This is a genomic window from Pseudomonas sp. G5001, assembly GCF_013385475.1.
Classification (GTDB): domain Bacteria; phylum Pseudomonadota; class Gammaproteobacteria; order Pseudomonadales; family Pseudomonadaceae; genus Aquipseudomonas.
In genome coordinates this window covers 518425-563057 of sequence record NZ_JACAPZ010000005.1, presented here as the reverse complement: position 1 = coordinate 563057, position 44633 = coordinate 518425, and the positions used below count along the sequence as shown (strand labels likewise).

Genomic DNA, 44633 nt, shown 5'->3' with positions numbered 1-44633 from the left:
TTGCACTCCGCTACTCCACCGGGTCACTCACAGGCGTCGCAATAATCGCCTTCAGCTCACTGGTCATCGGGAATTCCAGGTTCAAGCCCTTGGGCGGGATCGGCTGCTCAAACCAACGCTGGTAAATCCCGTTGATCTCCCCCGAGCTGTACAACCCGGCCAGGGTCTCATTGACCACCGCGAGAAACTGCGGGTCGTCCTTGCGCACCATGCAGCTGTAGATTTCCCGCGACTGTTCTTCCCCAACCACCACCCACTTGTGCGGGTCCCTGGCCTTGGCGCGCTCCCCGTAGAGCAACGCGTCATCCATGTAAAACGCCGCCGCCCGTCCGGATTGCAGCATCTGGAAGGCTTCGCCGTGGTCCTTGGCGCTGATCACCGACATGTTCAGTTTGTGATCAACGTTGTAGCTCTTGAGGAACCGCTCGTTGGTGGTGCCGGCGGTGGTTACCACGTTCTTGCCTTGCAGGTCGGCGAAGCTTTTGATGCCGCTGTCGTTGGCGGTCAGCAACTGGCCCTTCACGTAGATAAACCCGTAGGAAAACGCCACCTGCTTCTGCCGCTCGGCGGTCACGCCGGTGGAACCGCATTCCAGGTCCACGGTGCCGTTTTGCACCAGGGCTATGCGGGTCTGGGAAGTCACCAGGTTGTACTTCACGTTGAGCTTCGGCACACCGGTTTTCTGCTGGATACGCTCGACGATCTTGTTCGCCAGCTCCACCGAATAACCCATGGGCTTGCCGCTGTGATCCCCCACATAGGAAAACGGCACTGAGGCATCGCGATAGCCGAGGGTGATGCTCCTGGCGTTGGCGATCTTGCTCAGCGTGCCGTCCAAGGGGGCCTCGGTGGCATGGGCCTGAGCCCCCAACAACAGCCCCAGGGTGCAGCCGATCAACGTGATTTTTTGCATTGTTATTCTCCGTTGGTGGTTAAAGGTTCAGGTACGGCGCACTGCAATGACACTGATCTCGACCAGCACGTCCGGTCGCGCCAACTGCGCCTGCAACGTGGTACGCGTCGGTGCCTGCCCCGGCGATAGCCAGGCGGACCAGACTTCATTCATCGGCGCAAAACCCTCCTGGATATTGTTCAGGTAGATGGTCGCATTCAGCAGATGATCCTTGTCGCTGCCGGCCTCGGCCAGCAGCGCATCAATCCTGGCCAGCACCTGTTCGGTCTGGGTCTTCACATCGCGGCCTTCGCCCGGCACCTGGCCGGACAAAAACACCAGGTCCTGAAACACCACGGCGCCAGACAAGCGGCTGTTGCTGTTGATTCGGGTGATGGTCATCGAAATATCCTCAAGCGGCTCGGGGCGCGAAGCCCTGCATATCAATGGAAGTGGTGTGCCGGCCAATCAACTCGGCCAGTACCTGGCCGCTGCCGCAAGCCAGGGTAAACCCGAGGGCGCCGTGGCCGAGGTTAAGCCACAGGTTGCTGTAGGCGCTGGCACCAATCAACGGCACGCCGGTCGGCGTGGCCGGGCGCATACCGGCCCATTCGACCGCGTGCTGGTAGTCACCGGCCAGCGGGAACGTCTCAAGTGCCTGGCGTTTAATCAGCGCCAGGCGCTTGGGTTCCAGGCGGGTGTCGAAGCCGACAATATCCACCATCGCCGCCACCCGCAGTTGCTCACCGATGCGCGCGTAGACGATCTTGCGGTCGTAATCGGTGATGCTGATGTTCGGCGCCTGATGCTGCGCGCCAATCGGCACGCTCAGGCTGTAACCCTTGAGGGGATACAGCGGCAACGACATCCCCGGCAAGGCCAGCTCGGGGCTGCGGTGCCCGGCGGCCAGCACCAGGTGCTGCACCGGCAAGACTTCACTGCCCATTTCGATAGCCTGCACGGCGCCTGCGCGGTGACGAATCGCCGTCACCTTGCGCCCCAACAGGAACGTGCAACGCCCCGACGCTTCAAGGCGCGCCGCCAGTTGTTGGCAGAACCCATGGCAGTCGCCGACCTCTTCATTGGGCGTATAGATGCCGCCGGCAAAACTGGCGCTGTCCAGGGTCGGTTCCAGCCGTGCGCAGTCCGCCGCCGAGAGCACTTGCTGTTGCAGCGGGTCGGTCACTTTATTCAAGGCGCGTTCATAGCTGTCGAGGCTGCGAAAGGTCACCAGCTTGCCGTTGCGCCGCCAATGGAAACCGCCCAGTTGGTCTTCTTCACGCCAGCGTTGCAGGGTGCCCTGGCTCAAGGACGCCAGGCGCAGCAGGTGGGCTGCATTGCGCTGGTTCACCGAGCCACGGCAGGCGCCCAGGAACGAGGCCATCCAGCGCCACTGCGCCGGGTCCATGCGCGGGCGCAGCTTCAGCGGCGAGTCACCGCGCAGCATCCAGCCGATGGCTTGCAACGGTACGCCCTTGTCGGCCAACGGCGCGACATAGCGGTAGGACAGTTGCCCGCCGTTGGCGAAGCTGGTCTCGCTGCCCAGGGTTTCCCGGGCTTCGACCACCGTCACCTGCATGCCGGCACGCACCAGCGCGTAGGCACTCGCCAGGCCGATAACCCCGCCACCGATAATGCAAACCTGCTGAGCCATGTGCGTCCCTTAACCGTGCGATGTCAGGCTTGAAGGTTAGAGGCAGGTGACAGCGGCGGGACAATGAATAAAGATGGGTCACCCATAAACAAAGGTTATGGACTGCCCATGCGCTTGCGTCATATCGAAATCTTCCAGGCCATCCGCCAGACCGGTTCCATCAGCGCCGCCGCCCAGTTGCTGCATGTCTCGCAGCCGGCGGTGAGCAATGTGCTGCAGCACGCCGAGTTGCAGTTGGGGTTCCCGCTGTTCCTGCGTATACGCGGCAAGCTGCAGCCAACCCCGGAAGCGCTGGCGCTGGAGCGCGAAGTCGACAAGGTGACCGAAAGCCTGCAAGGCGTGCGGCGCCTGGCGCAGAACCTGCGCCGCGAGCCGGGCCAGAGCCTGCGTATCGGCGCAACACCCGCGCTGGCCTTGTCGTTGCTGCCGCCGGCCATCCGCGAATGGACCCAACGCTACCCGGACATCGCCTGCGAGCTGTCCAGCGCCCACAGCCGCGAGCTGGTGCAAAACCTGTTGATGCGTGAGGTCGACGTGGCGCTGACCCTGCAACCGCCCGATCACCCAGGGCTGAACGCCCAGCCGTTGGCCCACGGCGTGCTGGTGGCGCTGGCGCCGCAGGGTTACTGGAAGGAAAACGAGCTGGGCAAACCGTTGCCGCTGATGGCCCTGGCGGGCGCGCCGTTGATTGGCCTGTCCAGCGCCGACCCGTTGTCGGCGAAGCTGGACAGCTACCTGGAAGCGGTCGACCCGCCGCCACGGGTCAGCATCGCGGTGCAGACCTATTCCCTGGCCAGGGCCATGGTCGAATCCGGCGCCGGGCTGGCGGTGATTGATCCGTTCACCGCCCTCGGCGCATCACCGGCCACTACTTGCATTCGCCCCCTTGCGCCGCCGCTGCCAATCACCTTGTACGCCCTGACCCGCGCCGACGAACCGCCGCCGCATATGCTGGCGAGCCTGTTGGAGATCTTCGGCAGCCGGGCCCAGGAGCAATTGGACCGGCTATAACACGTACCCCATGATCGCCACGAAATGCAGCAGGCTGCCGCCAATCACGAACAAATGCCAGATCCCGTGGGAGTGCCGCAAGCGGTCCTCCAGGGCAAAGAAAATAATGCCCACGGTGTACAGCACCCCGCCCGACGCCAGCCAGGCAAACCCGGTAGGCCCCAGCGCAGCAATCAGCGGCTTGACCGCCACCAGCACGATCCAGCCCATCACCGCATAGATCACGATCGACAAAATCCGCGCCTCGGAGCGTGGCTTGATCTCCTGCAGGATGCCGATCACCGCCAGCCCCCACACAATCCCGAACAGCGTCCAGCCCCACGGCCCGCGCAACGTCACCAGGCAAAACGGCGTGTAACTGCCTGCGATCAGCAGGTAGATCGAAAAGTGATCGACCTTCTGCATGATCGCTTTCTTGCGCCCGCGCACGCTGTGGTAAACGGTGGACGCGCTGTACAACACCAGCAATGTGAAACCGTAGATCGCTACGCTGACAATCTTCCAGGGGCTGCCGTCCATACTGGCCACCACCAACATCCATACCGCACCCACAAAAGCCGCAACCGCCCCGAGCAAGTGGCTCCAGGCGTTGAATCGTTCCCCGTGATACATGTGTCACTCACCTCGAATAACGGTTATCACCTCGACCATTCTGACGTCACCCATCCAACATCAGGTAACAACCTTTCTTCATTTGCCCAAATACACATGCCGATGGATGATTCGCTTCATCCTGTGGGAGCTGGCTTGCCGGCGATAGCGGTGTATCAGCAGCAGATGCATGTCTGACCCACCGCTATCGCAGGCAAGCCAGCTCCTACATAAAAGCCCCTCATCGGTAACGCCCATGCCTGACCTCGAACCTGCCCAGCCCCACCCGAGTCTGTGGCAGTTGTTTTACAACTTCGCCATGGTCGGCCTGTTCGGCTTTGGCGGCGTGATGCCCTGGGCGCGGCAGATGATGGTCGACCGCCGGCAGTGGGTCAGCGAACAAGGCTTCAACGAGTTGCTCACCACCGGCCAATTCTTTCCCGGGCCGAATATCGCCAACGTCGGCATCATCTACGGTCGGCGCCTGCACGGTTTGCCGGGTGCGGTTGTGACCGTGGTCGGCTTGTATCTGTTCCCCTCGCTGATCACCGTGCTGGCCGGCTTCGCCTATGCCAAATGGTGGAGCCATGACGTGGTGCAGCAGATCTTCGGCGCGGTGATGCCGATCGCCACCGGGCTGATGCTCGGCACCACTCTGCGCCTGCTCAAGGCTATGCCGCGAACCCTGGCGAATTACAGCGCGTTCGTCCTGACCTTCGTGTTGATGGCGGTGCTGGTGCTGCCGTTGTGGATGGTCTTGCTGATCTGCATTCCCAGCTCGTTGGCCTTGAGCTTCATGGGCAAGCAGAAGGTGGCCGGCTGATGCAGAGCGTGCTGTTTCACCTGATGATCCAATGCGCGCTGTGGTCGCTGATGGCGATTGGCGGCAACACCGTGGCCCTGAGCGATATCCATCGCTACACCGTCACCGACATGAACTGGATCACCGACGCCCAGTTCGTCGCCTTCTTCGCCTTGTCCCAGGCCTTGCCGGGGCCCAATGGCATGTTCCTGGTATTTATCGGCCAGCAAGCCGCCGGGCTGCCCGGCGCTCTGGTGGCCCTGACCGCCAAGCTGGTGCCCTGCTCGGTACTCACCTACCTCGGCGCCGGCTGGCTGGAAAAACACAGCAAAACCCCGTGGGTGCAGCGGGTCAAAGGCAGCCTGCTGCCGATCTCCATCGGGCTGATCCTGGCCGCCAGCTACATCCTGATGAACAGCCTGGAAAACAACGCCACCAGCCTGGTACTGACCCTGGCCAGCGCTGCCGTGGTGTATTACACAAGGCTCAACGCGATCTGGCTGATCATCCTCGGCGTGGTGTTGGGCCTGTGCAGCGCATGGCTGGGAGTGAACTGGTTTTAGGGGCACAATCGACGGCATTCGAACAAGAGTCACGCCCATGCTGATCGACGAAGAGTTCACCCTCAAGAAGCTGGAAATCTTCCTGGCGTTCATGCGCACCGGCAACCTGGCGCGGGCGGCGGCTGAATTGCAGACCAGCAACGTCAGCGTGCACCGGGCGATCCACTCCCTGGAAAACGCCCTGCGCTGCCCGCTGTTCAAGCACGAAGGGCGCAACCTCACGCCGCTGGAAAGCGCCTATGTGCTGGAAGAGCGTGCGCAGAAGCTGGTGCAGGATGTGGTCGACAGCGTGCGGGTGACCCGCGAGGCCGCCGGCTTTTCCGCCGAGCGCTTCAAGCTGGGCTCGCTGTATTCGCTGACGGTGAAGACCGTGCCGCAGTTGATCATGGGGCTGAAGATTCGCCGCAGCGAGCTGAATATCGACCTGATCCTCGGCTCCAATTTCGACCTGCTGTACAAGCTGAAGAACATGGAAGTCGACGCGATCCTGATCTCCCTCGACGAGCACGCCAACGATCCGGACTGCGAGCAGATCGCGCTGTTTTCCGACGACATCTTCCTCGCCACCCCGGCCGATTCACCCTTCGACCGCGAGCAGGAAATCGACCTGGCGGACGTGCGCGACGCCACCTTCATCACCCTCACCCAAGGCTTCGCCACCCACCAGGATGGCAACCGCGTATTCAAGCAGGCGGGGTTCGAGCCGAAGGTGGCGATGCAGGTCAACGACATCTTCACCCTGCTGAGCATGGTCAGTTCGGGCGTGGGTTATGCGCTGCTGCCGGGACGGATTGCGGCGGTGTACGAGAACCGAGTGAAGCTGATTCCCCTGCAACCGCGCTACCGTTTGCAGCAGCACATTGGCGTGGTGTTTCTGAAAGCCAAGGAGCGCGACCCGAACCTGCTCGCGCTGTTGGCGGAGTGCCGGATGTATGCGAACCGCCAAACCTGACAATGATCCCCTGTGGCGAGGGAGCTTGCTCCCGCTCGGCTGCGCAGCAGTCGTAAAATCAGCGCCCGCGTTGTTTCAGGAAGAATGCATTGGGACCGCTTCGCGCTCCAGCGGGAGCAAGCTCCCTCGCCACAAAAGCGGTCGACACCTCTCGGGTCAGCCGACGATCCCGCGCACGATGAAGTACACCACCGACGGCCCCAGCAAACACCCAAGCCCGGTGTGAAAGGTGGCGGTCAGTGCGCCATACGGCACCAGCCGCCGGTCCGTCGCCGCCAGGCCTGCCGTCACGCCGCTCACCGTACCGGCCAAACCACCGAACACCATCGCCGAGCGCGGGTTATCCAGGCCCATCCAGCGTGCCGCCATGGGCGTGCCCACCATCACCAGGATCGCCTTGATCAACCCAGTCGCAATGGACAGCGCCACCACATCCGAGCTTGCACCCAACGCCGCCCCGGTCACCGGCCCGACGATGTACGTCACCGCGCCCGCGCCGATGGTGGTCATGCTGATCGCATCGCGATAACCAAACGCCCAGGCGATACTCGCGCCCACAATAAACGGCAGCACCGTGCCCAGCAGCAAGGCAATCGCACCAATCAAGCCGGCCTTGCGCGCCTCGGTGGCCTGTACTTCAAACGCCGTGGCCACGATGGCAAAGTCCCGCAGCATGGCGCCGCCCATCAAGCCGATCCCGGAAAACAGCGCCACGTCCGCCAGGCCTTTCTGCCCGCCGGTCAAGGTGCCGCCCACCCAGGCCAGCACCAGCCCGATCACAATCGCGATGGCTGAGCCGTGGATGCGCCCGAAGGTCAGGCGCTTGGACAGCACCACCGAAATCCACATCACCACGCCAACAAATGCAAAGGCGGTGACCAAGCCGTTATTTGCCAGGCCTTTCTCGATGAGTTCCCACATATCAGCGACCTCCCGCGACAGGTGCAACCGCGATCAGCGGCTCTTCATCGGGCAACGGTTCGCCTTTGTGCGTACGGCTGATCAAGGCAATCGTGCAACCGCACACCACCACCGAACCAATCGCCGCCAGCACCGCCACCGGGCCGCCGTGCAGCGCGGTCACCACGTTCTGTTGCGCCGCCATCGCCACCACCACCGGGATGTACATGGCACCCCAGAAGCCGACACCCATCTCGCATTCCTTGGTCATGCCGCCGTGTTTGTGCATCCACAACCGTGCGCAGATCAGCAGGATCATCGCGATCCCCACCCCGCCCACGTTGGATTTGACTCCCAGCAACACGCCGAGCATGTCGCCCAGAATCACGCCGGCCAACATGCAGATCGCCAGCAACGCCACACCGTAAATAATCATGATGGTTGTCCTCAAAGTGCTTCATCGAAATTGTTGTTTTTGTGCTTCGAAAGCCTTGGGCGGCAATGCCGATCCGATAAAGATGAATACCGTACCTGTGGCGAGGGAGCTTGCTCCCGTTGGGCTGCGTAGCGGCCCTGAAATCCTCGGAGCGCTGCACACTCCAACGGGAGCAAGCTCCCTCGCCACAGGTCATGGGTGACCCGCTCTATCTCTTGACCGACCAGCATCAGCCTTGGTGGAGCTCTATCGGTGATGGTTTCCCTCCTCTCGCAGCAAGGCCTGCAAGGTGTCCAGGCGGGCGCCTTCGAAGGCGATGACGGTGCCTTGCTCGAACACCCGGCGCGCAAGGCCTGTAAGCACGGCGCCGGGAGGCAGTTCGATATGCAGGCGCACACCGCGCTCGAAGGCGCTTTGCACGGTGCCGCGCCAGTCGACGATGCGGCACATGTTGAAGGCGAGGTCGTCGCGCAGGTGTTCGGTGTTGTGGATCGGCCGGGCGCGGGTGCTGCTCAGGTAAGTGATGCTCGGCGGTTTCAGTGTCACTTGGGCGAATGCTTCGGCCAGGGCCTCGGCGGGTTTTTCCAGCAGTACGCAATGAGACGGCACGCTGACGGCCAGGCGTTTGGCGACGCCGTTGCCGCGCACCAGATTGGCGACCGCCTTCATGGCCTCATCGCTGCCGGCGATGACCGTCTGGTTGTCGGCATTGATATTGGCCAGGTAAACCGGGGTTTGCGGGCTGTGGACCTGAGCAAGCAAGGCTTCGACGGTGGACAGGTCCGGGCCGATAAGGGCGGTCATGCCGTAGCCGTGGGGATACGCGTGTTGCATCAATTCGCCGCGCAGGCTGACGAGTTTCAACGCGTCGGCAAAGTCCAGCGAGCCGGCGATCACGGCGGCCGGATAGGCCCCAATGGACAGGCCGGCGACGTAATCGGGGGTGTGTTCCAGCAAACGCGCACTGGCCACACCGGCAATCAACAGGCAGAGCTGCACGGCACGGGTCGAGGCCAGCGCTTCGGCAGAATCCAGGGTAAGTACATCCTCATTGAGGGCAGCACTGGCTTCGTCCAGCACCGCACGCGGCAGTTGCTGGAGCATGCCGGGACGCTGGGCGCCCTGCCCCGGGAATGCCAGGAGGCTACTCATGCCACGGCCTGCCAAGGATCGAGCACCAACTGCGCGCCGCTGGCGTTCTTCAGCAGCACGCGACGCGAACCACCGGCCCATTCACGCAACGCGACCGCGCCAAAAGGCGTTTGCAGTTGCAGGTCCACGGCGCACACCGCCGTATCCAGTATCGCCAGCAGGTCCTCTGCATCGCTGCGTTCAAGCCGCTCGGGCGTGCGCAGAATCAAATCCAGATCGCTCTTGGCATGCAGCGCTTCGACGCCGCTGGCCAACTCGAAACCCGCACTGCCGGTGACGCCCCAACTCTCTCCCGCCAGCACCGGTCGCAACTGAGCGAGGGCCTGCAACGCCGGCAAATCCCTTGGCGAGATCACACCGCGCAGGTCTTCCGGCACCACGCGCCGCTGCACGGCCGCCATCGGCATCACGGCGGCGAAGCGCTGCTCGCGCAAGCGCCCGCGTACCCCCACCGCTACCTGGCCCGGCGGCGCAATCGCCCGGCGCACCACCACCGGATGCCCAGCGGCCAATGCTTCCAGCACCCAGGCCGGCGCATCAGCGGGCGCATGCGCCGGGGTCATGCCCCAGAGCAAGTCGTGAGCGTTCACCATTGCTCCCGCAGCAGTTGGCGCACGTGGCTGGAGGCAGCGCGGTTAGTGGCGCCCAGGCGACCGCTCAGGTCCCGACCGCCGGCCTGCACATCCTTGATCGCCTGCACCAGGCAATCGCTGACCCGCGCCACATCTTCGGTGGTGGGCTGCTCGATCTGGCTGACCGACAAGGTCTCCCAGAGCAAGCCGAGGCTGGCATAGCTGTCGATGTCATAGGCCATCGGCGGCACGCTGGCAGCCAGGGTTTCCAGCTCTTCAACACTGCGCAGGGTTACCCGCGCCGCCGAAGCCTTGCCCATGGCATGCACCATCACGCCGGGGTCGCGCAGGGCAATCAGGCGGTTGGCCTGGTAACCATGGGCGAGGAAGGCGCCGGACATCGCCTTGCCCACCAGCAGCGCGATCACCGGGTGACCGGCCAGGCGGGCACGGGCGTAGCTGTCGGCAGCGGCGGCCAATGCCTGGTGAATGCCCAACGCCTCTTCGCGACGACCGTAGGCCTGGCTCGGCACATCCACGATGGCAATCAGCGGACGCTTGTCGCCGGTGTTGATCGCCTCATCAACCGCCTTGGCCAAGCCCCAGCCTTCCAGCAAACCGACTTCACCGTTGCGAGCGCGAGGGAAGCGGTTTTGCGGGTCGGTGACCACCGCGATAAAGCGCACTGGCTGATCACCGAGCACACCGTCGGCAACTTTCAGCGAGTTCGGCAAACCGCTCACTGGCGCTGCGTCGCCGCTCAATGCGTTGAACCACTGCAAACCTCTCATGAGTGTTCTCCCTGATACAGATCGCGAACCGTCGCCGGGTCGATTTGCGGTTCGGCGTTGAGTGCGGCCAGGCGTTCCAGATAGTGATCAACCTGACGGCTGCGCTGGTTTTCCGGCAAGCCTTGTTGCAGCAGCTCAGTGATCTGCTGCTGAATCTGCACCACGTCGTCGGCCACATACCGGTCGGCCAAGCCGCTGTTAAAGCGTTGCTCACCGCCGGTCAGGCTCCAGATGAAGGGCCGGTCACGGGAGTCGTATTCTTCAAGGCCGGCTTCCTGCTCGATCACCTGCGGGCCGTTCAGGCCAAGGCGCGCCTCACGGGTCACCAGCAGATAACTGCACAAGCCTGCAGCGATGGACATGCCGCCAAAGCAACCGACGCTGCCCGCCACCACGCCGATCACCGGCTGGTACTGGCGCAGGTCGACAATCGCCGCATGGATATCGGCGATGGCAGCCAAGCCCAGGTTGGCTTCCTGCAAGCGCACGCCGCCGGTTTCCAGCAGCAGGATCGCGCGAGTAGGGATACCGTTGCGGTTGTCTTCAGCAGCCAACTCCAGTGCACCGGCCATCTTTGCGCCGCCGACTTCACCGAGACTGCCGCCCTGGAAATTGCCTTCGATGGCCGCGATGACCACCGGCAAGCCGGCGATGCTGCCCTTGGCGATCACCACGCCGTCATCTGCCTGCGGCACCACGCCCTGGCGACTCAGCCATGGCGACATGACGCGCTGGAACGGATCGATCAATTCGCGATAGCTGCCCGCATCGAGCAAGGCCTTGGCCCGCTGCCGGGCGCCGAGTTCGACGAAGCTGTGTTTGTTGAGCAAGTCAGTCATGACCGATCTCCTCGAAGCCCTGCTCCAGGCGCAAGCGCACCACGCCGGGTGTGGCGCCAAAGTCGTGGATATCGATGTTCAATGCAGGGGGCGTCTGCTCCTGGAAGATCCGTTCAAACAGGTGCTGCCAACGTAGCTGCGCACCATTGACCGAGGTTTGCACCTGAATCGTCAGGGTGCCGGCGGTGCCCGGTTCCAGCAGCACTTCGAGGTCGCCGGAGCCGACGCAACCTACCAGCGCGCGGCCCTTTGCGGGCTGCCCGGCGGGGAATTCAAAGGATAAGGTTTCCATCACAGCGCTCCGTCGAGGCGGTCGATAAACAGGCAGGCGGCCAACAGGTCGGCGGCGCCACCGGGGGAGGCATTCAGCGCCAGCAGTTGCTGGTCCAGCTCATGCAGTTGGCGGCGGCCGGCGAGGCTTGCGCTGCCGCCGGCGTCCAGTACGGCTTGGGCGCCCTGCTGCATGGCCTGCAAGCCTTCAGGACCGGCGCGGTAGAGCACGCAGGTGTCGGCCAGGTCGGTCATGATCGCCAGCAAGGCGTCGAGGCGCGCGTTCTGTTCGCCGTGTTGCTGCAGGCGGCTTTTCTTCAGTTGGGGCAGGCCGCGTTGCAGCACCGACGGGAAGCCCAGTTGCGCCTCTTCGCGAGCACCGCGTGCGCCGTAGCGTTGTGCGACCTGGGCGCCGTGGCTCAGCGGTTGCGGTGCGTAACGGTCGTTGAGCAAGGCCAGGCGGGCGGCGCGCAACGTCACCGCGCTGGCAGTGCAGGATTCCGGTTGCAGTGCGGCGGCGGCGACTAACAGGCCGAGCGCCCAGATCGCGCCGCGATGGGTATTTACGCCGCTGGTGGTGACGAGCATCGCCTGTTCACCTTCGCGACCGATGCGCCCGAGGGCTTCACGCAGGGGCAAACCGACTTCGCCAAATTCGACAGCGGCCTCGGCCATTTCCTTGAACGCCGGCCACAGCGACAGCGCCGAGGCGTGCATCAAGCCGAGGTGCAAATCGGTATGGGCGCCGTTGCCGCGACGGTCTACCAGGGCGGGTTTCGGCGACAGGTCCGCCTCATCGATCAACGCGTCGACGGCCATGTCGGCCAGGCGTTCGGCCAGCGTCAGGTCGTGCAGTTTGAGTGCGTGCATTTACCAGCTCCTGAACTTGGCGGGCGGGTTGTACAAGCCACCGGACCACTCCACCAGATCGGCCACGCTCTTGGCGGCCAGCAGCTCGCGGGTGGCATCGGTGCGGCGGATGCCGAGGTCTTCGGGCAGCGCAATCAAGCCTTCGCGACGCATGCGTGCGGTGTCCTTGGGGTTGTGGCGCAAGCCGATGGCGGTCACCCCGGCCACGGCGGCGATCATCGCCTGGCGCTCTTCCAGGGAACGGGCCTTGTACAGGTAGGCGATGCCTTCTTCGGTGAGCAGGTGCGTGACGTCGTCGCCGTAGATCATGATCGGCGCCAGGGGCATGCCGCTTTTGCGGGCGACTTCCACCGCGTCGAGGGTTTCGACAAAGGTGGGTTTGCCGCCTTCCTGGAAGGTCTCGACCATCTGCACCACGAGCTTTTTGCCGCGTTCGAGCAAGGCCTCGGGAGCGTCGTCGTGGCGCATGTCGAGCCAGGCGGGTGTGCCATGGCGGCGACCGCGCGGGTCGTGGCCCATGTTCGGTGCGCCGCCAAAACCGGCAAGGCGGCCACGGGTAACGGTGGAGGAATGACCGTCGCCATCGACCTGCAAGGTGGCGCCGATAAACAGGTCCACCGCGTACTGGCCGGCCAGTTGGCAGAACATCCGGTTGGAACGCAGCGAGCCGTCGCGGCCGGTGAAGAACACATCCGGGCGAGCGGCGATGTAGTTTTCCATGCCCAGTTCGGTGCCGAAGCAATGCACGCTTTCCACCCAGCCGCTTTCGATGGCCGGGATCAAGGTTGGGTGCGGGTTGAGCGTCCAGTTGCGACAGATCTTGCCCTTCAGGCCCAGGGATTCACCGTAGGTCGGCAGGATCAATTCGATGGCGGCAGTGTTGAAACCGATGCCGTGGTTCAGCGATTGAACGTTGTGTTTTTCGTAGATGCCGCGGATCGCCATCATCGCCATCAACACATGCACGGGCTTGATGTGGCGTGGGTCGCGGGTGAACAGCGGTTCGATGTAGAAGGGCTTGTCAGCGACCACCACGAAATCGACCCAGCTCGCGGGGATGTCGACGCGCGGCAGGTCGGTGACGTCATCCACCAGTTGGTTGACCTGGACGATGACGATGCCATCGCTGAAGGCGGCCGGCTCGATCAGCGCGGGTGTGTCTTCGGTGCTCGGGCCGGTGTAGATATTGCCGGCGCGGTCGGCCATGAAGCCGGCCGACAGGACCACGTTGGGGATCAGGTCCACCACCAGCCGCGCGTAGAGTTCGATGTAGGTATGAATCGCGCCAATTTCCAGCAGGCCGTCTTCCAGCAATTGGCTGATGCGCAGGGACTGGGTGCCGGCGAAGGAGAAATCCAGCTTGCGGGCGATGCCCTTTTCAAACAGGTCCAGGTGCTCGGAGCGGCCGACGCTGGGCATGATCATGTGCAGGTCGTGGAGCTTGGCGGGGTCGGCCTTGGCCAGGGAGCGCGAGAGGAAATCGGCCTGCTTCTGGTTGTTGCCCTCCAGCACCACGCGGTCGCCGGGGAGGATCAGGGCTTCCAGGGCTTCGACAATGCGCTCGCTGGGGAGCACGGCGCCATCGGCGAAGGATCGCACCAATGCGAGGCGGCGCTGCTTCTCATCGCGCCGCCGCGTCCAGCGCGAGTCGGGGGAAGTTGTTGTTGTCATGGTCGCTCCACGGGATTTGCTGTCGTGGGCTGTACCTTAGGAGGGTATTGGGGGGGCATCAATCAAGCTGGGCGGTGAACCGTTACGATTGGAGTAATGGTTAATTAGCAAATGCTGAGGCTCGGGCTCAACACAGTTCAAATGTGGGAGCGGGCTTGCTCGCGAATGCGGTGGGTCAGTTGATAAATCGGGTACTGACACACCGCATTCGCGAGCAAGCCCGCTCCCACATTTGCTCAGCGCTGTTCGGGAGAACGTGCGCAGAAGTCCCCAAATGGGAACGATCAGTCCCTTTTTGGGACTGATCTCGCTTCATCACCCAAGCCGCTATTTCTGGTTAGTCACCCACTGTTCGACCTCCTTCAATAGCGCTTGAGTATGCGCAATCAGTTGCTCCAACAACCCCTCATCCTCATCCATATACCCTTCATATTCCGCCAGGTTGCGGCGCTCGTGGCATAGCGCAAACAGTCTTACCTGAACCTTGTTGGCTGCGGTGGTATGAAGCAGGCATTGGAACACCAGATAGCGCTTGTCCGAGCGATAGCCGTGCAAGCGCAAGGCTGTGAGGGCGATTGCGTGGGCCGCGTTGTAAGCCAAATCAAAACGGCTGGCGAAAGATAATTGCGGGGTTTTGGCGTCCTTCAATCGATCACGGGCAGAGCGCATCAACCCATCACATTCCGTGCGATCCGGCGGCTCAGCCTTCAAGCCACCACTACGTTGCAGGTTCTCCAGGTTTGCCTTGCTGTCCATCCTTGGACTCCACGGGGTTTTCCCCAATCAGGTTGATCTTGTCCTGCTCCGCCACCCGCTGCACAAAACTATGACCGGCATTCCATTTGCCGATCCAGTCTTCGGGGGTATAGAGCGTCGGGTTGATGGTGCGGCCCAGTTGCTCTTCCAGCGGCATGAGCTGCTCCATGACTTCACTGTAGTTGAGGCTTTCGCCGATCAGCATCAGATCTATGTCACTGGATGAGTGCGCCTCGCCCTTGGCGATGGAACCGTAGATAAATGCCCACTTCAGTTGCGTGGCAAATGGAGCCAGTGCGTTGCGCAATGGCTCATCCAGGCTCAGGGTCTTGCGCACGATGGCCAACAGCTCCGAGTAAACGGGGCACTGCGGGTTGGCCTGGTAGTGGGTTTGGTTGCCCTGGCGCGTCACCGTCAGGATGCCTGCCAACTGCAAACGCTCCAGCTCGCGGGTCAGGCTGCCCTTGCCCACCTTTGCCCAGCGGGCGATTTCATTGGTGAAGAAGCTATGGTCGGGCTTGCCAAAGAGCAAACCCAAGACTTTCTGCTGAGTCACGGTGAATAGCGCAGTGCTAAGGGGCAGGGTTTGCATGGCAGCGACCGAAGAGTCCCAAAAAGGGAACGATAGGTCCCTTTTTGGGAACGATCAAGTTTTTAGGCTGCGCAAGAAGGAGCAACCTGCTCCAGTGCCTGATCAACCAGTAACTGCCCCAGCTCACTCATCTGCTGAATGGCCAGCACCACGCCGCGCTGGGAACCTTCCAATTCAAAGGCCAGGTTGGAAGTCAGGGCGTTGAGTGAGGCAAAGGTTTCAGAAGCGTTGGCCAGCAGGGCTTCGGTGGATTGAGAGGGGGTGACGGTAAAGAGTGAAGATGAAGCCGAAGGCGGAAAGTAATGATCCATCGCACGCTCGGCGGCGGCCTGGAGTTTGCGGTGTTCGATTTCGGTGTTGTGGGGCGGATTGGGGGTAGGTTTGAACATGATGTGCAGCTCCGATATGTATTAGGGAAGCTGACACCGTCCGCTTGCACGCGAATAAGGTGGCAGAATAAGGTGGCAGCTGTGCGCAGGTGTGCAAGACCGGGCATATCGGACCCCGGCAGACCCCAAGGGATCTCCCACGCACAGCCGCCATAAGAAATACAGCAGGCATAAAAAACGCCCGTTGAATGGCTATGGGCGTTGGTGCGCCGACATGTAACCGGACTTGCACGTCCGTGTCACCGTTTTTTGCGATGACGGACGAAGACTAGGCGCGATCGCAGGGCACAACAAGTTCATGCACAGCGCGAGAGGTTGCAGGAAAAATCCGACTGTAAAGCGCACGCCGATGCGATCGTTCCCACGCTCTGCGTGGGAATGCATCCCGTGACGCTCCGCGTCACCACAGCGCAAGACTTGAGCCTTGCATCGCCAGTTGGACGCAGAGCGTCCGAGGCTGCATTCCCACGCGGAGCGTGGGAACGATCATCAATTGACTGACGGTTACACTCAGGCCAATCCGGCCTCGACCAACAACGCCTCCAATCCCATCAAGTCCGGCACCCTGGCCACATGCTCCCCCACCTGCACCGCCGCCAACTCCAGCGGGCACAACGGCACGTCCACATAACTCAACTGGCTATCGAGCTTGTACGAGCGCGGAATCCCCTGGATCACCAACGCAATAAACTTCAACGTCGGCCGTCCTCCGAGGGTGTTCAACACCACAATCCGCGCCCGCTCTCCCACCACGCCCGACTCGCCACACGCGGCCTCAAAGCTGATCAACGGCAACTGCCGATCCCGCCAGGTAACCTGCCGCAAATACCACGGCGGCGCATCACTGGCCGGTTCGCCGCGCTGGAAGTCGATCAGCTCGGCCACGGCGACGTTGGGCAACAACAGGTGACGGTCGGCCAATGGCAGCAGCAAGCCGGTGAGTTGAGTTGCGCGGTGATCAAGCACGGGACTTGCTCCAGTAAGCGATGCTTTCCAGCAGCACCGACTCTTGATAAGGCTTGCCGAGGTAGTCGTTGACGCCAATCGCCATCGCACGATCACGGTGTTTTTGCCCGGTGCGGGAGGTGATCATGATGATGGGCATGCGCATCAGCCGCGGGTCGTCGCGCACCTGGATGGCCACTTCGAAGCCGTCCATGCGCGGCATTTCGATGTCGAGCAGCATCAGGTCCGGGGTGTGCTCTTCCAGCACGGCCATGGCGTCGATGCCGTCCTTGGCGGTGAGCACGTTCATGCCGTTGCGCTCCAGCAGGCGGCTGGTGACTTTGCGCACGGTGACCGAGTCGTCCACCACCAGCACCAGCAGCGGGCGCTTTTTCAGCGGGTCGTTGAGGATCAACGGAGCGTCCGCCGCCTGGGCCGGCAACGCCGGTGGCCGGGCGCGGATATGCGCCATCAGGTCGATGATCAGCACCACGCGGCCATCGCCAAGGATGGTTGCGCCAGACACGCCCTTCACCCCGGCAAACTGCGGCCCCAGGCCCTTGACCACGATCTCCCGGGTGCCGGCCATGGCGTCCACTTGCACCGCCACGCGCCGTTCGTTGCATTGCACCAGCAGCACCGGCAGCGGCTGGTACTGGCCCAGCAGGTTCGGCCGGCCGACGGTGTGCAGCAGGTCGCCGAGGTAGAACAGTTCGTAGCGTTGGCCGGCGTATTCGTAGCGCGGCGGGTCCTGCTGATAGTGCCCTTCCAGCTCATGGGGCATGACCCGCACCAGGCCTTCGATGGTGTTCAGCGGGATCGCGTATTGATCGTCGGCACACTGCACCATCATCGCCCGGTTGACCGACACAGTGAACGGCAGGCGAATGCGAAAGTGCACGCCCTCTCCCGGCGTCGAGTCGATGACCATCGAGCCGCCCAGCTGGCGCACTTCTTCATGCACCACGTCCATGCCCACGCCACGCCCGGAAATCTGGGTGATTTTTTCGGCAGTGGAAAACCCCGGTTGCAGGATGAACTGCAACACGTCGCGGTCGCTGATTTCCAGGCTGGGGTCGAGCAAGCCACGCTTGATCGCCTTGCGCCGCACAGCTTCAAGCGGCACGCCGGCGCCGTCGTCGCGCATGTCGAAAACGATGTCGCCGCCTTCGTGGGTCAGGTCAAGGGTGATGCGGCCTTTCTCGGGTTTACCGGCCAGCAATCGTGCATCGCGGGATTCCAGGCCGTGGTCGACGGCGTTGCGCAGCATGTGTTCCAGCGGCGCGACCATGCGCTCCAGCACGTTGCGGTCCATCTCGCCTTCGGCATTGCCGACGATAAATTCCACGTCCTTGCCCAGCTCGCCCGCCACCTGCCGCACGATGCGTTTAAGCCGTGGCAGCATGCGTTCGAAGGGCACCATGCGCGTGCGCATCAGGCCTTCCTGCAACTCGGTGTTGATGCGCGCCTGTTGCTGCAGCAGGTTGTGGGCATCCTGGTTGCGGCGGTCGAGGGTTTCCTTGAGGTCGAGCAGGTCGGAAGCCGATTCGAACAAGGCCCGGGACAGTTGTTGCAACTGGGAATGGCGGTCCATTTCCAGCGGGTCGAATTCTTCGTAGCCCAGGCGTTCGGCCTCGGCCTGCTGGCGGCTGAGGATGCGGCCCTGGGTCTCGGTGTCGAGGCGGCGCAGTTGATCGCGCATACGCTCGATGGTGGTTTCCACCTCGTTGAGGGCAACGCTCGCATCGTTGACCTGCTGCTCGATACGCCCACGGAAGATCGAAGTTTCACCCGCCAGGTTGACCAGGTCATCCAGCAAGTCGGCAGAGATCTTCACCATGTCGGCGGCCGGATCGCTGGCCGGCACCGCCTCGGTTTTGGTTGCCGTCAACGCCAGCGGTGCGTCCGTCACTTCAGCCGGACGCACCAGGCTCTTGATGCGCTCGATCAGCAGGTCCACCGAGCCCACCGGCATTCCCGCCGCCACCGCATCGATCATCTGCGCCAGGCGGTCGTGGCAGCCTTGCAGCAAGGCGAACAGCTCCGCCGAGGGCGCCAGCAAACCTGCCGACAAGCCCTCATAGAGGAACTCCAGCTCATGGGCCAGGTCGCCAATCGGGCCGATCTCGACCATGCGAGCGCCGCCCTTGAGGGTGTGCAGGTCGCGCAGCAGTGTCTCGACTTCCTGGCGATTTTTCGGCTCGGCCTGCCAGCGCAACAGCGCGGCGCCGGAGCTGTCGAGGATGTCGGCGGCCTCTTCGAGAAAGATATCCAGCAGCTCGGGATCACTGCCCGGCGTCTCGACTTCGGCGGCCGCTGCGGGCGCCGCTTGTCCGGTGCCTTGGCGCAACTCACGCAAGTGGCTGATCAGGTCGGAGGAGTCGCTCAACGGTTGCTGGTGTTGCAGTTGCTCAAGCAACAGCGCCAGCCGCTCATGACTGGCCATCAACACATTGGCCAGCTCGCTGGAATAGCTGTAGCGCCGGTCCACCAAACCTTCGTAAAGGTTTTCCAGCTCAAGGGCCAGGTCGCCCACCGCGCCGATTTCAGCCATGCGCGCGCCACCCTTGAGGGTGTGCAAATCCCGCTGCAACGATGACAGCGGCGCTGCGTTATCCGGGTCCAGCAGCCAACGCTTCAAGGACTGGCCGGCGCTGTCGAGGATGTCCACCGCTTCCTCAAGGAAGATCTCGACGATTTCGTCATCCACCGCGAAGCTCTGGTCGAGCTTCGCCGTAGCGGCGCCCAGCTCGGAGATGCTCAGCGCGCGGCTGCCGTCGGTCTTGATCAGGCCGGTGGCGGACGGGTCGAGGCCTTCATCCAGCAGCTCGCGCAGGGCGCGTACCCGGGCCGGCGCCGCGCTGATTTCCTGGCCGGCGGCCAGTTGGTCGAGCATGTTGATCAGGGCTTCGTGGGCCTGTTCGGCCTCGTGGAAGAAGCGCTCGCTGACCGCCAGGCTGCTTTCTTCCACTGCGCCGTAGAGGTCGAGCAAGGCTTCGCACAATTCATCCATAGAGTGCAGGTCGGCGAGGTGCGCGCCTTCGCCGAGGGTGGTCAGTTCGTCCAGCAGCGCGCTCAGTTCCTGGCGTTCGCCGGGGTGCTGTTGCCAGCGGCGCAGCAGGCTTTCGGCGTCCAGCAGGATGTCCATGCCCTGGGCCAGGAAGTTGGCGATCAACTGCGGGTCGCGCTTGATCCGCAGGCCGGTGTTGGGCGCATTCAGCAAGGCTTCAAGCTGGCTGTTCAGCAGGTTTTGCGTGCGCTCGATCAGCCCTGCTGCACCGTTGATGGCCGCGTGAGGGTCACTGTCCAGCTGGCGCACGCCGCGCTGGAACAACGCTTCGGCCTCCAGCAGCAATTCGATTTCATCCAGGTCCAGCGGCAGGCGGTGGGCCTTGTATTCGCGGGTCAGGTGATCCAGCGGGCGCGCCAGTTCGGCGATGGGCAACACACCGGCCATATAGGCGCTGCCTTTGAGGGTGTGCAGTGCGCGTTGCAGGTCATCACTGACTTGCAGCGGCAGGTGCTCGGTGGCCTGTTGCAGGAAGCGGTTGAGGCTGTCGAGGTGGCTCTGGGCTTCGTTGCGGAAGATTTCCAGCAACTGCGGGTCCAGGGCGGCCGGGTCTGTGGCCGACGGTTCGACACGGCTGGCCAGGGCGTGCGCCCGCGCCGCCAGTTCGTCTACGTCATCGCGCTGGCGCTGGGCATCGTCGGCAAAATCGGTGATCAGTTCCGGCAGCAATTCCAACACGTCATCCAGCACTGCTTGCACATCCGGGCCCGGCGCGACGCTGCGCTCCAGCACGCGGTTGAGCAGGTTTTCCACGGCCCAGGCCAGCTCTGCCAACACCAGGGCGCGCACCATGCGGCCACTGCCTTTCAAGGTGTGGAAGGCGCGGCGCATTTCGCTCAGGGTGGCCTTGTCTTCCAGGCTGGCGGTGCCGGCAGGCACATAGCGATGCAGCACGTCGAGAACTTCGGCGGTTTCTTCGAGGAATACTTCCCGCAGTTCATCATCGATGGCTTCTTCACCGGCGGGCGGCGGCAGCAGGCTGCCGGGACGCTGGAGTGCCGGCGGGTTGAGGCGCGAGGTGGGGCTGGCCAACGCATCGGCGAGGAACGGGGTTTGCTCCGTGGGCGTGTCACCCTGCTCAAGCAGTGCCTGGCGCCAGGGTTTTTCGGCCGGCAAATAGCCCAGCGCGGCCAGGCCTTCAGCGGCGACTTCCAGCACCCGTTCGCCCGGGGCGTCGTGGTCCTGGAGCATGCGTTCCAGGTAGTACTCGAGGCTGGTGAGCACATCGGCAAAATGCTCAAGCGGCGCCTCGGAAGGTGCGGCGTCGCCGACCATCAGTTGCTCGTTGACGTAGTCATTGCAGCCACGCATCAGGCTCGCCGCACGGGGCAGCGGAATCATCGCCAGCGCGCCGCGCACCTGGGTCAGCAACTCGGGCAGCGACTCCAGGCGCTGGCGGTCCCAATGGGCCTCAATGCAGTCGATCACCAGCTCTTTGGCCTGGGTCAGGCACTGGCAGGATTCGCGGATGACGAGGTGGTGGATCTGCGTCAGGTCGGTGGTAGGCAGGCGGCTTTCTTCGCGGCGTTCCGGCTCGACAGTGCCGACCATCCCGGCCAGCGTGGCCTCGACGTAGAGCAACGCACCGGCAACGTCCATCAATACCGCATCGTTGGGTTCGCGCTGCCCCTGGGCCAGGCCGAGTACCACCGCCAGTTGGTCGATGATCACTTTGCGCGGCTGGCCGAAGCCCAATACGGCGAGGGTATCGGCGATCTGCCGCAGCGGCGCCAGCAACGCCTCAAGGTCCGAGGCGTGCTGACGGTCGCTGCGTACGAACAGGTCCAGGCGTTCCTTGACCCGCACCAGCTCCTCGCACAACGCGCCGAGCACCGAGCCCATCGCGTCGCGGTCCGGGCCGGCCAGGCGGGCGCGTTCGGCGTCCACCACGGCGCTGTCGGGCAAAGCTTCATCGAGGCCATATCGTTCTTTCAAACTTTGCATCCGTGGAGTCGGTCGGGTGACTTTGGCGACGTAGAACAACAGGCTCTTGAGCAGCTCATCCGGGGCCGGGGTGTTGATGCCGTTGATGCCCTGGATCAGCAGGCGCTTGAGTGGCTTGTCGCAGGCCTTGAGCAAACTGCGCAACGCCGGGCTGTTGGCAACCACGCCAATGAGCATGCCTTCCACCAGCGCCGAGGTGACCTGCCACAACGGTAACAGCGGCGCACCATGGCACAGGGCTTCGAGGCGGGCGAAGACCCGCGCCATGTCTTCCAGGTTGCTGGGGCCGTGGTCTTCGCGCAGCAAACCGACCAGCGCCTGTTGCAGCATCTGCCGCCACTGGCGCAGCAGCTCGGGGAAATCCTCTGGCGTGCGCTGGGCCAGGGCGTCTTCGGGCAGCGGCGGGATCACCAGCAGTTGCGGGCTGAACAGGCTGGTTTCCGAGAGCAGGCTTTCGCCGCGCACGCTGCGCAGGTCGTTGAGCAGCGGCAGCACTACCAGGGGCAGGTCGCGCCGGGCGCTGTGTACGCGGTCGAGGTACAGCGGCAGTTGGCCAAGGCCCTGTTGCAGCAGGCGAATGCCTTCGTCGCGCTGGCTGACGCGCGCGCCTTGCAGGGCGAGGGCCAGTTGTTCCATTTCTTCAGCGAACAGGGCCGCGCCGTAGAACTCGACCATCAACAGGCTGCCATGCACCTGATGGATGCATTCCAGGCACTGGCCGATGGCCTCGCTGCTGCTTTCTTCAACATAGGCGTCCAGCGCCGAACGGGCCTGTTTCAGGGTTTCGGCAATTTCGCCCTTGACCCATTCGAGGGCCACGTAGTCGTGCCGATCAACCATAACCGCTCCCGTCTGAATTCATGAGTTGCTGGTAGTGCTGGGTCATGCGTACACCGATCTCAAAACAAAGGAGATCAACTGTGGGAGCGGGCTTGCTCGCGAATGCGGTGGGTCAGACAAAGCGTCGGCGACTGACACACCGCATTTGCGAGCAAGCCCGCTCCCACATTTGCTTTTCGGTGTTTTCGAGGGTGCATTTCACTCATCCACCCGCTTCGCCGCCGGCAAGGTGAACCCCGACACCGACCGCCGCAACTGACTGGCCATTTTTGCCAGGTTGCCGATGCTCTCGGCAGTGGCCGTAGAGCCTGACGAAGTCTGAGTGGTGATCTGCTGGATCACGTTCATCGTCAGGGAAATCTGCCCCGCCGACGACGTCTGCTGCTGCGCCGCGTTGGAGATACTCTGGATCAATGCCGCCAGGGTTTTCGACACGCCTTCGATCTCTTCCAGCGCCACCCCGGCGTCCTGGGCCAGCCGCGCACCGCGCACCACTTCGGTGGTGGTCTGCTCCATGGAAATCACGGCTTCGTTGGTGTCCGTCTGGATCGCTCGCACCAGGGTTTCGATCTGTCGGGTCGCCGCTGAAGAGCGCTCAGCCAGGCGCTGTACCTCATCGGCCACCACCGCAAAACCACGCCCGGCATCACCGGCCATGCTCGCCTGGATCGCGGCGTTGAGCGCGAGGATGTTGGTCTGCTCGGCGATGTCATCGATCAGGCTGACGATGTCGCCAATTTCCTGGGACGATTCCCCCAGGCGCTTGATGCGCTTGGCGGTGTCCTGGATCTGTTCGCGAATGTTGTCCATGCCGTGGATGGTGTTGTGCACCACCTCGTTGCCCTTGTTGGCAATCTCTACCGAACGCTCGGCCACTGCCGAAGATTCGGCGGCGTTGGCCGACACCTGGTCGATGGACTGGGCCATCTGGTTGATCGCCGTGGACGCTTCGGCAATCTGCTGTGCCTGATGCTCCGACGCTTGGGCCAGGTGCATGGCGGTGGCCTGGGTGTCCTGCACCGCACCGGCCACCTGGCCGGCAGTGAGGTTGATGGTGGCCACCAGGTCGCGCAGTTGGTCCACGGAATAGTTGATGGAGTCGGCAATGGTGCCGGTGAAGTCTTCGGTGACCGAGGCGGTGACGGTCAGGTCGCCGTCGGCCAGGTCTTCAATCTCATCCAGCAGGCGCATGATCGCGTTCTGGTTGCGCTCGTTCTTCTCGGCGGTTTCCCGCAACTGGCGGTTGGTCTCGCGGACCATCACCAGGCCGATCAGGATGATCGAGGCCAGCGCCAGCAAGCCCAGCACGTAGCCGCCGATGGTGTCGAAAGTGCGCCCGTCCGCCAGGTTTTCAAAGCCGGTGGCCAGGTGCGAGGCTTCGTCCAGCAGGGTTTGCGACAGGTTGAAGATATTGCTCGCCGAGGCGCGCACCTGGAACAGCTGCGGCGAGGTCTCGAGGATTTCGTCCACGGAACCGGAGACGAATTCGAACAGCTCGGAAATCTCCGCCAACCGGGCGCGGGCGTCGTGGTCCTCAACCTGGGTGATGCGCAGCCCGGGATTGCCGTTGAGCATGCCACTGAGCACCACGCCGAAACGGCTGGCATCGCGGCCAAAGGCATCGGCGGCCTGCACGGCAGTCTCGTCCCCCGCCAGCACGGTGTTCACCGCCCCCAGGATGCGTTCGGCCAGCAACGACTGGCGCTGGGCCAACGCTACCTGGCTGGCCGGTGCGCCGCGTTGCAGCAGAATATCGACAACCTTTTCCGACTCCATCTGCAACTGCGGAACGGTTTCCGCCAGGGTCGCGGCCACTTGATGCAGCGACAGCACCGTTTGCTCGCTGGCCAGAATCGCATCGGCGTTTTTCAGCAGCGCTTCCCAGTCGGTCTGCACGGCGCGCATTTCTGCACGCACGGCGGTGGGTGCAGCGGGCAGGCCGGTGGCCGGGTCGCCTTTTTTCAGGTAACCCCAGCGCTGGGCAAAATCGTTGCGCGCATCCCCCAGCAGCTTGAACGCCGCCGCCTTGCCGGCGGCAGCCTCGGTGGCGTTCTTGGCGATGCGCTGGGACAGCACCCGCAGCTCACCGGCGTGGCCGATGTACTGTTTGTCGTAGGTGGACTGGGTGTTGAGGTACGCGAAGTTGGCGAACAGCAGCATGATGAACACGATCAGCGCGATAAACAGCACGATGATCTGCGAGCGGCTGCGGGAGGCTTCCTGGGGTTTGACCGGGGTGACGGTACTCATGCGGCGACATCCATGAAACCTGGAGCCTGGGCCAGGGCGAAGGGGCTGAAGACCTGCCACAGCTGGTCGCCGTCGAACTGGCCCTGGATAAACGGCGCGCCGCCTGCGGTGCTCGTCGACAACGCGTCTTGTGCGAAATGCTGCATGCCCACCACCTCGTCCACCAACAGGCCGACAAACACGTCCTGATACTCCACCACCAGCACCCGCCGTTGTTTGCGCGCCACCGACAGCTCAAGGCCAAGGAAACCGCCCAGGTCCATCACCGGCAGCAAGCGCCCGCGCAGGTTGGCCACGCCCTTGATCCACGGCTTGACCCCGGGCATCAAGGTACAGCGCGGTTCGTGCAGCACTTCCGCCACCTCGCCCATGGGCGCCACGTACCAGTGTTCGCCCAGGCGAAACCCGATCCCGCTCCAGCTGAGCAGCCGGGTTTCCTGGGACGGCAGGTCGGCAGCCAGCAAGCGGCAGCGGCGGTCGATGTCCAGCAGCAGCTCGAAGGCGGTTTGCGACTCGGTCATGGGAACGTGCCGTCAGCCGGCCAGCACCTTGTTCAGGGTGGCGATCAGGGTTTCTTCGTCCACGGGCTTGGTCAGGTAATCCTTGGCGCCCTGGCGCTCGCCCCAGATCTTGTCGGTTTCCTGATCCTTGGTGGTGATGATGATCACCGGGATGTGGCTGGTCTCGGCATCCTTGGTCAACTGACGAGTGGCCTGGAAGCCATTGAGGCCCGGCATCACGATATCCATCAGCACCGCATCCGGCTTTTCCTGACGGGCCAGCGCAACGCCATCGCCGCCGTTCTGGGCCTTGAGGACGGTGTGACCGTGCTTTTCGAGCATTTCGGTCAGTTTGTACATTTCAGTCGGCGAATCGTCGACGATCAGAACACGTGCCATGGTTTTCCCCACTTATCTAGTAGACGCAAGCCCTCGTGGGGCCCCCGTCAGTGTGCTTGTTCTACTGCGGCGAAGCCCGGTACATAGGCCTTGATCGCGCTCAGCAGTTCTTCCTTGCTGAAAGGCTTGGTCAAAAACTGATCAGAGCCGACGATGCGCCCCTTGGCCTTGTCGAACAGACCATCCTTGGAGGACAGCATGATTACCGGGATCGACTTGAACGCCGGGTTGTTCTTCACCAGCGCGCAGGTCTGATAGCCATCCAGGCGCGGCATCATGATGTCGACAAAGATAATGTGTGGATGATGGTCAACAATCTTGGCCAGGGCATCGAAACCGTCGATGGCCGTGATGACGTCGCACCCTACGTTCTTCAACAGTGTTTCGGCCGTGCGGCGAATCGTTTTCGAATCGTCGATCACCATCACTTTCAAGGCGTTGGAATGCTGTTCCATATCTGCTCTACCATCGCCACAGCGAATAGGTTTTCGGTGTGTACTGCCTGATGTTGCACAGGACGAGCGCCAAAAGCCTCGGAATTCAAGGGCTGATGTGCCATGGCAGCCTTTTTAGCACAGTCTCAGAACGCAATCTATCGGCCGACCCGCGTGGTGGTTTTTCCTTGACCCACAACAGCCGCAGCGCCACTCTGACGCCACTTTTATGCGCCCTTATTTGCTAGAGGAAATCCCCCATGAGCGTTCGCGTCGGCATTGTCATGGACCCTATCGCCAGCATTTCCTATAAAAAGGACAGCTCGCTGGCCATGCTGCTGGCCGCCCAGGCCCGCGGCTGGAGCCTGTTCTATATGGAGCAGCCGGACCTTTACCAGGGCGACGGTGAAGCGCGGGCGCGGATGCGCCCCCTGCAGGTGTTTGCCAACCCCGAGAAGTGGTTCGAGCTGCAAGACGAAATCGACAGCCCCCTGAGCGACCTCGACGTGATCCTGATGCGCAAGGATCCGCCGTTCGACATGGAGTTCGTCTACTCCACCTACCTGCTGGAGCAGGCCGAGCGCGCGGGCGTGCTGATCGTCAACAAGCCCCAGAGCCTGCGCGACTGCAATGAAAAGCTGTTCGCCACGCTGTTCCCGCAATGCACGCCGCCGACCGTGGTCAGCCGCCGCGCCGATGTGCTGCGTGAATTCGCCGCCAAGCACGGTGATGTGATCCTCAAGCCGCTGGACGGCATGGGCGGTACCTCGATCTTCCGCCACCGCGCCGGCGACCCGAACCTGTCGGTGATCCTGGAGACCCTGACTGCGCTGGGCACCCAGCAGATCATGGGCCAGGCCTACATTCCGGCGATCAAGGACGGCGACAAGCGCATCCTGATGATCGACGGCGAGCCGGTGCCTTACTGCCTGGCGCGCATTCCGGCCGCCGGCGAGACCCGCGGCAACCTGGCCGCCGGTGGCCGGGGTGAAGCCCGCCCGCTGACGGACAAGGATCGCTGGATTGCAGCCCAAGTCGGCCCGACCCTGCGCGAAAAAGGCCTGCTGTTCGTAGGACTGGACGTAATCGGCGAGAACCTCACCGAAATCAACGTCACCAGCCCGACCTGTATTCGCGAGATCGACAACGCATTTGGCACGAACATCGGCGAAATGCTGATGGCTGCGATTGCCGCCAAGCTACAAGCCAAGTGACATAGAACAGCCGGACACAAACCAACATTGCGTTATCATGCGCCACCTGTGAAACGCGCGATGTTGGTTTTCTTGTCATGACGCTCCCGTCCGATCTGCCCCCCGAACTCTCCCACAGCGGCGTGCGCCCGGCTGATCGGCTCGGATTTACCCTGTTTCTGGCGGCGTTGATTCACCTGGCGCTGATCCTCGGCCTGGGTTTCACCTTTGCCGAACCCAAGCAGATCACAAAGACCCTGGAAATCACCCTCGCCACGTTCAAAAGCGAAAAAAAGCCCGAAAAAGCCGACTTTCTCGCCCAGGACAATCAGCAAGGCAGCGGCACCCTCGACAAGAAGGCCGTGCCCAAGACCACTGAAGTCGCGCCATTCCAGGACAACAAGGTCAATAAGGTCACGCCACCGCCGGCGCCCAAGCCGGAGGTGAAACAGGCCGCACCCAAGGCGGCGGTCACCACCGTGGCGCCTAAGCCGCAAAAAGCCCCGACCCAGCGCGAAAAGGCCAAGACCGAACCCACGCCGGCCCCGCCGGCCCCGACGTTTGACAGCTCGCAACTCTCCAGTGAGATCTCCAGCCTGGAAGCCGAACTGGCCCACGAACAACAGCTGTACGCCAAGCGCCCGCGGATCTACCGCCTCAACGCCGCCTCCACCATGCGCGACAAAGGCGCCTGGTATAAGGATGAGTGGCGCAAGAAGGTCGAGCGCATCGGCAACCTGAACTACCCGGACGAAGCCCGTCGCCAGCAGATCTACGGCAATTTGCGACTGCTGGTGTCGATCAACCGCGACGGCACCTTGTACGAGGTGCAGGTGCTGGAGTCCTCCGGCCAACCGCTGCTGGACCAGGCAGCGCAACGCATCGTGCGCCTGGCGGCGCCTTTTGCGCCGTTTACCGGGGACCTGAACGACATCGACCGCCTGGAAATCATTCGCACCTGGCGCTTTGCCAAGGGTGATCGGCTGTCGAGCAATTGATGCTGACGGTGATTTCCTGCGCATCCTCAGCTTGTCAGTTCGCCCCTCCAACGCCACACTAGCGGACATGAAAAATGTCAGCCCGACCTACCTCAAGCACCAATTCCTGATCGCCATGCCCCATATGGCCGACCCGAACTTTGCGCAGACCTTGACCTACATCGTCGAGCACACCGCCAATGGTGCGATGGGGTTGGTGGTCAACCGCCCGCAAGACCTGAACCTGGCCGATATCCTCGAGCAACTGCGCCCGGACATCGACCCACCCGCCAGCTGCCAGCACGTACCGATCTACATCGGCGGGCCGGTGCAGACGGACCGCGGTTTTGTGCTGCACCCCACCGGGCCGAAATTCCAGGCGACCGTGGACCTTGAAGGGTTGTCCCTGTCCACGTCCCAGGACGTCCTGTTCGCGATTGCCGACGGCGTGGGGCCTGATCAAAGTGTGATCACCCTCGGCTACGCCGGCTGGGAAGCCGGGCAACTGGAGGCGGAGCTGGCGAGCAATGCCTGGCTGACCTGCCCGTTCGATGCCGACATCCTGTTCAACACCCCCAGCGAACTGCGCCTGGAAGCGGCCGCCGCCAAGCTGCGGATCAACCTCAGCCTGCTGACCAGCCAGGCGGGGCACGCCTGATGGCCTTGCGTCTGATCCTCGGTTTCGACTACGGCACCAAACAGATCGGCGTCGCCGTCGGCCAGGTGATTACCGGCCAGGCCCGCGAGCTGTGCACCCTGAAGGCCCAGAACGGCGTGCCGGACTGGAACCAGGTCGAAGCCCTGATCAAGGAGTGGAAGCCCGACGCCGTGGTGGTCGGCCTGCCGCTGAACATGGACGGCACCCCGAGCGAGATGTGCCTGCGGGCCGAAAAGTTCGCCCGCCGCCTGAACGGCCGCTACAACCTGCCCTTCTATACCCACGACGAACGCCTGACCACGTTCGAAGCCAAGGGCGAGCGCCGTGACCGTGGCGGGCAGAAAGGCAGTTACCGCGACAACCCGGTGGATGCCATCGCCGCGGCCCTGCTGTTGCAGGGCTGGCTGGATGAAAACACCGCTTTATTTGAATCCTGACTGACGCGGCTTGCCGCGTCTTCTTACGTTTGAGCCCGGACCTTGCCTGCGCGAGGCCTAGAAGGAGCACCCATGAGCCTGCCCAATCCCGCCGACCTGATCAGCCAGATGGCGATCCGCCTCAAGGCGCACCTGGAACACCGTGCCATCAGCGAGCCGCGCTTTATCGGCATCCGCACCGGTGGCGTGTGGGTGGCCCAGGCGCTGCTGGAAGAACTGGGCAGCGACTCGCCCCTGGGCACCCTGGACGTGTCTTTCTATCGTGACGACTTCAGCCAGAACGGCCTGCACCCGCAAGTGCGCCCCTCGGCCCTGCCCTTCGAGATCGAAGGCCAGCACCTGGTGCTGATCGATGACGTGCTGATGAGCGGTCGCACCATACGTGCCGCGATGAACGAACTGTTCGACTACGGCCGCCCGGCCAGCGTGACCCTGGTCTGCCTGCTGGACCTGGACGCCGGCGAATTGCCGATCAGCCCGGACGTGGTCGGCGCCACCCTGTCCCTGGAAGCCCACCAGCGGGTAAAATTGTCCGGTCCCACGCCGCTCGAACTCGAACTGCAAGACCTTGCCCTTTAAACCGCCTTGTAAAGAGTCCCCGCGATGACGCCTCTAGATGCCAAGCGCCCGCTGCAGCTCAATGCTCAGGGCCAGCTGCAACACTTCCTGTCCCTCGACGGCTTGCCCCGCGAACTGCTCACCGAAATCCTCGACACGGCCGACTCGTTTCTCGAAGTCGGCGGCCGGGCGGTGAAGAAAGTCCCGTTGCTGCGCGGCAAGACCATCTGCAACGTGTTCTTCGAGAACTCGACCCGCACCCGCACCACCTTTGAACTGGCGGCCCAACGCCTGTCGGCTGACGTGATCACGCTGAACGTGTCCACCTCGTCGGCGAGCAAGGGCGAAACCCTGCTCGACACCCTGCGCAACCTGGAAGCCATGGCCGCCGACATGTTCGTGGTGCGCCACGGCGATTCCGGTGCTGCGCACTTCATCGCCGAGCACGTGTGCCCGAATGTGGCGATCATCAACGGCGGCGACGGCCGTCACGCCCACCCGACCCAGGGCATGCTCGACATGCTGACCATCCGGCGGCACAAGGGCAGCTTTGAAAACCTCTCGGTGGCCATTGTCGGCGACATCCTGCACTCGCGGGTTGCACGCTCGAACATGCTGGCCCTGAAAACCCTGGGTTGCCCGGACATCCGCGTGATCGCCCCCAAGACCCTGCTGCCGATCGGTATCGAGCAGTACGGCGTGAAGGTCTACACCGACATGGCCGAGGGCCTGAAGGATGTGGACGTGGTGATCATGCTGCGCCTGCAGCGCGAGCGTATGGCGGGCGGCCTGCTGCCGAGCGAAGGCGAGTTCTATCGCCTGTTCGGCCTGACCACCGCACGCCTGGCCGGCGCCAAGCCGGACGCCATCGTGATGCACCCGGGGCCAATCAACCGTGGCGTGGAGATTGAGTCGGCGGTGGCCGATGGCGCGCAGTCGGTGATTCTCAACCAGGTCACGTACGGCATCGCCATCCGCATGGCGGTGTTGTCCATGGCCATGAGCGGGCAAACCGCGCAACGTCAATTCGAGCAGGAGAACGCCCAGTGAAGCTCAGCATTCTCGGCGCCCGAGTCATCGATCCGGCCAGCGGCCTGGATCAAGTCACCGATCTGCACCTGGAAGCCGGCAAGATCATTGCCATCGGCGCCGCACCCGCAGGCTTCAGCGCCAGCGAAACTATCGACGCCAAAGGCCTGATCGCCGCGCCTGGCCTGGTTGACCTGAACGTCGCCCTGCGTGAGCCGGGCTACAGCCGCAAGGGCAACATTACCAGCGAAACCCGCGCCGCCGCTGCCGGTGGCGTGACCAGCCTGTGCTGCCCGCCCCACACCAAACCGGTGCTGGACACCTCGGCGGTGACCGAACTGATCCTCGACCGCGCCCGCGAAGCCGGCAACTGCAAAGTGTTCCCCATCGGCGCCCTGAGCAAAGGGCTGGACGGCGAACAACTGGCCGAACTGATCGCCCTGCGCGACGCAGGCTGCGTGGCCTTCGGCAACGGCCTGGAGAGCTTTCGCAGCACCCGCACCCTGTGCCGTGCGCTGGAATATGCGGCGACTTTCGACCTGACCGTGATTTTCCACTCCCAGGACCGTGACCTGGCCGAAGGCGGCCTGGCCCACGAAGGCGCCACCGCGAGCTTCCTCGGCCTGCCGGGCATCCCGGAAACCGCCGAGACCGTGGCCCTGGCCCGCGACCTGCTGCTGGTGGAACAAAGCGGCGTACGCGCGCACTTCAGCCAGCTGACCAGCGCTCGCGGCGTGGCCCTGATCGCTCAGGCCCAAGCCCGCGGATTGCCGGTGACGGCGGATGTGGCGCTGTATCAGCTGATTCTGACGGATGAGGCGCTGATCGACTTCTCCAGCCTGTATCACGTGCAGCCGCCACTGCGTACCCGCGCTGACCGTGACGGTTTGCGGGCGGCGGTGAAGTCCGGGGTGGTTTCGGCGATCTCCAGCCATCACCAGCCCCACGAGCGGGATGCCAAGCTGGCGCCGTTCGGCGCGACGGAGCCAGGCATCAGCAGCGTCGAGCTGTTGCTGCCGCTGGCAATGACGTTGGTGGAAGATGGTTTGCTGGACCTGCCGACCCTGCTGGCGCGCCTCAGTGCGGGCCCTGCCGAGGCGCTGCGCCTGCCGGCGGGCAAGCTGGCGGTGGGCTCGGCGGCGGACCTGGTGCTGTTTGATCCGGCCAGCTCCACGATTGCCGGGGAACACTGGCTGTCCAAGGGTGAAAACTGCCCATTCATCGGCCATAGCCTGCCGGCGACTGTGCGGTACACGCTGGTGGATGGGCGGATCAGCTACCAGGCTTAAATCCAATCCGGAGTGGGCACAGTAAATGTGGGAGCGGGCTTGCTCGCGAAAGCGGTGGGTCAGTCAATAGAGATGTCGACTGACACATCGCATTCGCGAGCAAGCCCGCTCCCACATTTGGATCTTCACACATCTTATCGGCCGCCGTTGCGCTCGGCATTGCGGATCGAAATCTGCGTATTCAGCGTCCAGAAGTCATACAGCACCCCGATCAGGAACAAGCCCCCGGTCAGCAGGTAAATGATCCCGCTGATCCATTTGCCCTGATACATGCGGTGCAAACCGAACACACCCAGGAACGCCAACAGAATCCAGGCCACGTTGTACTCGATCGGCCCGGCGGTAAATCGCAGGTCCGCTTCGCGGTCCATTGCCGGAATCAGGAACAAGTCGATCAACCAGCCAATCCCGAACAAACCGAAGGTGAAAAACCAGATCGTCCCGGTCACCGGCTTGCCGTAATAAAAGCGGTGAGCACCGGTAAAACCGAAAATCCAAAGCAGGTAGCCGATCACCTTGCTGTGGGTGTCTTGTTGCGAAACATCCTGTCGATAGGTGTTCATGGAGTACCTCTTTAGCCTCGATAGATAAATATTTCTGGTTTCTTTGTGACTTTTTTACGGGCGCCCGACATGCGGCAAATGGTATCTTCGCTTCCCTCAAAGCCTTATACCGCCTGACTTGTGTAGGACAATCGCGGCAATTCGTCACGGTTTTCCTGAATTTGACCCCAGGGTTCAGTCGACAAACGGCCTTAGCACGACACAAAAAGCTGTTATAAAGTTGCGCGCAAACCAAAAAGAGCCACGCCTAATGCGACCATTTTTCAAGACATGGCTAACCATTTGCCTATTAATGCCACTGGCCGCCCACGCCACCAATCGTGAGCAACGACTTCCCAACGTTAACGGTTTCACCCCTAAAGTTCACGCCACCACCAGCTCCGCCAAATCGGTAAAGCTGACCGTGAAGCGCCCGACTCAACTGAGCAAGGCCCACGGTAATGCAGCGCCAGGGCTGATGGCCGTCAACACCAAGCAAAGCAGCAACGTCCTCAGCCGTGCCGTCAACGTGCTCGGTACTCCTTATCGTTGGGGCGGCAGCAGCCCAAGTAAAGGGTTCGACTGCAGTGGTTTGGTGAAATATGCGTTTAACGACGTAAAAGCCGTGGATTTGCCGCGCACTTCCAACGCCATGGCCGCCGGCCACGGGCTGAAGGTTGAGCGCAAGGATTTGAAACCGGGTGACCTGCTGTTCTTCAAACTGAAGAGCCGCCAGGTGAACCACGTTGCCATCTACCTGGGCAACGACCGTTTCATCCACGCACCGCGTCGTGGCAAGTCCGTGAGCATCGATACGCTGAAGAAGCCGTTCTGGGACAAGAACTACGTGATTGCCAAGCGTGTCCTGCCTAAAGAACAGAACAACCTGCGGATTGTGCAGCGCTGATTGATCGTTCCCACGCTCTGCGTGGGAATGCCTCACTGGACGCTCCGCGTCCGCTCCTGTGACGCAGAGCGTCACGGGCTGCGTTCCCACGCGGAGCGTGGGAACGATCATGATCTTAAATATCCCCAGGCACCCTCGCCTTCTCCCGGGCATGTTCCCGGCTGATCACCCCCTGGCTGACCAACGCCTTCAAACTCATGTCCAGCGTCGTCATCCCCAACGCCCCGCCGGTCTGAATCGCCGAATACATCTGCGCCACCTTGTCCTCGCGGATCAAATTACGAATCGCCGGTGTGCCGAGCATGATTTCGTGAGCCGCCACCCGCCCGCCGCCGACCTTCTTCACCAGCACCTGGGACACCACCGCCTGCAATGACTCCGAGAGCATCGAGCGGACCATGGCCTTTTCCCCCGCCGGAAACACATCCACCACCCGGTCCACGGTTTTAGCCGCCGACGTGGTGTGCAGCGTGCCGAACACCAGATGCCCGGTTTCCGCCGCCGTCAGCGCGAGCCGAATGGTTTCCAGGTCCCGCAATTCGCCCACCAGGATCACATCCGGGTCCTCCCGCAATGCCGAACGCAGGGCAGCCGAGAAGCTGTGGGTATCGCGATGCACCTGTCGCTGGTTGATCAGGGCATTTTTCGGGTGGTGGATAAACTCGATCGGGTCTTCAAGGGTGAGGATGTGCTGACGGCGATGGGTGTTGAGGTAGTCGATCATCGCCGCCAGGGTCGTGGACTTGCCGGAACCGGTCGGCCCGGTGACCAGTACCAGCCCCCGTGGCAGGTCTGCGATGCGCCGGAACACCTCGCCCAACCCCAGGTGTTCCAGGCTCTGCACCGTTGAGGGGATGGTACGAAACACCGCGCCCATGCCCCGGTGCTGCTGGAACACATTCACCCGAAACCGCGCCACCTCGGGCAACTCGAAGGCAAAATCCGTTTCAAGAGATGTTTCGAAATCCTTTTGCTGGTGATTGTTCAGCAAAGGGCTGAGCAACGCCGCCACTTGCACCGGCGCAAGTACAGGCCAATCGAGTGGCCAGACCTCGCCATCCACTCGCAGCATCGGCGCCAACCCCGCCGACAGATGCAGGTCGGAGGCCCGCAGGCGTACGCCGGCGGCCAGCAGTTCAGTGATATCCATAGGGCTTTCCATTTCCAGTAGAATGCCGCGGACTCCATATCCACGGGCGCAACTTGAATGTCGACCATAGCAGACAACATCGGCCTGGTTTCCGAGCGGATCCGGGCAGCCGCCGAGGCCGCGCAGCGCGACGCAGGCAGCGTGCACCTGCTGGCCGTGAGCAAGACCAAACCCGCACAGGCCGTGCGCGAAGCCTATGCCGCCGGGATGCGTGACTTTGGCGAGAACTATCTGCAGGAAGCCCTGGGCAAACAGGCCGAATTAACCGACCTGCCCTTGAGTTGGCACTTCATCGGCCCCATTCAATCGAACAAGACTCGTGCGATCGCCGAGAATTTCGCCTGGGTGCATTCCGTGGACCGCTTGAAAATCGCACAACGCCTGTCCGAACAACGCCCGGCTGACCTGCCGCCGCTGAATATCTGCATCCAGGTCAACGTCAGTGGCGAAGCCAGCAAGTCCGGCTGTACACCCGCCGACCTGCCCGCCCTGGCCGAAGCCATCAGCGCCCTGCCGCGCCTGAAGCTGCGCGGCCTGATGGCGATTCCCGAGCCGACCGACGACCGTGCAGAGCAAGACGCAGCCTTCGCCACCGTGCGCGACCTGCAAGCGAGCCTCGACCTGGGGCTCGACACACTTTCCATGGGCATGAGCCATGACCTTGAGTCGGCCATCGCCCAAGGGGCCACCTGGGTGCGGATCGGTACCGCCCTGTTTGGTGCCCGCGACTATGGCCAGCCGTGAAATGGCTGACTTCCATCTGAGTAAGGACCTGTCATGAGCAACACGCGTATTGCCTTTATCGGCGCCGGCAACATGGCGGCCAGCCTGATCGGCGGCCTGCGGGCCAAGGGCCTGGAAGCACAACAGATTCGCGCCAGCGACCCGGGCGCCGACACCCGCGCCCGCGTCAGCGCCGAGCACGGCATCGACACCTTCGCCGACAACGCAGAAGCGATTGAAGGCGTGGACGTGGTAGTGCTGGCGGTCAAGCCACAAGCCATGAAAGCCGTGTGCGAAAGCCTGCGCCCAAGCCTCAAGCCCCATCAACTGGTGGTGTCCATCGCCGCCGGCATCACTTGCGCCAGCATGACCCACTGGCTCGGCGCCCAGCCGATTGTGCGTTGCATGCCCAACACCCCGGCGCTGCTGCGCAAGGGCGTGAGCGGCTTGTACGCCACATCCGAAGTCACTGCCCAACAGCGCGACCAGGCACAAGAGCTGCTGTCCGCCGTAGGTCTCGCCGTGTGGCTGGAACAAGAGCAGCAACTGGACGCCGTCACCGCCGTCTCCGGCAGTGGCCCGGCGTATTTCTTCCTGCTGATCGAGGCCATGACCGCCGCTGGCGTGAAACTCGGCCTGCCGCAGGAAGTCGCCGAGCAACTGGCCGAGCAGACCGCACTGGGCGCCGCGCAGATGGCCGTGACCAGCGATGTCGACGCGGCCGAGTTGCGCCGTCGCGTGACCTCGCCGGGCGGCACGACCCAGGCGGCAATCGAATCATTCCAGGCCGGGGGCTTTGAAGCCCTGGTGGAAAAAGCACTGGGTGCCGCAGCACATCGTTCGGCCGAAATGGCCGAGCAGCTGGGCAAATAGTCGTCCCCCACATAGGAATCAAACATGCTCGGAATCAATGACGCTGCCATTTTCATCATCCAGACCCTGGGCAGCCTGTACCTGCTGATCGTGCTGATGCGTTTTATCCTGCAACTGGTGCGGGCGAACTTCTACAACCCGCTGTGCCAGTTCGTGGTAAAGGCCACGCAGCCGCTGCTCAAGCCTCTGCGCCGGGTGATCCCGAGCCTGTTCGGCCTGGACATGTCGTCGCTGGTATTGGCGCTGCTGCTGCAGATCCTGCTGTTCGCGGTCATCCTGCTGCTCAATGGCTATCAGGCCACCACGCTGCTGTTGCTGCCGTGGGCCTTGATCGGGATCTTCTCGCTGTTCCTGAAGATCATTTTCTGGTCGATGATCATCAGCGTGATCCTGTCCTGGGTCGCTCCGGGCAGCCGCAGCCCGGGTGCCGAACTGGTGGCACAGATCACTGAGCCGGTGCTGGCACCGTTCCGTCGCCTGGTACCTAACCTGGGTGGCCTGGATATCTCGCCGATCTTCGCGTTTATCGCGATTCAGCTGCTGCAAAGCTGGGTGATTCCACGCTTGGCTTTCTACGCGTTCATGCCCAAAGAACTGTTCGGTCTGATCTGACGACAACGTGGCGAGGGAGCTTGCTCCCGCTGGGCTGCGCAGCAGCCCCAAAACGGCCGACCGCGTTGCATCTGCAAAATCGCGGCAACCGGACCGGGACCGCTTCGCGGTCCTGCGGGAGCAAGCTCCCTCGCCACAAAAAGCCTTAAAAACACCAGCCGCAGGCCTTTGCTTGCCGCTGGGTGCAGCGGTCTTTAGACTTACGCCTCATTTAAACGAGAGCAGGGTCGATGCCAACTGCCTTCCCCCCCGATTCTGTTGGACTGGTCGTGCCCCAAGTGGCGCACTTCAGCGAACCGCTGGCCCTGGCCTGCGGCCGTTCGCTGCCCGCCTACGACCTGATCTATGAAACCTACGGCCAACTGAACGCCACGGCCAGCAATGCCGTGCTGATCTGCCACGCCCTGTCCGGCCACCACCACGCTGCGGGTTTCCACAGCATGGACGAGCGCAAGCCCGGCTGGTGGGACAGCTGCATCGGCCCCGGCAAGCCCATCGACACCAACAAGTTCTTCGTGGTCAGCCTGAACAACCTCGGCGGCTGCAACGGCTCCACCGGCCCCAGCAGCCTCAACCCGGAAACCGGCAAGCCGTTTGGCGCCGATTTCCCGGTGCTGACCGTGGAAGACTGGGTGCACAGCCAGGCGCGCCTGGCCGACGTACTGGGCATCGCCCAATGGGCCGCCGTGATCGGCGGCAGCCTGGGCGGCATGCAGGCCCTGCAATGGACCATCACCTACCCGGACCGCGTGCGCCATTGCCTGGCCATCGCCTCGGCCCCCAAGCTGTCGGCGCAGAACATCGCCTTCAACGAAGTGGCGCGCCAGGCGATCCTGACCGACCCCGAGTTCCACGGCGGTTCGTTCCAGGAAGCGGGCGTGATCCCCAAGCGCGGGCTGATGCTCGCGCGCATGGTCGGGCACATCACCTACCTGTCGGATGACTCCATGGGCGAGAAATTCGGCCGTGGCCTCAAGAGCGAGAAGCTCAACTACGACTTCCACAGCGTCGAATTCCAGGTCGAGAGCTACCTGCGTTATCAGGGCGAGGAGTTTTCCGGGCGTTTCGACGCCAACACCTACCTGCTGATGACCAAGGCCCTGGACTACTTCGACCCGGCGGCGAATTTCGACGATGACCTGGCGCGCACCTTCGAGGCAGCCACCGCCAAGTTCTGCGTGATGTCGTTCACCACCGACTGGCGCTTCTCCCCGGCCCGCTCGCGGGAATTGGTGGATGCGCTGATGGCCGCGAAGAAAGACGTCTGCTACCTGGAGATCGACGCACCGCAAGGCCACGACGCCTTCCTGATCTCGATCCCGCGCTACCTGCAGGCCTTCAGCAACTACATGAATCGAATAGCACTGTGAGAACGCCATGAGAGCCGACCTGGAAATCATCCAAGACTGGATCCCCGCCGGCAGCCGCGTGCTCGACTTGGGTTGCGGCGATGGCGAACTGCTGAGCTGGCTGCGCGACAACAAGCAAGTCACCGGCTATGGCCTGGAAAACGACGCGGACAACATCGCCCAGTGCGTGGCCAAGGGCATCAACGTGATCGAGCAGGACCTGGACAAGGGCCTCGGCAACTTTGCCAGCAACAGCTTCGACATCGTGGTCATGACCCAGGCCCTGCAAGCCGTGCACTACCCGGACCGGATCCTCGACGAAATGTTGCGGGTCGGCCGCCAGTGCATTATCACCTTCCCCAATTTCGGCCACTGGCGCTGCCGCTGGTACCTGGCCACCAAGGGCCGCATGCCGGTGTCGGACTTCCTGCCGTACACCTGGTACAACACGCCCAACATCCACTTCTGCACCTTTGAAGACTTCGAAGCGCTGTGCGGCGAGCGCGAAGCCAAAGTCATCAACCGCCTTGCCGTCGATCAACAGCATCGTCACGGCTGGGCGAGTAAGCTATGGCCCAACCTGCTGGGTGAGATCGGGATCTACCGGGTCAGCAGCCCGGGCCTGACGGACCACCAGATTGCCGTCTAACCATTTTCAAGGAGGACGATCATGAGTCGCCTGGCTGTTTTTCTACTCACCGCGTGCCTGAGCGTCAGCGCTATGGCGGCGGATGTTATCGATGGTAATCGTCAGAAAGAATTCGGCGATATCACGGTGCACTACAACACCCTGACCACCAGCTTCCTGACGCCGGAAATGGCTCAGGAAGCCGGGATCGTACGCAGCAAAGAGCTGGGCATGATCAATGTGTTCGTAAACAAGGGCGTCGAATCGATAGACGCCACCGTTACCGGCACAATCAAGGATCTGGGCGGCAAGAGCGAGATGCTGACGTTCAAGAAAATCACCCAGAAAGGTTCTACGCTTTACGTCGCCCAGTACCCGGTGCCGCAGCAGGAAACCAAGATTTTCACCATCAACGTTGAAACCGGTGGCAAAGCCCACGGTTTCAGTTTCAACCAGGAACTGTTTCCGGCGCAATGATGAACCTTACTCAACTCGTACTGGCCAGCCATAACGCCGGCAAGCTCAAAGAACTCCAGGCCATGCTCGGCGACTCGGTGCAACTGCGCTCGATTGGCGAGTTCAGCCAGGTAGAGCCGGAAGAGACCGGCCTGTCGTTTGTCGAGAACGCCATCCTCAAGGCCCGCAACGCCGCGCGTATTTCCGGCCTGCCGGCACTGGCTGACGATTCTGGCCTGGCCGTGGACTTCCTGGGCGGCGCGCCTGGCATCTACTCGGCACGTTACGCCGACGGTAAAGGCGATGCGGCCAACAACGCCAAGCTGCTGGACGCCCTCAAGGACGTGCCCGACGCGATGCGCGGCGCGCAGTTCGTCTGCGTGCTGGCCCTGGTGCGTCACGCCGATGATCCATTGCCGATCCTCTGCGAAGGCTTGTGGCACGGTCGCATCCTGCATGCGGCCAGCGGCGAGCACGGGTTTGGCTACGACCCGTTGTTCTGGGTGCCGGAGCGCAATGTCTCCAGCGCCGAATTGAGCCCGGCCGACAAGAACCAGATCAGCCACCGCGCCCGCGCAATGGATTTGCTGCGCCAGCGTCTGGGCCTGAAATGACCCAGAACACCTCCGCGCAGCCACTGATTCTCGGTGGCGCGCAAACACCTCGGGCGGCCCTGCCTCACCTGCCGCCCCTGGCGCTGTATATCCACATCCCGTGGTGCGTGCGCAAATGCCCCTATTGCGACTTCAACTCCCACACCGCCAGCAAGGTGCTGCCGGAGGAAGAGTACGTCGACGCGTTGCTGGCCGACCTCGATCAGGACCTGCACGCGGTGTACGGCCGTGAGCTGAGTTCGATCTTTTTCGGCGGCGGCACCCCAAGCCTGTTCAGCGCCGCTGCCCTGGGCCGGTTGCTCAAGGGCGTGGAAGCGCGCATCCCGTTTGCCGGCGATATCGAGATCACCCTGGAAGCCAACCCCGGTACCTTCGAGCAAGAGAAGTTCGTGGCGTACCGCAAGCTGGGGATCAATCGGCTGTCGATTGGCATCCAGAGTTTCCAGCAGGAAAAACTCGAAGCCCTGGGCCGCATCCACAACGGTGACGAAGCCGTGCGTGCCGCCGGCATGGCGCGCCAGGCCGGGTTCGACAACTTCAACCTGGACTTGATGCACGGTTTGCCCGATCAGTCCCTGGAGGACGCCCTGGGCGACCTGCGCCAGGCCATTGCCCTAAAGCCCACGCATCTGTCCTGGTATCAACTGACCCTGGAACCCAACACCGTGTTCTGGAACCAGCCGCCCGTGCTGCCGGAAGACGACACCCTGTGGGACATTCAGGAAGCCGGCCAGGCGTTGCTCGCCGAACACGGTTACGCCCAGTACGAAGTCTCGGCCTACGCCCAACCGGGCCGGCCGGCGCGGCATAACCTGAACTACTGGAGCTTTGGCGATTTTATCGGCATCGGCGCCGGTGCCCACGGCAAGCTCAGCCATCCGGATGGGCGCATCGTGCGCACCTGGAAAACCCGGGCACCGAAGGACTACCTCAACCCGGCGAAAAACTACCAGGCCGGCGCGAAAGAACTGACCAACGAAGAGTTACCGTTCGAATTCCTGATGAACGCCCTGCGCCTCACCGACGGCGTCGAAGCCAGGCTTTACGCCGAGCGTACCGGCCTCGAACTGGCCAGCCTCGATGAAGCTCGCCGCGAGGCAGAACAAAGTGGCCTGATGCAGGTCGAACCGTCACGCCTGGCGGCCACCGACCGCGGGCAACTCTTTCTCAATGACCTGCTGCAGAAGTTTTTGAGCTGATTGCTCTTAAGGAAATCAAATGGATCTGGTACTCGACCTGCTCGCCACCGTATCCCGCTGGAGCCGTAGCAACCTGTCGGAAATCTCCCTGGCGTTGGTAGGTTGCCTGCTGGTGCTGTTTGGCGCCGACATCAAGGGCTGGGTCGAAGCACGGCTGGGCAGCATCGCGGGTGCGCTGCGCGTGCCGCTGATGGCGCTGGTGTGCATGATCGGCAGCGGCGCTGCGCTGATCTATGCCACGCCGTGGATTGTTCGCGGGTTGAGCCAGTTCAACAACTACAGCCTGGCGCCGGTGTTGTTGGTGGTGCTGGTGTTGATTGGGGTGGTGGCGGATCGCCGCTGACCTTAAGCGCGGCACAAAACAAATGTGGGAGCGGGCTTGCTCGCGAATGCGGTGTGTCAGTCAGCGTAAATGTCGACTGATCTACCGCATTCGCGAGCAAGCCCGCTCCCACATTTTTTACTGCATTTCAAGCCTGGGACTTATCAGTCCACTTTCTCGAACTTCAAATCCCAAACCCCATGCCCGAGTCGCTCGCCGCGACGTTCGAACTTGGTGATCGGCCGCTCGGCCGGGCGCGGGACGCATTTGCCGTCTTCCGCCAGGTTGCGGTAGCCAGGGGCGACGTTCATCACTTCCAGCATGTACTCGGCATACGGTTCCCAGTCGGTGGCCATGTGCAGGATGCCGCCCACTTTCAGCTTACTGCGCACCAGTTCCGCGAAGGAAGCCTGGACGATGCGGCGCTTGTGGTGGCGGCTCTTGTGCCAGGGGTCCGGGAAGAACAGCATCAGGCGGTTGAGGCTGTTGTCGGCGATGCAGCGGTTGAGCACTTCGATCGCGTCGCAGTCGTAGACCCGCAGGTTGGTCAGGCCCTGAGTCAGCACGCCGTTCAGCAGCGCGCCAACACCCGGACGGTGTACTTCAACCCCGATAAAATCCTGCTCCGGCGAAGCCGCGGCCATTTCCAGCAGGGAATGGCCCATGCCGAAGCCAATCTCCAGGGAGCGTGGTGCCGAGCGGCCAAACACCTGGTCGTAATCCACCGGCGCGTCTGCCAGCGGCAGGACGAACAGCGGCGTGCCCTGCTCCAGGCCCTTTTGCTGGCCCTCGGTCATGCGACCGGCGCGCATCACAAAACTCTTGATGCGGCGGTGCTTGGACTCGTCGCCTTCTTCCAGGGTGTTCGGCGTTTCGTTTGATTCAGTCATCAATGGCTCTTACTTGATCAGACCATCCAGCGGCGAGGAGGCGCTGGCGTAAAGTTTTTTCGGCATGCGCCCGGCGAGGTACGCCAGGCGGCCGGCGACAATTGCGTGGTTCATGGCTTCAGCCATCAGGACCGGCTGCTGCGCATGGGCGATGGCCGAGTTCATCAGCACCGCATCGCAACCCAGTTCCATGGCGATGGTGGCGTCGGAGGCAGTGCCCACGCCCGCATCCACCAGCACCGGGATCTTGGCTTCTTCAAGGATGATCTGCAGGTTGTACGGATTGCAGATACCCAGGCCGGAACCGATCAGGCCGGCCAGCGGCATCACCGCGATGCAGCCGATTTCCGCCAATTGACGGGCAATGATCGGGTCATCACTGGTGTAGACCATCACGTCGAAGCCTTCCTTGACCAGGGTTTCGGCGGCCTTGAGGGTTTCGATCACGTTGGGGAACAGGGTTTTCTGGTCGGCCAGCACTTCCAGCTTCACCAGGTTGTGGCCGTCGAGCAGCTCACGGGCCAGGCGGCAGGTGCGCACGGCTTCGATGGCGTCGTAGCAACCGGCGGTGTTCGGCAGGAAGGTGTAGCGATCCGGCGACAGCACTTCGAGCAGGTTCGGCTCGCCCTCGATCTGGCCAAGGTTGGTGCGGCGCACGGCGAAAGTAACGATCTCGGCACCCGAGGCTTCGATGGCCAGGCGGGTTTCTTCCATGTCGCGGTACTTGCCGGTGCCGACCAGCAGACGCGACTGGAAGGTACGACCGGCCAGGACGAAAGGCTTGTCGCTACGAACGATGCTCATGGGAAATCCTCGAGTTGGGGTGAGGTTCTGCAGAATGCGGGTTGGCGCCCTGGAGCGCCGGACGGCTAGCCGCCGCCGATGGCGTGGACCACTTCGACCTGGTCACCCTCGGTGAGCGCGGTCTCGACGTGCTGGCTACGCGGGACGATATCCAGATTGAGCTCCACTGCGACGCGGCGTCCGGTCAAGTCCAGACGGGTCAGCAGGGCCGCAACGGTTTCACCGTCGGGCAGTTCAAAGGGTTCGCCGTTCAACTGAATGCGCATGCCACGGGCCGCCATCGTTTTTAGGGGCCAGCATTCTAGCGTGATTGACGTTGCTGGCCCAAGCCCCTTGGTCAGGCAGCCTGTAGACGCCACGCCGCCAAACCGAGGAAGAACCAGCCCAGCAGGAACGCCAGGCCACCAAACGGGGTGATGATGCCGAGCTTGCTGATGCCGGTCATGGTCAGCACATACAGGCTGCCGGAGAACAGCAGGATGCCCACGGCAAAAGACACACCCGCCCACGTCACCAGCCTGCCCGGGATGTGCGCCGCCAACAGTGCCACGCCGAACAGCGCCAGGGTGTGCACCAACTGGTAGGTCACGCCGGTGTGGAAAATCGCCAGGTACTCGGCGCTCAGGCGGTTTTTCAGGCCGTGGGCGGCAAACGCACCCAGGGCGACGCCGGTGAAACCGAAAAAGGCAGCCAGCATCAGAAAGCCACGCAACATGAGGAACTCCAGTCAGACTCAGGGGGCAGGGTCTGTATAATGGCCCGCTCAACGGGTTCGGCCAAGCCATCTCTATGCTGCGTCTCCTCTTCAAGCGTTTTCTCAAAGCCCTCAAGTGGTTTGCCATCGGCAGCGTGCTGCTGGTGCTGCTGTTCCGTTTCGTGCCACCACCGGGCACTGCGCTGATGGTTGAGCGCAAGGTCGAGTCCTGGGTCGACGGCGAGCCGATTGACGTACAGCGCACGTGGGTGCCGTGGGATCAGATCTCCGACGAACTGAAAGTGGCGGTGATGGCCGGCGAAGACCAGCGCTTCCCGCAACATTGGGGTTTTGATTTCGGCGCGATCCAGGCGGCATTGCAGCATAACGAGCGTGGCGGTTCGATTCGTGGCGCCAGCACCTTGAGCCAGCAGGTATCGAAGAACCTGTTTTTATGGACCGGCCGCAGCTATTTCCGCAAGGGCCTGGAAGCCTGGTTTACCGGGCTGATCGAGATTCTCTGGCCCAAGCAGCGAATTCTTGAGGTGTACCTCAACAGCGTGGAGTGGGATGAAGGCGTGTTCGGCGCCGAAGCGGCGGCGCGGCATCACTTTGGGGTGAGCGCCAAGGCGCTGACCCGCCAG

Annotated in this window: 50 protein-coding genes (1 of these 50 running past the window's edge); 22 read left to right on the top strand and 28 right to left on the bottom strand. The window is 62.8% G+C overall.

The annotated features are described in order from the left end of the window. Nucleotides 1-10: 10 nt before the first annotated feature. The 3 genes from HX805_RS04010 to HX805_RS04000 are packed head-to-tail and all read right to left on the bottom strand — an operon-like array spanning nucleotide 11 to nucleotide 2546. Nucleotides 11-913, bottom strand: a complete 903-nt coding sequence (locus tag HX805_RS04010; RefSeq protein WP_087693232.1) for a transporter substrate-binding domain-containing protein — start codon at nucleotides 911-913, stop codon at nucleotides 11-13. Between the two features lie 27 nt (nucleotides 914-940). Next, nucleotides 941-1294 carry a RidA family protein gene (locus HX805_RS04005; protein WP_087693233.1) on the bottom strand — a complete coding sequence of 118 codons (354 nt, stop codon included), beginning with the start codon at nucleotides 1292-1294 and terminating at the stop codon, nucleotides 941-943. A gap of 10 nt (nucleotides 1295-1304) precedes the next feature. Next, entirely contained in the window at nucleotides 1305-2546 is a 1242-nt protein-coding gene (locus HX805_RS04000) for a D-amino acid dehydrogenase (RefSeq protein ID WP_177009104.1), read from the bottom strand. Nucleotides 2547-2654: 108 nt separating this feature from the next. Here HX805_RS04000 and HX805_RS03995 point away from each other — a divergent pair, with 108 nt between their 5' ends. Then, the gene (locus tag HX805_RS03995; protein WP_177116622.1) at nucleotides 2655-3557 is read left to right on the top strand and encodes a LysR family transcriptional regulator; all 903 of its coding nucleotides are present in this window, start codon (nucleotides 2655-2657) and stop codon (nucleotides 3555-3557) included. On the opposite strand, the gene HX805_RS03990 is transcribed toward HX805_RS03995, so the two are convergent. Further along, nucleotides 3552-4169, bottom strand: coding sequence for a hemolysin III family protein (locus HX805_RS03990; RefSeq protein WP_017476494.1), 618 nt, complete (start codon nucleotides 4167-4169; stop codon nucleotides 3552-3554). The two genes, HX805_RS03995 and HX805_RS03990, sit on opposite strands and share 6 nt — an antisense overlap. A gap of 235 nt (nucleotides 4170-4404) precedes the next feature. Between HX805_RS03990 and HX805_RS03985 the strand changes: the two genes are divergently transcribed. Genes HX805_RS03985 through HX805_RS03975 form a run of 3 tightly spaced genes read left to right on the top strand, consistent with a single transcriptional unit; the run spans nucleotide 4405 to nucleotide 6465 of the window. Then, the gene (locus tag HX805_RS03985) at nucleotides 4405-4971 is read left to right on the top strand and encodes a chromate transporter (protein WP_003216826.1); all 567 of its coding nucleotides are present in this window, start codon (nucleotides 4405-4407) and stop codon (nucleotides 4969-4971) included. Further along, nucleotides 4971-5513, top strand: coding sequence for a chromate transporter (locus HX805_RS03980; RefSeq protein ID WP_134327458.1), 543 nt, complete (start codon nucleotides 4971-4973; stop codon nucleotides 5511-5513). Before HX805_RS03985 ends, HX805_RS03980 begins: the two co-directional genes overlap by 1 nt. A 37-nt stretch (nucleotides 5514-5550) precedes the next feature. Continuing rightward, the gene (locus HX805_RS03975; protein WP_003216822.1) at nucleotides 5551-6465 is read left to right on the top strand and encodes a LysR substrate-binding domain-containing protein; all 915 of its coding nucleotides are present in this window, start codon (nucleotides 5551-5553) and stop codon (nucleotides 6463-6465) included. Between the two features lie 156 nt (nucleotides 6466-6621). On the opposite strand, the gene madM is transcribed toward HX805_RS03975, so the two are convergent. From madM to pilG, 18 genes are all read right to left on the bottom strand, one after another. After that, nucleotides 6622-7386, bottom strand: coding sequence for a malonate transporter subunit MadM (madM, locus tag HX805_RS03970; RefSeq protein WP_177116621.1), 765 nt, complete (start codon nucleotides 7384-7386; stop codon nucleotides 6622-6624). A 1-nt stretch (nucleotide 7387) separates the two neighbouring features. Then, a complete protein-coding gene (gene madL, locus HX805_RS03965; protein WP_102604131.1) occupies nucleotides 7388-7801 on the bottom strand; it encodes a malonate transporter subunit MadL in 414 nt (137 codons plus the stop codon). A 246-nt stretch (nucleotides 7802-8047) separates the two neighbouring features. Next, on the bottom strand, nucleotides 8048-8953 hold the full coding sequence (mdcH, locus tag HX805_RS03960) for a malonate decarboxylase subunit epsilon (RefSeq protein ID WP_003216814.1): 906 nt from the start codon (nucleotides 8951-8953) through the stop codon (nucleotides 8048-8050). Then, nucleotides 8950-9546 (bottom strand): malonate decarboxylase holo-ACP synthase, encoded by a 597-nt coding sequence (locus tag HX805_RS03955; protein WP_177116620.1) that lies wholly within the window; start codon nucleotides 9544-9546, stop codon nucleotides 8950-8952. The genes mdcH and HX805_RS03955 overlap by 4 nt, the downstream gene beginning before the upstream one ends. Continuing rightward, nucleotides 9540-10316, bottom strand: coding sequence for a biotin-independent malonate decarboxylase subunit gamma (mdcE, locus tag HX805_RS03950; protein WP_177009101.1), 777 nt, complete (start codon nucleotides 10314-10316; stop codon nucleotides 9540-9542). Before mdcE ends, HX805_RS03955 begins: the two co-directional genes overlap by 7 nt. Continuing rightward, on the bottom strand, nucleotides 10313-11155 hold the full coding sequence (locus tag HX805_RS03945) for a biotin-independent malonate decarboxylase subunit beta (protein WP_008434127.1): 843 nt from the start codon (nucleotides 11153-11155) through the stop codon (nucleotides 10313-10315). Before HX805_RS03945 ends, mdcE begins: the two co-directional genes overlap by 4 nt. After that, entirely contained in the window at nucleotides 11148-11447 is a 300-nt protein-coding gene (locus tag HX805_RS03940) for a malonate decarboxylase subunit delta (RefSeq protein WP_003216806.1), read from the bottom strand. Before HX805_RS03940 ends, HX805_RS03945 begins: the two co-directional genes overlap by 8 nt. Continuing rightward, on the bottom strand, nucleotides 11447-12295 hold the full coding sequence (locus tag HX805_RS03935; protein WP_008434131.1) for a triphosphoribosyl-dephospho-CoA synthase: 849 nt from the start codon (nucleotides 12293-12295) through the stop codon (nucleotides 11447-11449). The genes HX805_RS03940 and HX805_RS03935 overlap by 1 nt, the downstream gene beginning before the upstream one ends. Then, on the bottom strand, nucleotides 12296-13966 hold the full coding sequence (gene mdcA / locus HX805_RS03930) for a malonate decarboxylase subunit alpha (RefSeq protein ID WP_023659312.1): 1671 nt from the start codon (nucleotides 13964-13966) through the stop codon (nucleotides 12296-12298). Nucleotides 13967-14293: 327 nt separating this feature from the next. Continuing rightward, nucleotides 14294-14722, bottom strand: a complete 429-nt coding sequence (locus HX805_RS03925) for a hypothetical protein (RefSeq protein WP_003216800.1) — start codon at nucleotides 14720-14722, stop codon at nucleotides 14294-14296. After that, nucleotides 14685-15314, bottom strand: coding sequence for a nucleotidyltransferase domain-containing protein (locus HX805_RS03920; protein WP_003216798.1), 630 nt, complete (start codon nucleotides 15312-15314; stop codon nucleotides 14685-14687). The genes HX805_RS03925 and HX805_RS03920 overlap by 38 nt, the downstream gene beginning before the upstream one ends. Before the next feature lie 62 nt (nucleotides 15315-15376). Then, a complete protein-coding gene (locus HX805_RS03915) occupies nucleotides 15377-15703 on the bottom strand; it encodes a DUF6124 family protein (protein ID WP_177028013.1) in 327 nt (108 codons plus the stop codon). A gap of 510 nt (nucleotides 15704-16213) precedes the next feature. Beyond that, nucleotides 16214-16669, bottom strand: a complete 456-nt coding sequence (locus HX805_RS03910; RefSeq protein WP_003213725.1) for a chemotaxis protein CheW — start codon at nucleotides 16667-16669, stop codon at nucleotides 16214-16216. Next, complete coding sequence (locus HX805_RS03905; RefSeq protein WP_177116619.1) at nucleotides 16662-22502, bottom strand: Hpt domain-containing protein; 5841 nt, start codon at nucleotides 22500-22502, stop codon at nucleotides 16662-16664. The genes HX805_RS03910 and HX805_RS03905 overlap by 8 nt, the downstream gene beginning before the upstream one ends. Nucleotides 22503-22700: 198 nt before the next feature. Continuing rightward, nucleotides 22701-24752 (bottom strand): methyl-accepting chemotaxis protein, encoded by a 2052-nt coding sequence (locus tag HX805_RS03900; protein WP_003213729.1) that lies wholly within the window; start codon nucleotides 24750-24752, stop codon nucleotides 22701-22703. Then, the gene (locus HX805_RS03895) at nucleotides 24749-25273 is read right to left on the bottom strand and encodes a chemotaxis protein CheW (RefSeq protein ID WP_003213731.1); all 525 of its coding nucleotides are present in this window, start codon (nucleotides 25271-25273) and stop codon (nucleotides 24749-24751) included. Before HX805_RS03895 ends, HX805_RS03900 begins: the two co-directional genes overlap by 4 nt. A gap of 12 nt (nucleotides 25274-25285) precedes the next feature. Continuing rightward, the gene (gene pilH, locus HX805_RS03890) at nucleotides 25286-25651 is read right to left on the bottom strand and encodes a twitching motility response regulator PilH (protein WP_003213734.1); all 366 of its coding nucleotides are present in this window, start codon (nucleotides 25649-25651) and stop codon (nucleotides 25286-25288) included. 47 nt (nucleotides 25652-25698) lie between these two features. Continuing rightward, nucleotides 25699-26106, bottom strand: a complete 408-nt coding sequence (gene pilG / locus HX805_RS03885) for a twitching motility response regulator PilG (protein ID WP_003213736.1) — start codon at nucleotides 26104-26106, stop codon at nucleotides 25699-25701. A 239-nt stretch (nucleotides 26107-26345) separates the two neighbouring features. Here pilG and gshB point away from each other — a divergent pair, with 239 nt between their 5' ends. The 7 genes from gshB (at nucleotide 26346) to HX805_RS03850 (ending at nucleotide 32226) form a co-directional block, all read left to right on the top strand. Beyond that, on the top strand, nucleotides 26346-27299 hold the full coding sequence (gene gshB, locus HX805_RS03880; RefSeq protein ID WP_003213738.1) for a glutathione synthase: 954 nt from the start codon (nucleotides 26346-26348) through the stop codon (nucleotides 27297-27299). Nucleotides 27300-27376: 77 nt separating this feature from the next. Next, entirely contained in the window at nucleotides 27377-28276 is a 900-nt protein-coding gene (locus HX805_RS03875) for an energy transducer TonB (protein ID WP_003213740.1), read from the top strand. Nucleotides 28277-28343: 67 nt separating this feature from the next. Next, nucleotides 28344-28913: a YqgE/AlgH family protein gene (locus HX805_RS03870; protein WP_003213742.1), complete on the top strand. Its 570-nt coding sequence runs from the start codon at nucleotides 28344-28346 to the stop codon at nucleotides 28911-28913. Continuing rightward, nucleotides 28913-29350 (top strand): Holliday junction resolvase RuvX, encoded by a 438-nt coding sequence (gene ruvX / locus HX805_RS03865; RefSeq protein WP_003213744.1) that lies wholly within the window; start codon nucleotides 28913-28915, stop codon nucleotides 29348-29350. Before HX805_RS03870 ends, ruvX begins: the two co-directional genes overlap by 1 nt. Nucleotides 29351-29422: 72 nt before the next feature. Beyond that, nucleotides 29423-29929: a bifunctional pyr operon transcriptional regulator/uracil phosphoribosyltransferase PyrR gene (gene pyrR, locus HX805_RS03860; RefSeq protein ID WP_003213746.1), complete on the top strand. Its 507-nt coding sequence runs from the start codon at nucleotides 29423-29425 to the stop codon at nucleotides 29927-29929. Nucleotides 29930-29953: 24 nt separating this feature from the next. Beyond that, on the top strand, nucleotides 29954-30958 hold the full coding sequence (locus tag HX805_RS03855; RefSeq protein WP_003213748.1) for an aspartate carbamoyltransferase catalytic subunit: 1005 nt from the start codon (nucleotides 29954-29956) through the stop codon (nucleotides 30956-30958). Next, nucleotides 30955-32226, top strand: a complete 1272-nt coding sequence (locus HX805_RS03850) for a dihydroorotase (protein WP_003213750.1) — start codon at nucleotides 30955-30957, stop codon at nucleotides 32224-32226. Before HX805_RS03855 ends, HX805_RS03850 begins: the two co-directional genes overlap by 4 nt. 134 nt (nucleotides 32227-32360) lie before the next feature. Here HX805_RS03850 and HX805_RS03845 read toward each other — a convergent pair whose 3' ends face one another. Then, nucleotides 32361-32789: a TM2 domain-containing protein gene (locus tag HX805_RS03845; RefSeq protein ID WP_003213752.1), complete on the bottom strand. Its 429-nt coding sequence runs from the start codon at nucleotides 32787-32789 to the stop codon at nucleotides 32361-32363. A 250-nt stretch (nucleotides 32790-33039) separates the two neighbouring features. Here HX805_RS03845 and HX805_RS03840 point away from each other — a divergent pair, with 250 nt between their 5' ends. Next, nucleotides 33040-33675 carry a C40 family peptidase gene (locus HX805_RS03840; RefSeq protein WP_023659314.1) on the top strand — a complete coding sequence of 212 codons (636 nt, stop codon included), beginning with the start codon at nucleotides 33040-33042 and terminating at the stop codon, nucleotides 33673-33675. Nucleotides 33676-33790: 115 nt separating this feature from the next. Here HX805_RS03840 and HX805_RS03835 read toward each other — a convergent pair whose 3' ends face one another. Continuing rightward, the gene (locus HX805_RS03835; protein WP_177080629.1) at nucleotides 33791-34825 is read right to left on the bottom strand and encodes a type IV pilus twitching motility protein PilT; all 1035 of its coding nucleotides are present in this window, start codon (nucleotides 34823-34825) and stop codon (nucleotides 33791-33793) included. A gap of 57 nt (nucleotides 34826-34882) precedes the next feature. On the opposite strand from HX805_RS03835, the gene HX805_RS03830 reads away from it, so the two are divergent. The 9 genes from HX805_RS03830 to HX805_RS03790 all read left to right on the top strand — a co-directional run bounded on the left by HX805_RS03830 (nucleotide 34883) and on the right by HX805_RS03790 (nucleotide 41622). Then, nucleotides 34883-35569 carry a YggS family pyridoxal phosphate-dependent enzyme gene (locus tag HX805_RS03830; protein ID WP_008434154.1) on the top strand — a complete coding sequence of 229 codons (687 nt, stop codon included), beginning with the start codon at nucleotides 34883-34885 and terminating at the stop codon, nucleotides 35567-35569. Nucleotides 35570-35602: 33 nt separating this feature from the next. Next, on the top strand, nucleotides 35603-36421 hold the full coding sequence (gene proC / locus HX805_RS03825; RefSeq protein ID WP_177050266.1) for a pyrroline-5-carboxylate reductase: 819 nt from the start codon (nucleotides 35603-35605) through the stop codon (nucleotides 36419-36421). Nucleotides 36422-36445: 24 nt separating this feature from the next. Then, nucleotides 36446-37033 carry a YggT family protein gene (locus HX805_RS03820; RefSeq protein WP_003213764.1) on the top strand — a complete coding sequence of 196 codons (588 nt, stop codon included), beginning with the start codon at nucleotides 36446-36448 and terminating at the stop codon, nucleotides 37031-37033. 230 nt (nucleotides 37034-37263) lie between these two features. Beyond that, nucleotides 37264-38403 (top strand): homoserine O-acetyltransferase, encoded by a 1140-nt coding sequence (locus HX805_RS03815; RefSeq protein WP_177116618.1) that lies wholly within the window; start codon nucleotides 37264-37266, stop codon nucleotides 38401-38403. Nucleotides 38404-38410: 7 nt separating this feature from the next. Next, complete coding sequence (gene metW / locus HX805_RS03810) at nucleotides 38411-39031, top strand: methionine biosynthesis protein MetW (RefSeq protein ID WP_177080628.1); 621 nt, start codon at nucleotides 38411-38413, stop codon at nucleotides 39029-39031. A 21-nt stretch (nucleotides 39032-39052) separates the two neighbouring features. Then, complete coding sequence (locus HX805_RS03805) at nucleotides 39053-39487, top strand: DUF4426 domain-containing protein (protein WP_003213770.1); 435 nt, start codon at nucleotides 39053-39055, stop codon at nucleotides 39485-39487. Next, nucleotides 39484-40080: an RdgB/HAM1 family non-canonical purine NTP pyrophosphatase gene (rdgB, locus tag HX805_RS03800; RefSeq protein WP_008434161.1), complete on the top strand. Its 597-nt coding sequence runs from the start codon at nucleotides 39484-39486 to the stop codon at nucleotides 40078-40080. Before HX805_RS03805 ends, rdgB begins: the two co-directional genes overlap by 4 nt. Then, nucleotides 40077-41279, top strand: a complete 1203-nt coding sequence (hemW, locus tag HX805_RS03795) for a radical SAM family heme chaperone HemW (protein WP_008434163.1) — start codon at nucleotides 40077-40079, stop codon at nucleotides 41277-41279. The genes rdgB and hemW overlap by 4 nt, the downstream gene beginning before the upstream one ends. Before the next feature lie 19 nt (nucleotides 41280-41298). Continuing rightward, a complete protein-coding gene (locus tag HX805_RS03790) occupies nucleotides 41299-41622 on the top strand; it encodes a DUF3392 domain-containing protein (protein ID WP_003213776.1) in 324 nt (107 codons plus the stop codon). A 143-nt stretch (nucleotides 41623-41765) separates the two neighbouring features. Here HX805_RS03790 and trmB read toward each other — a convergent pair whose 3' ends face one another. The 4 genes from trmB to HX805_RS03770 form a co-directional block, all read right to left on the bottom strand. Further along, nucleotides 41766-42491: a tRNA (guanosine(46)-N7)-methyltransferase TrmB gene (trmB, locus tag HX805_RS03785; RefSeq protein WP_177080627.1), complete on the bottom strand. Its 726-nt coding sequence runs from the start codon at nucleotides 42489-42491 to the stop codon at nucleotides 41766-41768. Between the two features lie 9 nt (nucleotides 42492-42500). Continuing rightward, nucleotides 42501-43295, bottom strand: a complete 795-nt coding sequence (locus HX805_RS03780) for a thiazole synthase (RefSeq protein ID WP_102370101.1) — start codon at nucleotides 43293-43295, stop codon at nucleotides 42501-42503. Between the two features lie 65 nt (nucleotides 43296-43360). Beyond that, nucleotides 43361-43561, bottom strand: coding sequence for a sulfur carrier protein ThiS (gene thiS, locus HX805_RS03775; RefSeq protein WP_177022332.1), 201 nt, complete (start codon nucleotides 43559-43561; stop codon nucleotides 43361-43363). Nucleotides 43562-43632: 71 nt separating this feature from the next. Further along, entirely contained in the window at nucleotides 43633-44010 is a 378-nt protein-coding gene (locus HX805_RS03770; protein WP_003213781.1) for a DUF423 domain-containing protein, read from the bottom strand. Nucleotides 44011-44084: 74 nt separating this feature from the next. Between HX805_RS03770 and mtgA the strand changes: the two genes are divergently transcribed. Beyond that, nucleotides 44085-44633, top strand: the 5' portion of a protein-coding gene (gene mtgA / locus HX805_RS03765) for a monofunctional biosynthetic peptidoglycan transglycosylase (RefSeq protein WP_087693250.1). 174 nt of this gene lie beyond the right edge of the window; the window shows 549 of its 723 coding nt (coding positions 1-549); its start codon is at nucleotides 44085-44087; the stop codon falls past the right edge of the window.

Excerpts from the sequence above, each read along its gene's own strand:
- HX805_RS03830 (WP_008434154.1), top strand. The coding sequence starts at position 34,883 with ATGTCGACCATAGCAGACAACATCGGCCTGGTTTCCGAGCGGATCCGG.
- HX805_RS04010 (WP_087693232.1), bottom strand. The coding sequence starts at position 913 with ATGCAAAAAATCACGTTGATCGGCTGCACCCTGGGGCTGTTGTTGGGG.
- madM (WP_177116621.1), bottom strand. The coding sequence starts at position 7,386 with ATGTGGGAACTCATCGAGAAAGGCCTGGCAAATAACGGCTTGGTCACC.
- pilG (WP_003213736.1), bottom strand. The coding sequence starts at position 26,106 with ATGGAACAGCATTCCAACGCCTTGAAAGTGATGGTGATCGACGATTCG.
- HX805_RS03820 (WP_003213764.1), top strand. The coding sequence starts at position 36,446 with ATGCTCGGAATCAATGACGCTGCCATTTTCATCATCCAGACCCTGGGC.
- HX805_RS03935 (WP_008434131.1), bottom strand. The coding sequence starts at position 12,295 with ATGCACGCACTCAAACTGCACGACCTGACGCTGGCCGAACGCCTGGCC.
- HX805_RS04000 (WP_177009104.1), bottom strand. The coding sequence starts at position 2,546 with ATGGCTCAGCAGGTTTGCATTATCGGTGGCGGGGTTATCGGCCTGGCG.
- ruvX (WP_003213744.1), top strand. The coding sequence starts at position 28,913 with ATGGCCTTGCGTCTGATCCTCGGTTTCGACTACGGCACCAAACAGATC.
- HX805_RS03815 (WP_177116618.1), top strand. The coding sequence starts at position 37,264 with ATGCCAACTGCCTTCCCCCCCGATTCTGTTGGACTGGTCGTGCCCCAA.
- trmB (WP_177080627.1), bottom strand. The coding sequence starts at position 42,491 with ATGACTGAATCAAACGAAACGCCGAACACCCTGGAAGAAGGCGACGAG.
- HX805_RS03770 (WP_003213781.1), bottom strand. The coding sequence starts at position 44,010 with ATGTTGCGTGGCTTTCTGATGCTGGCTGCCTTTTTCGGTTTCACCGGC.
- pilH (WP_003213734.1), bottom strand. The coding sequence starts at position 25,651 with ATGGCACGTGTTCTGATCGTCGACGATTCGCCGACTGAAATGTACAAA.
- proC (WP_177050266.1), top strand. The coding sequence starts at position 35,603 with ATGAGCAACACGCGTATTGCCTTTATCGGCGCCGGCAACATGGCGGCC.
- HX805_RS03925 (WP_003216800.1), bottom strand. The coding sequence starts at position 14,722 with ATGGACAGCAAGGCAAACCTGGAGAACCTGCAACGTAGTGGTGGCTTG.
- HX805_RS03780 (WP_102370101.1), bottom strand. The coding sequence starts at position 43,295 with ATGAGCATCGTTCGTAGCGACAAGCCTTTCGTCCTGGCCGGTCGTACC.
- HX805_RS03855 (WP_003213748.1), top strand. The coding sequence starts at position 29,954 with ATGACGCCTCTAGATGCCAAGCGCCCGCTGCAGCTCAATGCTCAGGGC.
- HX805_RS03805 (WP_003213770.1), top strand. The coding sequence starts at position 39,053 with ATGAGTCGCCTGGCTGTTTTTCTACTCACCGCGTGCCTGAGCGTCAGC.
- HX805_RS03945 (WP_008434127.1), bottom strand. The coding sequence starts at position 11,155 with ATGACTGACTTGCTCAACAAACACAGCTTCGTCGAACTCGGCGCCCGG.
- HX805_RS03845 (WP_003213752.1), bottom strand. The coding sequence starts at position 32,789 with ATGAACACCTATCGACAGGATGTTTCGCAACAAGACACCCACAGCAAG.
- HX805_RS04005 (WP_087693233.1), bottom strand. The coding sequence starts at position 1,294 with ATGACCATCACCCGAATCAACAGCAACAGCCGCTTGTCTGGCGCCGTG.
- HX805_RS03955 (WP_177116620.1), bottom strand. The coding sequence starts at position 9,546 with ATGGTGAACGCTCACGACTTGCTCTGGGGCATGACCCCGGCGCATGCG.
- HX805_RS03895 (WP_003213731.1), bottom strand. The coding sequence starts at position 25,273 with ATGACCGAGTCGCAAACCGCCTTCGAGCTGCTGCTGGACATCGACCGC.
- HX805_RS03985 (WP_003216826.1), top strand. The coding sequence starts at position 4,405 with ATGCCTGACCTCGAACCTGCCCAGCCCCACCCGAGTCTGTGGCAGTTG.
- HX805_RS03995 (WP_177116622.1), top strand. The coding sequence starts at position 2,655 with ATGCGCTTGCGTCATATCGAAATCTTCCAGGCCATCCGCCAGACCGGT.
- mdcE (WP_177009101.1), bottom strand. The coding sequence starts at position 10,316 with ATGAGAGGTTTGCAGTGGTTCAACGCATTGAGCGGCGACGCAGCGCCA.
- HX805_RS03840 (WP_023659314.1), top strand. The coding sequence starts at position 33,040 with ATGCGACCATTTTTCAAGACATGGCTAACCATTTGCCTATTAATGCCA.
- hemW (WP_008434163.1), top strand. The coding sequence starts at position 40,077 with ATGACCCAGAACACCTCCGCGCAGCCACTGATTCTCGGTGGCGCGCAA.
- HX805_RS03870 (WP_003213742.1), top strand. The coding sequence starts at position 28,344 with ATGAAAAATGTCAGCCCGACCTACCTCAAGCACCAATTCCTGATCGCC.
- HX805_RS03905 (WP_177116619.1), bottom strand. The coding sequence starts at position 22,502 with ATGGTTGATCGGCACGACTACGTGGCCCTCGAATGGGTCAAGGGCGAA.
- HX805_RS03980 (WP_134327458.1), top strand. The coding sequence starts at position 4,971 with ATGCAGAGCGTGCTGTTTCACCTGATGATCCAATGCGCGCTGTGGTCG.
- HX805_RS03940 (WP_003216806.1), bottom strand. The coding sequence starts at position 11,447 with ATGGAAACCTTATCCTTTGAATTCCCCGCCGGGCAGCCCGCAAAGGGC.
- madL (WP_102604131.1), bottom strand. The coding sequence starts at position 7,801 with ATGATTATTTACGGTGTGGCGTTGCTGGCGATCTGCATGTTGGCCGGC.
- pyrR (WP_003213746.1), top strand. The coding sequence starts at position 29,423 with ATGAGCCTGCCCAATCCCGCCGACCTGATCAGCCAGATGGCGATCCGC.
- HX805_RS03835 (WP_177080629.1), bottom strand. The coding sequence starts at position 34,825 with ATGGATATCACTGAACTGCTGGCCGCCGGCGTACGCCTGCGGGCCTCC.
- HX805_RS03915 (WP_177028013.1), bottom strand. The coding sequence starts at position 15,703 with ATGTTCAAACCTACCCCCAATCCGCCCCACAACACCGAAATCGAACAC.
- HX805_RS03875 (WP_003213740.1), top strand. The coding sequence starts at position 27,377 with ATGACGCTCCCGTCCGATCTGCCCCCCGAACTCTCCCACAGCGGCGTG.
- thiS (WP_177022332.1), bottom strand. The coding sequence starts at position 43,561 with ATGCGCATTCAGTTGAACGGCGAACCCTTTGAACTGCCCGACGGTGAA.
- HX805_RS03920 (WP_003216798.1), bottom strand. The coding sequence starts at position 15,314 with ATGCAAACCCTGCCCCTTAGCACTGCGCTATTCACCGTGACTCAGCAG.
- mdcH (WP_003216814.1), bottom strand. The coding sequence starts at position 8,953 with ATGAGTAGCCTCCTGGCATTCCCGGGGCAGGGCGCCCAGCGTCCCGGC.
- HX805_RS03900 (WP_003213729.1), bottom strand. The coding sequence starts at position 24,752 with ATGAGTACCGTCACCCCGGTCAAACCCCAGGAAGCCTCCCGCAGCCGC.
- HX805_RS03790 (WP_003213776.1), top strand. The coding sequence starts at position 41,299 with ATGGATCTGGTACTCGACCTGCTCGCCACCGTATCCCGCTGGAGCCGT.
- metW (WP_177080628.1), top strand. The coding sequence starts at position 38,411 with ATGAGAGCCGACCTGGAAATCATCCAAGACTGGATCCCCGCCGGCAGC.
- mdcA (WP_023659312.1), bottom strand. The coding sequence starts at position 13,966 with ATGACAACAACAACTTCCCCCGACTCGCGCTGGACGCGGCGGCGCGAT.
- rdgB (WP_008434161.1), top strand. The coding sequence starts at position 39,484 with ATGATGAACCTTACTCAACTCGTACTGGCCAGCCATAACGCCGGCAAG.
- gshB (WP_003213738.1), top strand. The coding sequence starts at position 26,346 with ATGAGCGTTCGCGTCGGCATTGTCATGGACCCTATCGCCAGCATTTCC.
- HX805_RS03975 (WP_003216822.1), top strand. The coding sequence starts at position 5,551 with ATGCTGATCGACGAAGAGTTCACCCTCAAGAAGCTGGAAATCTTCCTG.
- HX805_RS03990 (WP_017476494.1), bottom strand. The coding sequence starts at position 4,169 with ATGTATCACGGGGAACGATTCAACGCCTGGAGCCACTTGCTCGGGGCG.